Source organism: Aeromicrobium sp. CFBP 8757 (assembly GCF_014841755.1).
GTDB lineage: Bacteria > Actinomycetota > Actinomycetes > Propionibacteriales > Nocardioidaceae > Aeromicrobium.
Genome location: NZ_JACYUM010000008.1, coordinates 1 through 55,383, shown reverse-complemented (window position 1 = coordinate 55,383; position 55,383 = coordinate 1). Strand labels below are relative to the sequence as shown.

At 68.9% G+C, this 55,383-nt stretch carries 57 protein-coding genes and 2 tRNA genes; 30 read left to right on the top strand and 29 right to left on the bottom strand.

All coding sequences use genetic code 11. The features are described from left to right. Window positions 1–156: 156 nt before the first annotated feature. Both IFT73_RS16935 and IFT73_RS16930 read right to left on the bottom strand, forming a co-directional pair. On the bottom strand, window positions 157–678 hold the full coding sequence (locus tag IFT73_RS16935) for a glycosyl hydrolase family 28-related protein (RefSeq protein WP_192168635.1): 522 nt from the start codon (window positions 676–678) through the stop codon (window positions 157–159). A 13-nt stretch (window positions 679–691) separates the two neighbouring features. Next, entirely contained in the window at window positions 692–1,483 is a 792-nt protein-coding gene (locus tag IFT73_RS16930) for an MBL fold metallo-hydrolase (RefSeq protein WP_192168634.1), read from the bottom strand. 64 nt (window positions 1,484–1,547) lie between these two features. Here IFT73_RS16930 and IFT73_RS16925 point away from each other — a divergent pair, with 64 nt between their 5' ends. The 3 genes from IFT73_RS16925 (at window position 1,548) to IFT73_RS16915 (ending at window position 2,215) form a co-directional block, all read left to right on the top strand. Continuing rightward, entirely contained in the window at window positions 1,548–1,757 is a 210-nt protein-coding gene (locus tag IFT73_RS16925) for a hypothetical protein (protein ID WP_192168633.1), read from the top strand. 34 nt (window positions 1,758–1,791) lie between these two features. Then, on the top strand, window positions 1,792–1,947 hold the full coding sequence (locus IFT73_RS16920) for a hypothetical protein (protein ID WP_157432428.1): 156 nt from the start codon (window positions 1,792–1,794) through the stop codon (window positions 1,945–1,947). Between the two features lie 73 nt (window positions 1,948–2,020). Next, the gene (locus tag IFT73_RS16915) at window positions 2,021–2,215 is read left to right on the top strand and encodes a hypothetical protein (RefSeq protein WP_056604568.1); all 195 of its coding nucleotides are present in this window, start codon (window positions 2,021–2,023) and stop codon (window positions 2,213–2,215) included. An 81-nt stretch (window positions 2,216–2,296) separates the two neighbouring features. Here the strand turns inward: IFT73_RS16915 and IFT73_RS16910 are convergent, their stop codons facing one another. The 8 genes from IFT73_RS16910 to IFT73_RS16875 all read right to left on the bottom strand — a co-directional run bounded on the left by IFT73_RS16910 (window position 2,297) and on the right by IFT73_RS16875 (window position 10,734). Beyond that, complete coding sequence (locus IFT73_RS16910; protein WP_192168632.1) at window positions 2,297–2,479, bottom strand: hypothetical protein; 183 nt, start codon at window positions 2,477–2,479, stop codon at window positions 2,297–2,299. A gap of 40 nt (window positions 2,480–2,519) precedes the next feature. Beyond that, window positions 2,520–6,953 carry an S-layer family protein gene (locus IFT73_RS16905; RefSeq protein WP_192168631.1) on the bottom strand — a complete coding sequence of 1,478 codons (4,434 nt, stop codon included), beginning with the start codon at window positions 6,951–6,953 and terminating at the stop codon, window positions 2,520–2,522. A 41-nt stretch (window positions 6,954–6,994) separates the two neighbouring features. Beyond that, complete coding sequence (locus tag IFT73_RS16900) at window positions 6,995–7,525, bottom strand: phage tail protein (RefSeq protein WP_192168630.1); 531 nt, start codon at window positions 7,523–7,525, stop codon at window positions 6,995–6,997. Window positions 7,526–7,535: 10 nt separating this feature from the next. After that, on the bottom strand, window positions 7,536–8,030 hold the full coding sequence (locus IFT73_RS16895) for a phage tail protein (RefSeq protein ID WP_192168629.1): 495 nt from the start codon (window positions 8,028–8,030) through the stop codon (window positions 7,536–7,538). 12 nt (window positions 8,031–8,042) lie between these two features. Next, on the bottom strand, window positions 8,043–8,543 hold the full coding sequence (locus IFT73_RS16890; RefSeq protein ID WP_192168628.1) for a phage tail protein: 501 nt from the start codon (window positions 8,541–8,543) through the stop codon (window positions 8,043–8,045). Continuing rightward, window positions 8,540–9,040 carry a GNAT family N-acetyltransferase gene (locus IFT73_RS16885; RefSeq protein WP_192168627.1) on the bottom strand — a complete coding sequence of 167 codons (501 nt, stop codon included), beginning with the start codon at window positions 9,038–9,040 and terminating at the stop codon, window positions 8,540–8,542. The genes IFT73_RS16890 and IFT73_RS16885 overlap by 4 nt, the downstream gene beginning before the upstream one ends. Before the next feature lies 1 nt (window position 9,041). Beyond that, on the bottom strand, window positions 9,042–9,434 hold the full coding sequence (locus tag IFT73_RS16880) for a hypothetical protein (RefSeq protein ID WP_192168626.1): 393 nt from the start codon (window positions 9,432–9,434) through the stop codon (window positions 9,042–9,044). A 127-nt stretch (window positions 9,435–9,561) separates the two neighbouring features. Then, on the bottom strand, window positions 9,562–10,734 hold the full coding sequence (locus IFT73_RS16875) for a nucleotide sugar dehydrogenase (protein WP_192168625.1): 1,173 nt from the start codon (window positions 10,732–10,734) through the stop codon (window positions 9,562–9,564). A 236-nt stretch (window positions 10,735–10,970) separates the two neighbouring features. Between IFT73_RS16875 and IFT73_RS16870 the strand changes: the two genes are divergently transcribed. From IFT73_RS16870 to IFT73_RS19665, 10 genes are all read left to right on the top strand, one after another. Further along, window positions 10,971–12,488, top strand: coding sequence for a sugar transferase (locus IFT73_RS16870; RefSeq protein WP_206759101.1), 1,518 nt, complete (start codon window positions 10,971–10,973; stop codon window positions 12,486–12,488). Window positions 12,489–12,533: 45 nt separating this feature from the next. Beyond that, window positions 12,534–13,682 (top strand): glycosyltransferase, encoded by a 1,149-nt coding sequence (locus IFT73_RS16865; protein WP_192168623.1) that lies wholly within the window; start codon window positions 12,534–12,536, stop codon window positions 13,680–13,682. A 29-nt stretch (window positions 13,683–13,711) separates the two neighbouring features. Beyond that, the gene (locus IFT73_RS16860; RefSeq protein ID WP_244633561.1) at window positions 13,712–14,452 is read left to right on the top strand and encodes a glycosyltransferase; all 741 of its coding nucleotides are present in this window, start codon (window positions 13,712–13,714) and stop codon (window positions 14,450–14,452) included. Beyond that, a complete protein-coding gene (locus IFT73_RS16855; RefSeq protein ID WP_192168621.1) occupies window positions 14,449–15,498 on the top strand; it encodes a glycosyltransferase family 4 protein in 1,050 nt (349 codons plus the stop codon). Before IFT73_RS16860 ends, IFT73_RS16855 begins: the two co-directional genes overlap by 4 nt. A 58-nt stretch (window positions 15,499–15,556) precedes the next feature. Continuing rightward, window positions 15,557–16,147: a hypothetical protein gene (locus IFT73_RS16850; protein WP_192168620.1), complete on the top strand. Its 591-nt coding sequence runs from the start codon at window positions 15,557–15,559 to the stop codon at window positions 16,145–16,147. After that, entirely contained in the window at window positions 16,144–18,000 is a 1,857-nt protein-coding gene (locus tag IFT73_RS19675; protein ID WP_192168619.1) for a polysaccharide pyruvyl transferase family protein, read from the top strand. Before IFT73_RS16850 ends, IFT73_RS19675 begins: the two co-directional genes overlap by 4 nt. Then, window positions 17,993–19,429 (top strand): O-antigen ligase family protein, encoded by a 1,437-nt coding sequence (locus tag IFT73_RS19670; protein WP_192168618.1) that lies wholly within the window; start codon window positions 17,993–17,995, stop codon window positions 19,427–19,429. The genes IFT73_RS19675 and IFT73_RS19670 overlap by 8 nt, the downstream gene beginning before the upstream one ends. Continuing rightward, window positions 19,416–20,807 (top strand): polysaccharide biosynthesis tyrosine autokinase, encoded by a 1,392-nt coding sequence (locus IFT73_RS16835; RefSeq protein ID WP_192168617.1) that lies wholly within the window; start codon window positions 19,416–19,418, stop codon window positions 20,805–20,807. Before IFT73_RS19670 ends, IFT73_RS16835 begins: the two co-directional genes overlap by 14 nt. A 209-nt stretch (window positions 20,808–21,016) precedes the next feature. Next, window positions 21,017–21,400: a hypothetical protein gene (locus IFT73_RS16830; RefSeq protein WP_192168616.1), complete on the top strand. Its 384-nt coding sequence runs from the start codon at window positions 21,017–21,019 to the stop codon at window positions 21,398–21,400. A 97-nt stretch (window positions 21,401–21,497) separates the two neighbouring features. Next, window positions 21,498–23,279 carry a DUF4012 domain-containing protein gene (locus IFT73_RS19665; protein ID WP_192168615.1) on the top strand — a complete coding sequence of 594 codons (1,782 nt, stop codon included), beginning with the start codon at window positions 21,498–21,500 and terminating at the stop codon, window positions 23,277–23,279. Between the two features lie 15 nt (window positions 23,280–23,294). Here the strand turns inward: IFT73_RS19665 and IFT73_RS16820 are convergent, their stop codons facing one another. Then, the gene (locus IFT73_RS16820) at window positions 23,295–23,663 is read right to left on the bottom strand and encodes a VOC family protein (RefSeq protein ID WP_192168614.1); all 369 of its coding nucleotides are present in this window, start codon (window positions 23,661–23,663) and stop codon (window positions 23,295–23,297) included. Between the two features lie 62 nt (window positions 23,664–23,725). On the opposite strand from IFT73_RS16820, the gene IFT73_RS16815 reads away from it, so the two are divergent. After that, complete coding sequence (locus tag IFT73_RS16815; protein ID WP_192168613.1) at window positions 23,726–24,175, top strand: MarR family winged helix-turn-helix transcriptional regulator; 450 nt, start codon at window positions 23,726–23,728, stop codon at window positions 24,173–24,175. A gap of 271 nt (window positions 24,176–24,446) precedes the next feature. Here IFT73_RS16815 and IFT73_RS16810 read toward each other — a convergent pair whose 3' ends face one another. Next, window positions 24,447–25,352, bottom strand: coding sequence for a sialidase family protein (locus IFT73_RS16810; protein WP_192168612.1), 906 nt, complete (start codon window positions 25,350–25,352; stop codon window positions 24,447–24,449). Between the two features lie 101 nt (window positions 25,353–25,453). On the opposite strand from IFT73_RS16810, the gene IFT73_RS16805 reads away from it, so the two are divergent. Then, entirely contained in the window at window positions 25,454–25,882 is a 429-nt protein-coding gene (locus tag IFT73_RS16805; RefSeq protein WP_192168611.1) for a VanZ family protein, read from the top strand. Here IFT73_RS16805 and IFT73_RS16800 read toward each other — a convergent pair. Further along, on the bottom strand, window positions 25,872–26,903 hold the full coding sequence (locus IFT73_RS16800; RefSeq protein WP_192168610.1) for a sensor domain-containing diguanylate cyclase: 1,032 nt from the start codon (window positions 26,901–26,903) through the stop codon (window positions 25,872–25,874). The genes IFT73_RS16805 and IFT73_RS16800 overlap by 11 nt on opposite strands. A gap of 124 nt (window positions 26,904–27,027) precedes the next feature. On the opposite strand from IFT73_RS16800, the gene IFT73_RS16795 reads away from it, so the two are divergent. Then, entirely contained in the window at window positions 27,028–27,588 is a 561-nt protein-coding gene (locus IFT73_RS16795; RefSeq protein WP_192168609.1) for a hypothetical protein, read from the top strand. Window positions 27,589–27,595: 7 nt separating this feature from the next. On the opposite strand, the gene IFT73_RS16790 is transcribed toward IFT73_RS16795, so the two are convergent. Both IFT73_RS16790 and IFT73_RS16785 read right to left on the bottom strand, forming a co-directional pair. Further along, on the bottom strand, window positions 27,596–28,012 hold the full coding sequence (locus tag IFT73_RS16790) for a hypothetical protein (protein WP_192168608.1): 417 nt from the start codon (window positions 28,010–28,012) through the stop codon (window positions 27,596–27,598). 78 nt (window positions 28,013–28,090) lie between these two features. Continuing rightward, window positions 28,091–28,177, bottom strand: a tRNA-Ser gene (locus IFT73_RS16785). A gap of 257 nt (window positions 28,178–28,434) precedes the next feature. Between IFT73_RS16785 and IFT73_RS16780 the strand changes: the two genes are divergently transcribed. Next, window positions 28,435–29,739, top strand: a complete 1,305-nt coding sequence (locus tag IFT73_RS16780) for an HNH endonuclease signature motif containing protein (RefSeq protein WP_192168607.1) — start codon at window positions 28,435–28,437, stop codon at window positions 29,737–29,739. Window positions 29,740–29,819: 80 nt separating this feature from the next. Here the strand turns inward: IFT73_RS16780 and IFT73_RS16775 are convergent, their stop codons facing one another. The 4 genes from IFT73_RS16775 to IFT73_RS16760 form a co-directional block, all read right to left on the bottom strand. Next, on the bottom strand, window positions 29,820–30,275 hold the full coding sequence (locus IFT73_RS16775) for a PH domain-containing protein (RefSeq protein ID WP_192168606.1): 456 nt from the start codon (window positions 30,273–30,275) through the stop codon (window positions 29,820–29,822). 97 nt (window positions 30,276–30,372) lie between these two features. After that, window positions 30,373–30,461 (bottom strand) — tRNA-Ser (locus tag IFT73_RS16770). 74 nt (window positions 30,462–30,535) lie between these two features. After that, window positions 30,536–31,591: a hypothetical protein gene (locus IFT73_RS16765; RefSeq protein ID WP_192168605.1), complete on the bottom strand. Its 1,056-nt coding sequence runs from the start codon at window positions 31,589–31,591 to the stop codon at window positions 30,536–30,538. Continuing rightward, window positions 31,588–32,391, bottom strand: coding sequence for a carbon-nitrogen hydrolase family protein (locus IFT73_RS16760; RefSeq protein WP_192168604.1), 804 nt, complete (start codon window positions 32,389–32,391; stop codon window positions 31,588–31,590). Before IFT73_RS16760 ends, IFT73_RS16765 begins: the two co-directional genes overlap by 4 nt. Before the next feature lie 52 nt (window positions 32,392–32,443). On the opposite strand from IFT73_RS16760, the gene IFT73_RS16755 reads away from it, so the two are divergent. From IFT73_RS16755 to IFT73_RS16740, 4 genes are all read left to right on the top strand, one after another. Continuing rightward, window positions 32,444–33,415 carry an NAD(P)H-quinone oxidoreductase gene (locus IFT73_RS16755; RefSeq protein ID WP_056604425.1) on the top strand — a complete coding sequence of 324 codons (972 nt, stop codon included), beginning with the start codon at window positions 32,444–32,446 and terminating at the stop codon, window positions 33,413–33,415. Window positions 33,416–33,444: 29 nt separating this feature from the next. After that, a complete protein-coding gene (locus IFT73_RS16750) occupies window positions 33,445–33,960 on the top strand; it encodes a bacterial proteasome activator family protein (RefSeq protein WP_192168603.1) in 516 nt (171 codons plus the stop codon). Window positions 33,961–34,051: 91 nt separating this feature from the next. Continuing rightward, a complete protein-coding gene (locus tag IFT73_RS16745) occupies window positions 34,052–34,612 on the top strand; it encodes a sigma-70 family RNA polymerase sigma factor (RefSeq protein WP_192168602.1) in 561 nt (186 codons plus the stop codon). 4 nt (window positions 34,613–34,616) lie between these two features. Continuing rightward, the gene (locus tag IFT73_RS16740; protein WP_192168601.1) at window positions 34,617–35,021 is read left to right on the top strand and encodes a YjbQ family protein; all 405 of its coding nucleotides are present in this window, start codon (window positions 34,617–34,619) and stop codon (window positions 35,019–35,021) included. A gap of 187 nt (window positions 35,022–35,208) precedes the next feature. Here the strand turns inward: IFT73_RS16740 and IFT73_RS16735 are convergent, their stop codons facing one another. Together IFT73_RS16735 and serS are read right to left on the bottom strand one after the other, a co-directional pair. Next, entirely contained in the window at window positions 35,209–35,991 is a 783-nt protein-coding gene (locus IFT73_RS16735; protein WP_192168600.1) for an HAD family hydrolase, read from the bottom strand. A gap of 52 nt (window positions 35,992–36,043) precedes the next feature. Next, the gene (gene serS, locus IFT73_RS16730; RefSeq protein WP_192168599.1) at window positions 36,044–37,315 is read right to left on the bottom strand and encodes a serine--tRNA ligase; all 1,272 of its coding nucleotides are present in this window, start codon (window positions 37,313–37,315) and stop codon (window positions 36,044–36,046) included. Between the two features lie 72 nt (window positions 37,316–37,387). Between serS and IFT73_RS16725 the strand changes: the two genes are divergently transcribed. After that, window positions 37,388–38,995, top strand: a complete 1,608-nt coding sequence (locus IFT73_RS16725; protein WP_192168598.1) for a phosphatase PAP2 family protein — start codon at window positions 37,388–37,390, stop codon at window positions 38,993–38,995. Between the two features lie 85 nt (window positions 38,996–39,080). Here the strand turns inward: IFT73_RS16725 and IFT73_RS16720 are convergent, their stop codons facing one another. The 6 genes from IFT73_RS16720 to IFT73_RS16695 all read right to left on the bottom strand — a co-directional run bounded on the left by IFT73_RS16720 (window position 39,081) and on the right by IFT73_RS16695 (window position 46,395). Further along, window positions 39,081–40,100 (bottom strand): adenosine deaminase, encoded by a 1,020-nt coding sequence (locus IFT73_RS16720; protein WP_192168597.1) that lies wholly within the window; start codon window positions 40,098–40,100, stop codon window positions 39,081–39,083. Between the two features lie 23 nt (window positions 40,101–40,123). Next, window positions 40,124–41,422 (bottom strand): FAD-binding oxidoreductase, encoded by a 1,299-nt coding sequence (locus IFT73_RS16715; RefSeq protein ID WP_192168596.1) that lies wholly within the window; start codon window positions 41,420–41,422, stop codon window positions 40,124–40,126. Between the two features lie 10 nt (window positions 41,423–41,432). Beyond that, entirely contained in the window at window positions 41,433–41,822 is a 390-nt protein-coding gene (locus IFT73_RS16710) for a hypothetical protein (RefSeq protein WP_192168595.1), read from the bottom strand. Between the two features lie 72 nt (window positions 41,823–41,894). Continuing rightward, window positions 41,895–44,378 carry a glycoside hydrolase family 65 protein gene (locus IFT73_RS16705; RefSeq protein WP_192168594.1) on the bottom strand — a complete coding sequence of 828 codons (2,484 nt, stop codon included), beginning with the start codon at window positions 44,376–44,378 and terminating at the stop codon, window positions 41,895–41,897. After that, window positions 44,375–45,100 (bottom strand): beta-phosphoglucomutase family hydrolase, encoded by a 726-nt coding sequence (locus tag IFT73_RS16700; protein ID WP_192168593.1) that lies wholly within the window; start codon window positions 45,098–45,100, stop codon window positions 44,375–44,377. Before IFT73_RS16700 ends, IFT73_RS16705 begins: the two co-directional genes overlap by 4 nt. Window positions 45,101–45,174: 74 nt before the next feature. Then, window positions 45,175–46,395, bottom strand: a complete 1,221-nt coding sequence (locus IFT73_RS16695) for a hypothetical protein (protein WP_192168592.1) — start codon at window positions 46,393–46,395, stop codon at window positions 45,175–45,177. 224 nt (window positions 46,396–46,619) lie between these two features. Here IFT73_RS16695 and IFT73_RS16690 point away from each other — a divergent pair, with 224 nt between their 5' ends. The 8 genes from IFT73_RS16690 (at window position 46,620) to IFT73_RS16655 (ending at window position 53,875) form a co-directional block, all read left to right on the top strand. Continuing rightward, entirely contained in the window at window positions 46,620–47,537 is a 918-nt protein-coding gene (locus tag IFT73_RS16690) for a hypothetical protein (RefSeq protein WP_192168591.1), read from the top strand. A gap of 181 nt (window positions 47,538–47,718) precedes the next feature. Beyond that, window positions 47,719–48,615: a hypothetical protein gene (locus IFT73_RS16685; protein WP_192168590.1), complete on the top strand. Its 897-nt coding sequence runs from the start codon at window positions 47,719–47,721 to the stop codon at window positions 48,613–48,615. 46 nt (window positions 48,616–48,661) lie between these two features. Beyond that, complete coding sequence (locus tag IFT73_RS16680) at window positions 48,662–49,495, top strand: hypothetical protein (RefSeq protein WP_192168589.1); 834 nt, start codon at window positions 48,662–48,664, stop codon at window positions 49,493–49,495. 193 nt (window positions 49,496–49,688) lie between these two features. Further along, window positions 49,689–50,549, top strand: coding sequence for a hypothetical protein (locus IFT73_RS16675; protein ID WP_192168588.1), 861 nt, complete (start codon window positions 49,689–49,691; stop codon window positions 50,547–50,549). Window positions 50,550–50,750: 201 nt separating this feature from the next. Beyond that, window positions 50,751–50,909: a hypothetical protein gene (locus IFT73_RS16670; RefSeq protein WP_157432422.1), complete on the top strand. Its 159-nt coding sequence runs from the start codon at window positions 50,751–50,753 to the stop codon at window positions 50,907–50,909. Then, window positions 50,906–51,697, top strand: coding sequence for a hypothetical protein (locus IFT73_RS16665; protein ID WP_192168587.1), 792 nt, complete (start codon window positions 50,906–50,908; stop codon window positions 51,695–51,697). The genes IFT73_RS16670 and IFT73_RS16665 overlap by 4 nt, the downstream gene beginning before the upstream one ends. Before the next feature lie 110 nt (window positions 51,698–51,807). Beyond that, the gene (locus tag IFT73_RS16660) at window positions 51,808–52,665 is read left to right on the top strand and encodes a hypothetical protein (RefSeq protein WP_192168586.1); all 858 of its coding nucleotides are present in this window, start codon (window positions 51,808–51,810) and stop codon (window positions 52,663–52,665) included. Between the two features lie 28 nt (window positions 52,666–52,693). Beyond that, a complete protein-coding gene (locus IFT73_RS16655) occupies window positions 52,694–53,875 on the top strand; it encodes an arginine deiminase (protein ID WP_192168585.1) in 1,182 nt (393 codons plus the stop codon). Between the two features lie 97 nt (window positions 53,876–53,972). On the opposite strand, the gene IFT73_RS16650 is transcribed toward IFT73_RS16655, so the two are convergent. Further along, window positions 53,973–54,878 carry an aldo/keto reductase gene (locus IFT73_RS16650; protein ID WP_192168584.1) on the bottom strand — a complete coding sequence of 302 codons (906 nt, stop codon included), beginning with the start codon at window positions 54,876–54,878 and terminating at the stop codon, window positions 53,973–53,975. Window positions 54,879–54,905: 27 nt separating this feature from the next. After that, window positions 54,906–55,383: TetR/AcrR family transcriptional regulator (locus IFT73_RS16645; protein ID WP_192168583.1), on the bottom strand; the 478-nt coding region annotated here is incomplete at its 5' end.

Sequence of the window (55,383 nt, the reverse complement as noted above, 5' to 3'; positions counted from 1 at the left end):
GCAGGGTAGGAATAGAAGTCGCAGCCGATGGACTGGTTCGCGGATGAGCGGATGAGCGGATGAGCGGATGAGCGGATGAGCTCGACGCAACGAAGTATCCAGCGAACTGTCAGGTTGTCGATCGTGTCGTCGTGGGACGGCTCGGTGCAGGACCCCTCATACCGGAGGCCAACGCCCATGGAGTCTATGGAGATGTCGGTATCGAATCTTGTTCTCGTACCTGTTGACGTCGTGGGTGATGTGGACGCCGTAGGGCGAGCCGCGGCGGATTTCGCAGCCGTCGATGCGGTGCTGGAACCCGGCGCCCCTAAGCACCGTGACGGTCCGGTCCTTCCCGTCGATCTGGATGTCCTCGAGGGTGACGCCGGCGGCCGCGAAGGTGAACAGCGCGGCCGGCATTGAGCCGGTCTTGCAGGCGACGACCGAACCCGAACCACCGCTTGGCAAGTTGAGCTGTCGACCCGCGCCATAGCCGAGAATGGCGAGCCCGTCCGGCACGACGTACCCACTCGAACTGATGTAAGTGCCGAACGGGAAGACGACCGTGGTGCCCGACTCTGCGGCGGCGAGCGCGTCGTCGATGGCTTCGGTGTCGTCCGTCCTGCCCTCACCCTTCGCACCGTAGAAGTCGATGTTTACGAACGGGACGGCCGTCGCAATCTTGGCAACAACAGACACCCGACCCCAGCAGTCAGTCGGCGTTGGCGACGTCGTCGAAGATCCGCGGGTCGTGAGCCGGGACAACGGTCACACCGTCGGTCGCGTTCAGCTGACGCAGCGTCTGGTGGTTGCGGGCGATCGCGGCCCGGTCGCGGCCCACCGCCTGCTCGAACGCCCGCAGCTTTCGCATCGGCTGGAGGGGCTGTCCGGACGGCGTCGTGTCCGCGTACGAGGCGGCGTCGAAGACCGCGTCGCCGGCGTGGACGATCAGACCCCGCTCCCCCGCGTCGACGGCCACCGCCGCGTGCCCGCGTGAGTGCCCCGGCATGGGGACGAGCGTGATGCCGGGCAGCACCTCGTGGCCCGTCAGCCCCACCATCCAGGCGTCGCCGCGGCCACTGTGCAGCTGCCAGGCCGGCCCGTGCGCCCACTGCGCCGGACGATAGCGACGGCGGTCGAGCGCATCGGGCGACGTGACCGCGGCCGCGTGCTCGTCGGCGGTCGTGTGGACCGTCGCGGCCGGGAAGTCGGACAGGCCGCCGATGTGATCGAAGTCGAGGTGCGTCACCACGATGTGGCCGACGTCGGTGGCGTCGAAGCCCATCGCCTGCAGCTGCAGCACGGCCGAGGCGGCCGGCGTCGACGCGACCTTCAGCAGGTGCCGCGCCGGGCCCATGCGCCGCGGGTCGGCGTAGTCGCCGAGCCCGAGCCCCGTGTCGACGAGCACGAGACCGTCGTCGGTCTCGCACAGCAGGACGTGGCAGACGATCGTGCCGGTGAGCGGTGGGCTGAACGTTCCGCAGCTGAGGTGGTGGACGCGCATCCCCTCATCCTCCCTGCAACATGGTCCTTTCGGGCCATTCAGCGCGGACCCGATAGGAGATACCGTGTCTCTTGTGTTTCACATGCTGTTGATGACGGTCGCCGTCATCTGGGGAGTCAGCGCCGTCGTGGTCGTCGCGATCTTTGCCGTCGACGAGCGAGCGTTCCGTAGGCTCGCGACGGAGCAGGCCCCGCCCGCCCGGTCGGCCGACGCGGACGTCCGACCCGCCCCCCACGCCCCCGCGCGACAGCTCGCCGCCAGCACCGCCGGCTGACCGCCCTGACCCGGCACCCCGGTAGCCTCAGGTGGTGACAGTCCTGGTCGTGAGCCTCGCGGTCGTGGCCCTCGTCGCGTTCGTCGTCCTGCTGGCCGCGCTGCGCGCCGGCTCGTCCGACCCCGGCTTCCACGCCGGCTCGACGGGCTCGAAGCCCGTCGACGACGATGACGAGAACCGCGCCGCCTGATCGGCCTGCGCAGTTGACCCGACCGATGTGACACGTTCACTCCTCTGACACATGCGGTCAGTAGATTCGCCGCATGAGTGAGCTCTTCGTCGTGCTCGCTGCTGTCTGGGGGGTCAGTGGCGCGGTCGTCACCGTCATCGTGGTGCTCGACGAGCGCTCGCACCGTCGCAGGGGCTCAGCCGAGCCGCTGCACGACGTCGCCATCCGCCCGGCCGCCGCCGCAGCCCGTTCGAAGGTGCCCGCCCATGGCGATCGCGCACTCGCTTAGACGGTTCCGCCGCAGGGTCCGCTGCAAGGTCAAGTACGGCAGCGCCTGCCCGCACAGCCCGAAGCACCGCTGACAGCAGGTTCAAGCGGCGATCGAGCCGCGGCGCTGGCTGAACGTCTCGAACCGCTCGGCGAGGTCGACCATGCGCTCGGCCTGGTTGTCGTCGTCGGAGCGGCGCTCCCGCACGTAGTGCGCGACCAGCGCCGCAACCACGAGGACATTGACGCCCACGACCACCAGCGTCACCCACAGCACCGTTTCCATGACAGTCTCAACGATGCTGCGAGGCAGAGGTGACGCCTTTTCAGCCCTTCGCGCGCACCCTCACGATGTGCATCTTCTTGCCGACCTTGACGCCGAGGTTCCAGTACGTGCGCCCCCGCAGGTCGGTCATCGTGACGCCCAGGGCGTAGCGACCCTTGCCGGCCTTGCGCATGACGCCGCCGAACCGGCGCGGCGTGCGCGGGACGACCTCGGCCTCGTAGTACTTCGGACGGCTGCCCGCGTGCACGACGAGCGTGTAGGTGCGGCCGCGGCGCACGTCGTACGCACCGTTGCGGAACTTCGCGCCCTCGAGCGTGATGATGCTGGTGCGGTACCGGACGCTCGTCGAGCGGGTGTTGCCCGCCCGGTCGGTCGCCGTCGCGGTGACGGTTACGGTGGTGCCGCGCTTGCGCGTCGAGACCTTGCACGAGGCGACGCCCGACAACGAGTCCTTGGCGACGCACCGGGCCTTCGGGGCCCTGGGCCCGTAGACGCCACCCTTCTTGACCCCCCTGATCTTCAGGGTGGGCCGCTGGTTGTCGATGTTGATGCCGCTGACCACTGCCGTCGCCACGCCACCGTCGACGGACGAGATCGTGCGCGTCACCGACTGGCCCGCTCCCCGGCCGCTGAACCGCACCGGTGCGGGGCACGGCTCGGTCAGTGCGGCGCCGTTCGTGGTGCACGTGAACGTGACCGTGACGGCGCTGCGGTACCAGCCGTATGACGTCCTGGGGTGGGCGCTGCTGACGGTGGCCGTGATCGTCGGGTCGTTGCGGTTCACCGAGGTCGACGAGCCCGTGAACGAGGCGTCGCCGCCGTACACCGCCGCGACCTCGCGAGTCAGGCCCGCGGGCACCGTCTCGTCGAGCGTCGCGACGCCGTCGACGAGGGGCGCGGTGCCGACGACCTCACTGCCGACGCTGAATGCCACCGACCCGGTCGGGGTGCCTCTGCCGGGAGCCACCGGGGTGACGGTCGCGGTGATCGACGTGGAGGCGACGTCCACCTTCGTGGTGGTCGCGGATTGGTTGACGACCTGCGTGGTGCTGCCGTTCGCGCCGTCGAACCGGACGGCGTCGGTCGGCGTGAAGGTCGCGCCGACCGCGTGCGGTCCCGTGGCGAGACTGTCGCCGCCGGGGCCGAGCAGCTGTGGGCTGGTCGCCACGCCGTCGACGACCGTCACCGGAGCACCGAGGGCGTCGCCGTCGACCGTGAACTGGACGGTCCCGGAGACGGTGCCCGTGGCCGACGCGACAGTGGCGGTCGCCGTGACGGACTGGCCGAACACCGACGGCGAGGCGGAGGTGGTGAGGCCGAGCGTCGTCGCCGTCCTGGTGACCACGATCGACTCCGTGACCTTCGGCGCGGCGGCGTAGGTGTCGTCGCCGGTCTGGTCGTAGGCGATGACGCACGTGCCGGCGTTGTCGAAGGTGACCACGCCGTCGGTGATCGAGCACGCCGAGCGGGTCGTGGACCGGTCGATGGAGACGGTCACGGCCAGGTCGGAGTCGGACGCGGCCTGCGGCGTGTACGTGTCGCCGACGACGGGAGCGGTCGGCGCGACCGAGGTGACTGTGATGGCCTGCGGCGCCTTGCCGACCGTGACGACGAGCACCTGCTGCGCGGTGCCGGCCGCGTTCTCGGCGGTCACCCCGAGCGAGTACGTGCCGGACGTGCCCGCGGCCGGCGTTCCCGCGATCGTCGCGGTGCCGTCGCCGTTGTCGGTGAACGTCACACCGCTGGGCAGCGAACCCGTCGCCGTCAGGGTGGTGGAGGTCGGGAAGCCGGCCGCCGTGGCGACCGTGAACGAGCCCGCGGTGCCGACGGTGAACGACGCCGAGGTGCTGCTCGTGAACGTCGGCGGCTCGGTCACCGTGAGGGTGAACGACTGACTCGCCGACGGCGTGAATCCGTTGGAGGCCACGAGCGTGAGCGTGTACGTGCCGCCGCTGCCGACCGGTGGCGTGCCGGTCAGGTCGGCGGTGCCGTCACCGTTGTCGGTGAGGGTGAGCCACGCGGGGCGCTGCGCCCCGCTCGTCGAGAACGAGGGCGCGGGAACGCCCGAGGCCCTCACGACGAAGTCGTTCGTCGAGCCGACCGCGAAGGTCGTCCGGTCGGAGGACGTGAACGACGGCGCCGTGCCGACGCGCAGGGTCGCTGCCGTGCTCGTCGCCGTGCCGCGCGTGTTGGTGAACACCGCGCGGTACCGGTTGCCGTCGTCGCCGCGCGCTGCTGCGAAGGTGAAGGTCGTGCTGGTCGCCCCGGCCACGTTCGCGAAGCTGGCTCCGCCGTCGGTCGAGCGCTGCCACTGCACGGTGGGCGTGGGGCTGCCCGAGGCCGCCGCGGTGAACGACACCGACGTCCCCGGCTCGACCGTCCGGTCGGACGGATCGGTCGTCACCTGGGGTGCCGCGTCGACGACGATCGTCAGGGTCTGGGTGCCGGACGGGTCGATGCCGTTCTGTGCGGCCAGGTCGATCGGGAAGCGTCCCGTCGCGCCCGTGGGGGCGCCGGCGACGGTCGCCGTGCCGTCGCCGTTGTCGGTGAACGTCAGGCCGGCGGGCAGGTCTCCCGTCCGCGAGATCGTCGAGACGGTGGGCAGGCCCGTCGTCGTGATCGTGAACGACCCGGCCGCGCCGCGGACGAACGTCGCGGTGTCGGCGCTGGTGAACTGGGCGGGGCCGACCACGGTCAGCTTCGCGGCGGTCGAGGTCAGCGACGGGTCGGCGCCGTTCGAGACGACGGCGCGGTAGCGGTTGCCGTTGTCGGCCGCCTTCGCGGTGAACGAGTACGTCGACGAGGTGGCGTCGGCGACGTCGGTGAACGTCGTCCCGCCGTCGGTCGAGCGCTGCCACTGGACGGACGGCGCCGGGTAGCCCGACGCCTTGACCGTGAACGTGGCCGTCTCTCCGATGTCGACCGACTGATCGGTGGGCTGCGCGTCGATCACGAGCGGACGCTGCACCGTGATGGCCGGCGTCACCGACGCGTTGTCGAGCGTCGCGGTCACCGAGCCGGGGCCACCGGACGTCTTCGAGTCGTAGGTCGCCTGGGCCTCGCCACCGCTGAGGTTCACGGTGCTGGCGCCCGTGCCGCCGTTGATCGTCGCGGGGGCGGGGCGGGGCGCGGACCACGTGACGGGCAGGCCGTCGAAGGCCGTCAGGTCGGTCGCCCGGACGGCACCGCCGTCGGAGTCGGTCAGCAGCGAGGCCCTGACCGTCGACGTCGCGTCGGGCCCGGTGACGGTCGACGGGGTCGCGGTGGCCTTCAGCTGCAGGCGCGGGCTGACGTCGACGGCGGTGCCGTCGGACGCGACGGTGTCGCAGCCCGCACCACCGGGGGCGGCGTTGCAGCCGAACCAGTTGAGCTCGGCGTCGACGGCCCCAGCGCCCGCGGCGGCGTGGATCGCCGATCCGCTCGCCGCGGTGTTGCCGGCGAAACGGTTGTGCCGCAACGTCGCCGTGCCGCCGGCGATCTCGACGGCGCCGCCGCCCGGGCTCGCCCCACCGCTGACCGCGTTGCCGGTGAACGTCGAGCCCGTCACCGACAGGGCGCCGCCCGTGTGGCGGATCGCCGCACCGGCGCCGTCCGCCGTCGTCGCGGTGACCGTGTTGCCCACGAAGCGCGAGCCGGTCACGGTGACGCGTGAGGACGAGGTGCCGCGGGTGTCGAGCGCGCCTCCGTTGGCGGTGCCGAGCGAGCTGGAGCTCGTCGTGGTGTTGCCCGAGAAGGTCGTGCCCGTGATCGAGAGGGACTCCGTGCTGGTGGTGCTCCTCGCACGGTAGGCCAGTCCGGCGCCGGGGCTGCTGGACGATGAGTTGTTCGAGATCGTCGAGTCGATGACGGTCAGCGAGCCGCCGATGAACTGGATCCCGCCGCCGGGCAGGTTCGTCCGTGCGGGTGTCTGCGCGTTCGCCACGTTGCCGGTGATCACGCTGTTGCGGACGGTGAGGGTGTCGGGCCTGGTCTGGGTGTCGGACCCGCCGATGATGCCGGCACCACCGAGCTCGTCGTCCTTGCCACCCGTGATCGTGACGCCACTGATCGTGACGGCGACGTCGCCCACCACGTCGGGGTCGAGGTTGAGGACGCGGCTCGTGCCGCCGGCGTCGATGATCGTCGCGGCCGGTCCGGCGCCGGCGACGGTGACCGACTGGCCGGCGAAGCGTCCGATCGCCAGCTCGCCGCCGGTGAGGCGGTAGGTGCCCGCCGGCACGGTGATCGTCGCGGCGTCCTTCTGGTTGTTCGCCACGCAGACCGCCTCACGCAGTGTCAGCGGGCTCGGGGCCGTCACGATCGCCGGGTTGCCGCACGCTCCGGCGGTGGCACCACTGTCGGCGGTGGTGGTGACCACCAGGGTCGAGGCAGCACTGGCCGGCGCTGCCCCCACGAGCGCGAGGGCTCCCGCGACCAGGCACGCCACGACGGCGTGGGTCAGCAGCTGCCTGGCGTGGCGGCGAGGTGTGCTCATCGGTGGGTCCTAGCGTCGGATCAGCTGAAACGGTGCGGCGGTCATGGGCGCTGCGGGTAGATGCCCTGCAGCGCGATGATGAAGGTGACCGCTTGGTAGGGCGGCATGTTGTTGTGCGGCTGGCCGCCACCCTGTTCGCCGATGGCCGCCGGCGACATGGTCGACGAGCCGTCGGTCGTGTAGGCGACCTCGGACGACCGGCCGTAGTGCGGCTGCGCCCACGTGGCGCCGGCAGGGCTCTCCCGATCGCCTCGCGCGCTCGACGCCTGCGGCGTGTGGGTGTGCGCGGGCATCTCGCTGTTGCTGAGGGCGACGGTGGCGGCGCCGCCCGTGTCACCTTGCTGGTACGAGTCCAGGCCGGGGCCCTGGCCCGTGCCGACGGTGAATCGGCCGCCGTTCAGGTCGGGCAGGGCGAAGGTCGTCTTCCCGTCGCCGCCGAACTGCACGCCGATGATCGAGTAGAGGGCCGTGTACTGCCTGATCGGGAGCAGGGCGCCGTTGCACAGGGCCCACCCGTCGGGGGCGAAGTTGAAGCCGACCTGGCAGATCTCGCCGATGAAGGGCTCAGTCATCTCTGTCTCCTCACGGCCTGGGCGGAAAGATGCCGGTGAGGGCGATCGCGTACGTGACGGGCAGGTACGGGGGCATGTTCTGGTGCGCCTGGCCGCCGCCGGTCGCCCCGACGGCTCCGGGGGACATCACCGCGTTGGGACCACTGCCATAGGCGGCCCCCTCGCCCGCCCCCCACGTGGCCCCCGTCGGATCAGCCGTGCTGGCCGTCGCGCCGGCTGCCGCCCCGTGCCGGTGGGCGGGCATCTCGGCGACCGTCAGCGTGTGCGTCTCCTCGCCGCCGACGGTGCCGATGTAGTAGGGGCCGCCCTGATGGATCGGACCCCGGTCTCGCAGGTCGGGCAGTGCGAAGTTGCTCGAGCCGTTGCCGCCGTAGAAGGTGCCGAGCAGCGAGAACAGCGCCGCGTTCTGGTTGATCGGCAGCAGCTGACCGGCGCACTCGGCCCAGTACTTCGGCACGAAACCGAAGCTGAACGCTCGGATCTCTCCGATGTAGAACTCACTCATGGGGCTCGCCTCTCAGCTCTGGCTCGGGAAGATGCCCTGGGTGGCGATGATGAAGTTGATCGCCAGGAAGGGTGGCCGGTTCTCGTGCGGTTGGCCGCCGCCCGACGCCGTCAGGGCCGCTCCGGACATGCGCGTCGAGGGCCCGTCGGACGCGTAGGGGGTTGAACCCGATGCCGCCCACACGCGGTCGGCCGGGGCGTTCGACGTCGCGCCCGCCGAGCTGGCGGCCACGCCGTGCCGGTGCGAGGGCAGGTGAGGCGTCGCCAGGGTCACGGACTCCTGGCCTCCGGCGTCGCCGAGTGGCCGACGGGCGCTGCGTCCGATCGGGATGCGGCCTCGCAGATCCGGCACGGCGAAGGTGTTCTGCCCGTCTCCGCCGTAGGTCGTCCCGACCAGCACGAACAGGGTCTCGAACTCGCTGATGGGCAGGAGCTGGCCTCGGCAGAACTCCCACCCGACCGGCGCGAAGGTGCCGCTGAACATCTTGATCTCGCCGACGTACGGTGTGCTCATGGGCGGTCCTTCGGCTCGGACGCTTCGCGTCGCATCTCGATGTGGGTGCCGTCGCCGCGGTCGACGACGACTTCGAAGCCCAGTCCCGTGTAGAGGTCGAGTGCGGGGTGGTTGGTGGGCCAGACGCTGAGGCCGACAGGCTGCGAGCGTTCGCCGGCCTCGGCCAGCACGTCCGTCAACGCGGCCGTGGCGATGCCCTGTCGGCGGTGTTCCCGGGCGACGACCAGGTCGACGATGCGTGTCTCGGGCGCGCTGACGTCCACGACGATGCGGCCCACGTCCCGTCCTTCTGCGACGAGGATCTCGTGACGGGCGTCGGGGTGGGCAACCGCGTGGTGAGCGCGCTGGGCGCGGAGCTGCAGGTCGAGCAGCGTCGCGCGGGTGTCGGGGGGCAGCAGGTCGAGGTCGGGCCGCGACTCGGCGAACAGGTCGGCGATCAGCTGGTCGTCAGCCGCTGCCGCGGGGCGGCGGCTGATCTCGACCTGGGTGGCGTGCACGTCAGACCGTCCGGTTGACGACGGCCTGCATCGCCGACTCGGAGCCCGTGGCCGACACGAACAGGTCGTGGACGGGCACGCCTCCCCCGCTCAGGGAATAGATCGCGTCGCCAGGTCGGGCGCCATCGACGGTCTCGAACGTCAGCACGAAGCTCTCGGACCGGCGGCTGCCGGCGGACGTGCTCAGGTTCTGCGCGGACGTCAGGCGCATCCGCGACGTCCGACCGTCGGCGGTGGCGTCGAAGACCTCGCCGATCGCGGTCACGTACGTCGATCGCGACGGCACCGCGGCGGCGGCGCGGCCTATGACCGCGCTGTCGCCGAACCCCACTGCCGCGACCCCCAGAACACCGACGCCGCCCATCAGGACAGCACGGCGCGATACCTCAGCCATACAGATCTACCGTTCTTCGCTCGTCGAACCGCAGCGAAATTAACACGGCGATCCGTGTCACAGATCGGTTTTCGGAAGATCTCCGCCGACTGTTCAGCCGGTCGGACCGGCCGGCAGTGACGGACTGTCAGTCAGAGCCGAACAGGTCGCGCGTGTAGACGCGGTCGCGGACGTCCTCGAGCTCGTCGACGCGGCGGTTGGCGACAATCACGTCCGAGACCTTCTTGAACTCGTCCAGGTCGCGGATGACCCGGGAGTGGAAGAACTCGTCCTCGGCCAGCTCGGGCTCGTAGAGAACGACCTCGATGCCCTTGGCCTTGAGTCGCTTCATGATGCCCTGCACGCTGCTGGCCCTGAAGTTGTCGGAGCCCGACTTCATGATCAGCCGGTGGATGCCGACGACCCGCGGGTTGCGGCTCAGGATGTCGGTGGCGATGAAGTCCTTGCGGGTGCTGTTGGCGTCGACGATCGCGCTGATCAGCGTCTGCGGCACGTCTTGGTAGTTGGCCAGCAGCTGCTTGGTGTCCTTCGGCAGGCAGTAGCCGCCGTAGCCGAACGACGGGTTGTTGTAGTGCGTGCCGATGCGCGGGTCGAGGCCGACGCCGTCGATGATCTGACGTGACGACAGCCCGTGGCTGATGGCGAACGAGTCGAGCTCGTTGAAGTAGGCCACGCGCATCGCCAGGTAGGTGTTGGCGAACAGCTTGATCGCCTCGGCCTCGGTGGGCTCGGTGAGCAGGACGGGGCAGCCCTTCTCGGCCGCCCCCTCCATCAGCAGGTCGGCGAAGCGCTGCGCTCGGTCGCTCCGCTCGCCGACGACGATGCGCGACGGGTGCAGGTTGTCGTAGAGCGCCTTGCCCTCGCGCAGGAACTCCGGCGAGAACAGCACGTTCTCGGTGGCGAGCCGCTTGCGGGCGTCGAGCACGAAGCCGACGGGGATCGTCGACTTGATGACCATCGTCGCGTCGGGCGCCAGCTTCACGACGTCGGCGATGACGCTCTCGACGGTGCGGGTGTTGAAGTAGTTGGTCTGCTCGTCGTAGTCGGTCGGCGTCGCGATGACGACGAACTCGGCGTCGGCGTAGGCCGTCGCGGGGTCGTTCGTGAACGTCAGGTCAAGGTCGTCACGGCCCAGGAACTGCTCGATCTCGGCGTCGTGGATGGGGCTCCTGCGCTGCTCGAGCAGGCGCAGCTTGCCCTCGTCGATCTCGAGGCCGACGACCTCGTTGCTCTGCGACAGCAGCACAGCGATGGACAGCCCGACGTAGCCGAGCCCGACAACAGCGATCTTGGTGCTCACCCCGCCAGCCTAGGGCCTGGGGTGTCGGGAGCTGCCGCCTGAACCCGGGTGGCCGATGCCGGCGTCGTATTCATCTGATCGTCATCGATCCGTGCTTCGAGTTGTGACTTACCGCATGTTGGGTTATCTGACGGGCGAAAGGGTGTCCTGCCTGTCCGTTCTCACATTAGAGTTCAGCCCAGGGAGAGCGCTTCCTGGGCTTGGGAGGGCCGATGACTGATCTGTGGCACGACGCTGTGCAACGACAGACTTCGGCATACGTCCGACGCCGCCGGTCCGACCGCGGCCTCCCCCCGGTCGACGAGACAGTCGTCAGCATCAGACGCGACGACCGCTCGTCCTACCGCCGCGGGCTGTTCATCACCGACCTCGCCGTGCTGGCCGCGACGACGGCGATCGCCCAGGTCTGGCACTTCGGCTTCAACGCGGACGTCCGCACCAATGGCCCGCTCAACCTGTCGTACAGCGCCTTCGGCGCCACCATCGTCGCGGTCTGGTGGGTGATGCTTCACCTGTTCCAGACCCGCGCACCCAAGATCATCGGCGACGGCGCCGACGAGTACCGCCGGGTCGCCCGAGCCACCTTCCTGGTGTTCGGCTGGGTCGCGATCTGGTCGCTGATGTTCAAGTGGGACATGTCGCGCGGCTACCTGGCCATCGCCTTCCCGCTCGGGCTCGTCGGGCTTCTGGCCGGGCGCAAGGTCTGGCGCGTCTGGCTGCGAAACCAGCGCCGGGTGGGCAACCACCTCTCCAACGTGCTGGTCGTCGGAGGCCCGAGATCGGGCCAGGAGATGGCGCTGTGGTTCAACCGCCACCGCGACGCCGGCCTGCGCGTCACGGGCGTCTGGGTGCCCGACGCCCACACCAAGAACAACGAGTGGCTCGACGTGCCCGACCAGTTCATCCCCGTCCTCGGCAACGACCGCAACCTCTTCGACGCGCTCAACATCACCGAGGCCGACACCGTCATCGTCAGCGACACCGAGCACCTCGGCCATCGCGCCCTGCGCGACCTGACGTGGCAGCTCGAGGGCCTCGACGTCGACCTCATGGTGTCGCCCAACGTCATGGACTTCTCGGGCTCGCGCATTCACGTGCGTGCCGTCGCCGGCATGCCGCTGATGCACCTGGAGCAGCCGCAGTACGCCGAGGCCGGCGCCTGGCCGAAGGCGGCATTCGACCGCCTGTTCGCCCTCTTCGCGATCACAGTCTTCTCACCCCTTCTCCTGAGTGCCGCCGCAGCGGTAAAGATGACCAGCAAGGGTCCGATCTTCTACCGGCAGCGCCGCATCGGACTGAACGGCGACGAGTTCGACATGCTCAAGTTCCGCTCCATGCGGGTCGGGGCCGATGCCGAGCTCGCAGCTCTGCTCGCAGAACAGGGCACCTCCGACCAGCCATTGTTCAAGGTGAAGAACGACCCACGCCTCACGACCGTCGGCGCCTTCCTGCGCCGCTACTCCATCGACGAGCTGCCCCAGCTCTTCAACGTGCTGCGCGGCGACATGAGCGTCGTCGGCCCTCGGCCGCAGGTCGCCGCCGAGGTCGAGATGTACGACGACCACGCCTTCCGTCGCTTGACCGTCCGCCCCGGCATGACCGGACTGTGGCAGGTCTCCGGACGGTCAGACCTCTCGTGGGAGGACGCCATTCGCCTCGACACCTACTACGTCGAGAACTGGTCGCTCACCGGCGATCTGATCATTCTCTGGCGAACCCTCCGAGCGGTTATCGGGTCCAATGGCGCTTACTAGAATCACACGCTTGTTAAGCATCCAGAAGATCTCGGAGCTCACCCGATGAGGCAAGGCACTTTCACTACCCTCATCAATCACGAATGGTTGGCTCGCCACGGCGGATCTGAGAATGTCTTCGAACAGCTCCTCGCAGCAGTCCCAGGTGCGACTTCAATGTGTCTCTGGAACGACGCACCCGAACGCTTCGGATCGCAGACCGACGAAACGTGGCTGGCTCGGACGCCGCTTCGCCGATCCAAGGCCTTATCGCTGCCCTTTCATCACGCGGCTTGGCAAGGTGTTGACCTGACAGGCGTCGACCGAGTCATCTCCAGCAGTCATGCCTTCGGCCACCATCTTGCATCTCGAGCAGCCAATACTGGTATCGACGCTTATGCGTATGTTCATACGCCAGCGCGCTATGTCTGGGCCCCTTCTCTTGACCAGCGGGGGCAAAACCCGCTTGCCCGCGGAGCCTCAGTCGTGCTGAAGAAGCGGGACCGCCGCCATACATCCGATGCTGTTAGCTACGCCGCGAACAGCCAGTTCGTCCGCTCCCGGATTCGCGCGTCGTGGTCCGTTGACTCGCGCGTCATCTACCCACCCGTTGCAGTCGATCGCATTCAAGCGACGCCCAACTGGGCAGATGTCGTCTCGCCAGAGGAGGCCGTTCTTCTTGACAATCTGCCGCGCCAGTTCGTTCTCGGCGCTTCACGACTAGTCGATTACAAGCGTCTAGATCTTCCCATTAAGGTTGGTGGTTTGCTAGGCATGCCGGTCGTGATCGCAGGTGACGGACCCCAACGAGACCAATTGGCGACAATAGCCGAACGCGTGCGAGTCCCAGTGAAGTTTGTTGGTCGAGTTAGTGACGCACTTCTGTTCGCCCTGTACCAGAGGGCTTCGCTTTTCGTCTTTATGCCAGTTGAAGACTTCGGAATTATGCCAGTAGAGGCGATGGCTCTCGGAACTCCTGTGCTCGCGAACGCTGTCGGCGGCGGTGCCGAGAGCGTGAGACTGGCTTCCGGGGGCGCTGTCGTCAACGACGATGCGAGCGACCAGGAGGTCCGCACTGCTGCAGTTAAGGCAATGGATGCGAGGAGCGACACTATGCGCCAAGGTGTCCGACAATTCAGCGAGGCAGCGTTCCGCGAGCACATCCGATCCTGGGTCCGTGAGGGCACTTCACCGCAGGCGGAGGGATCTTTGTGAGCACGGAACAGGTGCGAGTCTCAGTGCTTATGCCGGTACGCGACGGAGCAAGAACCGTGGCGGACGCGGTCCATTCAGTGCTTGCGGACATAGGGACGCACGATGAACTTGTCGTAGTCGACGACGGATCAACCGACGGCTCTGACGACCTACTGCGGTCGATGCCAGGGCAGATCCGCGTCGTTGCTAACGAAGGCCGGGGAATTGTTGACGCATTGAATACCGGTCTAAGGCTCGCAACAGGAGAGTTCATCGCCCGGTGCGACGCCGATGATCAGTGGCTGCCCGGCCACACGGAGTTACTCGTCGCTGAACTTGAGTCCGATCCCGAGGCCGTTGCTGTCTTCGGTGCCGCACAGTTGCGCGGCAGCAAGGGCGATGTGGTGGCTCATTCCGTTCCCCCGGGTTCACCGACCGAACTTCGGCGCGCGATGTTGCGTGGAAATCCGCTGATCCATGGTGCTGTGATGGCACGCCGGGGTTCCATCATTTCGGTCGGTGGGTATCGCTCGGTGTCTGGCGCGGAGGACTTCGACCTCTGGACACGACTGGCCGAGTCCGGCCGGTTGGGAACCATCCCCGACCTCATCTACGACTATCAACTCAGCAGCGCTTCGGCACACACGACGAAGCGACGTCGTCAGGCCCGAAGCACTCTGCGAGTGCTGCTTCAACACGCACTGAGGACACGCGAGTTGTCGGTCGCAGGCTTGGCGCGCAATGCATTGAGCGCAGTCTGGCCCGTTCGTCGATTCTGGTACCGGGCATGACCCGCATCATGATGATTCACCCGAGACCAACACGTGGCGGGTTCTCTGCGGTGGTCTCCCAGGCCATCGAGCTTCTCGGCCTCGGAGGGTTCGAGATCTCGGTGATGGTGGAGCGAGGCGATCGCCTAAGCGAGCTTCCTGCCGAGGTGAAACAAGTGATCCTCAAGCACCCACTAAAGTCCGCCCGAGGAGCTTCACAAGCCCGTCGTGCCATCACTTCGGTCCGCCCCCACCTCCTTCACCTCCACGGACGCCAGGCTGGTCTCATCGGTCGTATAGTCGCGCCACGATCGATAGAGAAGGTCCTCTACACGCCGCACGGCACGCCTTGGGCCGGTTCGTCAGCACGACGTCTCTTCCTGACCGAAGTCTCCGAGCGGGTGCTCTCAAAGCGGACCGACTCAGTGCTGTGCGTGTCCCGGTCGGAGCAAGCTGATTGGGTTAGAAGAGACCCCTCGAGCCGCGTTGAGTTCATGCCCAACCTGATCGAACTCGAGTCCAACTCTCGCACCCCCATTACCCCGGATCCTCAATGCCAGCTCCTCGTCCCAGGCGGTTACCACCCGCAAAAACGGCTTGAAGTTGTCATAGAGGCTCTGGCCATGACGACCGGCTCGCGGCGCGAAGTGGTCTTTTGCGGATCAGTAGAAGACGATAAATACCGCGAGAAGCTTATCGGACTAGCTAGATCTCTAGGTGTCGAGTCGCAGGTGCAGTTCTTGGGCAACATTCCGGATGTTAGTTCGAGGATGAGAAACGCTGAACTAGTCATCCTTCCGAGCTTCTCTGAAGGTTTTCCCATCGTTGGACAGGAGGCGGTCGCTGTAGGGGCCAATGTATTGTGGAGTGCCATTCCCGCTCATCAAGAACTATTCGGCGACACCGGTAGGTCATTTTGGACCGCCCACGAGCTGGCCGTTCTCATGACAAGACCTCCCCTGGAGTCCTCGGTTGTGGCGAGGCAGGCATGGTTACGAAAATTTCAAGACGATGCCCGCACGCGCCGGGCAGCGTTCTGGCGCCGAAATGCGATCCGTCTTGATTGATCCCGCTACACGACGACTTTCCAGCCGAGGGATGGGCAGAGACGGTCACGCAGCCCTCATGCTCGGCGCAGCAGACCTTCTTGGTCCTCTTGGCGGCTTTGCCGCGAGCATCGTCCACGCAAGGACGCTCGGACCATCAGGGCGCGGTGACCTGGCTGCTGTCGTGGCAGCGTTGGCAGTCTGCGAAGCCGTCCTTGTGTTCGGTATTCCCGACGTGATGACGAGACACGTTGCGCGCGTAAGGATGTTCACTCGATCTTTCACGGGCATGCTAATTGTCTGTTTGCTGGGATCAACGATCCCCGCCGTACTGGTTTGGTGGTGGGCGGTCGATCGTGTACTCAGTGCGGCGGCCGCCGGAATCGCGGCCGCAGTCGGGCCGACGGCTACCGTTGCAGCGCTGAGGCGCCGCATTCTGGCAGGGCGCCGCGCGTTCCGCCGCCTCGTGGTCGTCCTCATGGCGGGCGGAGTGATACGACCCATTGCGCCGGCTGCCTTGCTTCTGCTCTTCGCCGTCGTGCAGCTCGGGGCCAGCATTGCGGGTGCGGCGATAGTCAGCGTGGCTATCTACGCCGGGATGTACGGCGTTGCTCTTCTGCTGGCCAACCGGTCAGTCATGTACAAATCCCCCGGAGGCAAGACATCGTGAAGCCAATATTTACCGCCGTCATTCGCGCGAAAGACCGCGAACGCACCATTGGCCGAGCGATCACGTCGGTCCTTGACCAGACCGTGGCCGGTGAAGTCATTGTTGTCGACTCCGGTTCTTCCGACAGGACCGCGGAGATTGCGGAGTCGATGGGTGCGCGCGTCATCTCCATCCTTCCCGCGGAATTCACTTACGGTCGCGCGATCAACATCGGGGTACAAGAGGCAAAATCTGCCATCGTCCTCGTTCTATCTGCGCACTGCGCTCTGCCACGGTCGGACTGGGTAGAGCAGGCGCTCACCTACTTCGACGATGCCCACGTAGCCGGGCTGAACGGAGTCACGTCAGTGGGCGGCGGAACCGCCGAGCAGACCTTCTTCGAACCGCTGTTATCCCTGGAACTAGCAACGACCGTCGGCGCGGCCTATCAGCGCCAAGAGTGGTACTCATTCGCTGGCTTCTCGAACCATGCCTCCGTCGTTCGACGGTCCATCGCGCTAGCGGAACCCTTCGACGAAACCCTGACCGCATGCGAGGACAAAGAGTGGGCGAATCGTGTGACGGTCCGTGGGAATTCGCTCGTCTACGTCGCCGGCATGGCCGTTCCTGGTCTACACCGTCGGAAAGAGGGACTGAGAGCACTCTACCGCCGCGCCTCCAAAGAGGCGGACGCTCTCGAGCAACTGGCAGGACGACCGATATGGCGACCAACCGACGCCCTGCGGCACGGGGCTCGCATGACTGCGTCGCGTCGAGGCGTAAAACGGCTGGCACCATTTCGACCGGCGAACTTCGTTGAAACGTGTGGTCGCATCTCGCTGAGGCCTCGCACCAGCACGCTGACCAGTCGATCAGTCCCTGCTGGTCACGCTGAAGTATTGCTGCAGACTTTAAGACCTGTCCTAGCCCCTTCGCATCGCGTCGACCTCGCAAATGTGCCGCTTCACAATAATTGCGGTGACAGCGCTATCTGGTTGGGCCAACTGAAGGTGCTGCGCGCGCTGGGCGTCGACACGTCCCGTGCCAGAAGGTTCACGAATATCCTCGACCAATTCGCCGTACCTCGTCCCTCCCCCATTGTGCTTGTGCGCGGCGGGGGATACTTCGGCGATCTGTGGCCCGACGAACTCCGAGCATTCTTCGACGCTTGCGAGCAGTATCAAGGCCAGTCGTTGATCTTCATGCCCCAGTCTATGGGAACCCTTAGCCACGCCACGGTGCTCGCTGTCACAGCTAGCATCGAACGGCATGGCGACGTCCGGCTTCTGCTGCGAGACACTCGCAGCGCCGAAAAAGCACGCGAGTTGTTTCCTACTGCTCTAGTTTCGCTTGCGCCCGATTCGGCACAAGCTTTGACCGCTGAAGACTTGATGGGACTCGTCCCTCGTCCGAACCGGGACCTTCCGCCAATCAGAGTTATCGCGCGCTCGGACTCGGAAGGCGACGGGAGCTTAGTCGGCCGTGCCCAAGAATTGAACTTGAAGGTGCTCGATTTTGTCGACGCCGAGAGTTCGAAGACGAACAAGATCCTGCGATGGACGCATGAGTTCATTCGCGCACGATTTCCTCATAGGTTGGCGTCTGCAATTCTCATTCGCGCCTTGCCGAAAAGGTCGGTATATGACCATCATGCGCGAGCTGAGCTTCGCCGCGCCGTCTCCCTTATAGCAGGAGCCGAGAAGGTAGTGACCGACAGACTGCATGCCAGCATCATCGCCTCAATCTTAGAGATAGAAGTTGTGGCGGTCGACACAGGCTACGGGAAGCTGAGATCTTACTTTGAGGCTTGGCCCTCCAAGTTCGTGACATTTGCCGACGACGCCGATTCCGCCCTTCGGGACATCGATGATTGACGCGAAAGGAGGCGAGACAACATTCCGTCTCAAGCTGGTTCCTTTGCTCATATGTGCCGTTCTCTTCGTCGATGTGCCTGTTCCCCTCTTCGGCTCGGTCATCAGACTGGCCGCGATCCCGACGCTTCTGTTGATCGCTTTTCAGCGAAATCGAGTGTCGGTGCCCCGGTGCAGCTCCTTGGCGTTGCTATTCCCTCTGTACTTCGCACTTCCATGGCTCTTCAACGGGCGCGGCGACGTCACGCAAGTTACGTTCGATGTGACCGCACATCTCGTGGTCGTCGGAGTCGCGGTGCTGGCAGCACGAGAAATTACAAGGTCGGAAAGTCGACAGCAGCTTGCCGACTACTACGTCGCCTTTGCTGCAGTCAGCGCCGTTTTGGCGTGGTGCCAGCGCCAGAGTCTGCTGGGCCCCCTCGGCCGCGACCTATGGGGAAGAGCGCAGACATCTACCGGGGACCTTCGTGGGGCAGCGATGCTGTCAGATCCAAACTTCTTGGCAGTTTTGTTGGCTTCCTCTGTTCCGCTCATATTCCAATGGCACAGGTCGCGCTTGCGGCTCATGGCACTCGGAGTTGTCGCAATAGGACTGTTCAGTACGGACTCGCGGGCTGGAATACTTCTCGCGCTTATCTCAGTGGCTGTACTTCTTGCGAGAAAGGCGCCCGAAGGCCAACGAAGGTCTTCGAAGCGCGAGGGCGGGCGAAAGCTTGTAGTCACTGCCTCGCTAATGCTCGTCATCTTGTTTGTGATGAATGTAGGCGGCCAGCGCGACAGGGTGTTCGATGGCATCCAAGTGGCCTTCTCGGGGTCGATCGCCGGTAGTAGTCAGACTGACGCGGCTGCGGACGTCTCCGCAAGCGATCGGCGCGAGTACGCGACTGCCTGGTTTCGCCTCGGGATTGACAGCCTTCCGTGGGGTGCGGGCGTAAACGCTGAGGACTTCATCGTCACCGAATCGGGTAGACGAAACGCCGCGCACAACAACTTCATCCAGCTTCTCGGCCAGGGTGGGATCGCAGGCGCGTTGATCGCGCTTGTCACGGCAGCCGCGGGCGTAGTCTTGTTCCGGCGCAGAAGTGATGAGTTTGCGGTCAGCGGCTTGATGATCGTTCTCGGCGGGCTCTTTCTGAGCTTCCCCGGAACGGCGCTGGTCGCCTTCCCATTGGGCGTTGCAGATGCGTTGGCGCGTCGACGTCCAAAGTGGTCCGGTCACAGTCCGATACGTTCATCAAGACCCACGACTTCAAGCAAGCGTGGCCTCTCGACGCGCACGGCACACTTGCGCGCGGAACCGGAAACGCGCCTCGTAAAGCCCCAGGCTTCGGGAACTGCGCTGTTCAAGGGCGACCGGTCGCCCTACCTAGGCTCGGCTACCGATAATCGAACGAATACATATCTCGGACGGAGAAATTGTGGACCTGCGTGACTACGTGCGAGTGCTGAAGGCCCGTTGGCTATTGGTAGTTCTCTGCGGCCTTGTCCTGTTAGCCATTTCGGCGCTGCTCACAATCCGCGCGACCCCTCAGTACGCCTCATCTGCCCGCATGTTCGTCTCAACTCAGGGGTCGACTGACGACGCGCAAGCCAACCAAGGCGGTCAGTTTTCCCTTCAGCGGGTCAAGTCCTACGCGGATCTTCTGACGGGACGCGAGATCGCGCGCAGAGTGGTCGACGACTTGGATCTCGATGAATCGCCCAACACGCTTGCGGAGCAGATTTCTGCGAGTTCAAAACTTGACACTGTCATTCTCACCGTCACTGTCACCGACCCCGACCCGGCCCGCGCGCAAATGCTCGCAAATGGCGTTGCGAAGGTCTTTGTTGCTTACGTCGCCGAGCTTGAGACGCCGCCGGGGAAGGACGAAGCAACGATCAAGGCGACGGTCGTCGATCCGGCTTCCAGATCGTCCTCGCCAATCTCACCTCAGCCAATGCGCAACCTCGGGCTCGGCCTGATCCTGGGCCTGCTTCTCGGGGCTGGCGCGGCCGTGTTGCGGGAGACGCTGGACACGACCATCAAGTCATCGCGTCAGCTCGAAGGGCTCGTGCCGGCGCCGATTATCGGTGCCATCAGCTACGACTCTGACGCCGTCGACACCCCCCTCATCACGAGTCTCGATACGTACGCGCCGCGCTCTGAGGCCTTCCGCGTGTTGCGGACGAATCTGCAGTTCATTGACCCCGACGCGCACCACAAGGTCTTCGTCGTCACCAGCTCGCTGCCGGGCGAGGGCAAGACCACAACGGCCGCCAACCTCGCTCTCGCGCTCGCGGAGGGCGGCGAGAAGGTCGTGCTGGTCGAGGGCGATCTGCGTCGTCCGAAGGTCGCCGAGTACCTGCGCCTCGAGTCGTCCGTCGGCCTGACCACGGTGCTGATCGGCAAGCTCTCGCTGGAGGACGCGATCCAGACCACCGCCAACGAAGACCTTCACGTCCTCACCAGTGGCTCGACGCCGCCGAACCCCGCCGAGCTGCTCAAGTCGAGCTCGATGGCCGCGCTCATCACCTCGCTGCGTGAGACCTACGACATCGTGCTGATCGACGCACCGCCGCTGCTGCCCGTCACCGACGGCGCACTGCTCGCCGCCCAGGCTGACGGCGCACTGCTGGTCGTCCGGCACGGCAAGACCACGACCGACCAGGTCACGCTCGCCGTCGAGCGCCTGGAGGCCGTCGGCGCTGCGCCCGTCGGCGTGATCTTCAACCGCACTCCGGCCAAGGGCGGGGACGGTTACGGCTACGGGTACGGATACGGCTACGCCCCCGACGCGTCCGCATCGCAGGACGCATCTGCGAAAGCCTGACGTGATTTGAGTCACATCTGCGGTGGTTGGAACGAGTCCACATCGCCGAAGTTACGAACAAATCGCCGAAGATGAGGGGCACTTCATGTTTCGTGTTCATGAAATGTGCTGAGAGCGGCACTAGTAGGGCCAAAAGTCCCCTACGCTTAGCGAAGAATTCCACCTGTAGCACCACCCACCTGGCACCTTTGCCAAAGACAAGGACAACCATGAAGAAGATTCTGATTGCGCTCGTCGCATCGATCGCTCTGGTTCTCGGCACGGGAGCCTTCGTGAGCGGCGCTTCGGCAGCCGACTACCCGGGCACCGTTCCGACGGCCCCCTCCACCCCGCCGGTCAAGACGGTCGAGCCCGGCTCGAACTTCAAGATCACGATCAAGATCAAGGCCGGCAACGCCAAGGCCAACGGCACGCTGCGCGTCGTCTTCAACGGCAAGAAGTACACCGTCAAGGTGCGCAACGGCGTCGCAAAGTTCAAGGGCAAGGCGCCCAAGTCGACCGGCACGAAGGCGATCAAGTACACCTTCAAGCCCTCGAAGAACTCGGTCTTCAAGGCGAGCAAGGGCAAGACGAAGGTCAAGATCAAGAAGTAGTCATCGAGCGCTCCAGCGTTCATCTCAGAAGTGGGGCTGCCCATCGGCAGCCCCACTTCTGCGTGTGTAGGGCACCAAGCAGCAGGGGGACACCATCGTGAGCAGCTCACGCACCGCGCCGACGGCGAAGAAGAAGCCGCGCCGGCTCACGATCGTCCTGGCCGTGCTCGGCCTGCTGGTGGTCGTCGGCGTCGCAATCGCCGTCTACGCCTACACCGAGCTGTCGTCGGCACGTGACGACATCGACGTCGCCACCACCAGCGCGTCCGAGCTGCAGACTGCCCTCGAGTCGGGCGACCAGCCCGCCGCGCGGACGTCGCTCGAGCAGCTGCAGCAGAGCATCGGCGACGCCGACTCCACCCTCTCGGGCGCGATCTTCTCCGTCGCCGCGAAGTTGCCGATCGCCGGCAGGAACGTCACGGCCGCACGCACCGTCACCTCGTCGCTGAGCACCGTGGCGGACGACGGACTGCCGCCCCTGGTCGAGATCGCCGACCAGTTCAACGGCAAGACGTTCAACCCTGCCGGCGGAAAGATCGACGTCGCGACCATCGCCGCGATCGGCCCCAACGTCACGACGTCGGCCCGCGTCATCGAGGCCGCCTCGGCCAAGGTGGACGCGATCGACGCCTCGTCGCTCAACGGTTCACTGCAGGGCCCGGTCGAGGACGTGCAGGACAAGCTGGCCCACGCGGCCACCGTGGCGCAGCGCGCCACCACCGCGTCGACCGTCGTGCCGCAGATGCTGACGGGCAAGCACCGATACCTGCTGATCTTCCAGAACAACGCCGAGATCCGGGCCACCGGCGGGCTGCCCGGTGCCTACGCCGTGCTCGACGTGAACGACGGCAAGATCTCGCTCGGCGAACAGGGCTCGGGAGCATCGATGGGCAACTTGCCGTACGAGGCGACGCCCATCTCGCAGGAGGAGACCGACCTCTTCGACACCAAGCTGGTCAGCGACTTCCGCGACATCAACTTCACCCCCGACTTCCCGCGGGCTGCCGAGATCGGCACGGCCATCCTCGCCCGCGAGAAGAACATCGACGTCGACGGCGTGCTGTCGGTCGACCCCGTGACCCTGTCGTACGTGCTCGAGGGCATCGGCCCCATCACGCTGGACGACGGCTCGACTCTCACGTCGTCCAACGCCGTCGACGTGCTGCTCAACGGCGTCTACGTGAACTACCCCGAGCCCGACGCGCAGGACGCCTTCTTCGCCTCGGCCACGCAGAAGATCTTCGACAAGGTGCTGGCCGGCCAGGGCGACCCGACGGCCCTGCTCAAGGCGCTCACCAAGGCGACCGACGAGCGTCGCGTGCAGGTGTGGACGAAGGACAGCGCGATCACCGACGCGCTCGGCGACTCCGCCGTCGCCGGCAAGCTGCCGACGGGCAAGGCCGCGAACTCTGCCATCGGCATCTACCTGAACGACGCCACCGGCGCGAAGATGCAGTACTACCTCGACTACGACATCTCGGCCAAGGCCACCCGGTGCACCGAGAGCGGCACGCAGTCGTTCGAGACCACCACGACGCTGACGTCGTCCGCTCCCGCCGACTCGGCCCAGCTGCCCGAGTCGATCCGCGGGCCGGGCTTCGGCGCCGAGCCTGGCTCGATGCTGCTCAACTACTACGTCTACGCGCCCAACGGCGGCAAGGTCACGGCCCTGACGATCGACGGCGAGGACGCCGCCTACCCCCTGACGCAGGACGGACGCGGCGTCGACCTCACCACGGTGCAGCTCGACCCGGGCCAGACCGTGACCGTCAAGGCCACGATCAGCGGCAGTGACGGTCAGCGCTGGGCGACGCGCCTGCTGGCCACACCGTCGATCAAGCCGGGCTCCGAGAGCTCGGTCATCCCTAGCGCCTGCTGATCCCCGCTGCGCCGCTCAGGCGCGGTCGTGGAGCGTGATCCGGTAGCCGTCCGGGTCGGCGAAGGTGAACGTGCGGCCGAAGGGTCCGTCGATCGGCGCCGACACAATCGTGTGGCCGTCGGCGGCCAGTGAGTCGTGGATCGCCTGGACGTCCGTGGCGTGCAGCCAGATCGCGGCACCGATGCCGGGCTGCGGCGCCGAGGCGATGTCGGTGCCCTCGACGACGTCGCGCAGGGCGAACGCGATCGGCGTGGTCTCGAAGACCACGGCGTGCGGCGGTCCGGCCGGTGAGCGCACCAGGCCGAGGTACTGCTCGTAGAACGCCTGCGAGGCGGCGAGGTCGGTGGCCTGCAGGGAGATGAAGTCGGGTCCGGTGACGGGCATGGTGCTGCTCCTTCGATGCGTGTCAGTTATCTGACATCTCGACCGTATGTCAGAATACTGACATGAGTCAAGACGGCATCGACCTCGAGACGTCCCTCGGGTACCTGCTGAAGGAGGCGTCGAGCGCGCTGCGCGCCTCGATGGAGGAGGTGCTGCGCCCGCTCGGCATGACCGTGACGCACTACTCCTGCCTCGAGCTGCTGTCGCAGCGACCGGGGTTGTCGAACTCCGAGCTCGCGCGCGGCGCCTTCGTGACGCGGCAGTCGATGAACGTCCTGCTGCAGACCCTCGAGCGCGACGGCTACGTGACCCGGCCGGCCGAGGCCCCCGTCGGCAAGGTGCTGCCGACGCGGCTCACCCCGCGCGGACGCCGGAGCCTCGCGAAGGCCACCGCGGCGGTGCGGTCAGTCGAGGTCAGGATGCTCGCGGGCATGAGCCGCACCGAGCAGGCGGCGGCGTTCGCGGCCCTGCAGAGCATGACCCGGTCGCTGCGTTCCACCGACCCGGTGTGACGCAAGCCCTCTCGCGCTGACCCGCGTTTTGCCTATGATGGCAGCTCGTACCGGTCAGTAACATGGTCGGCGGAACGGACGGAAGGGGCTGAGCGACATTCCGGACAGAGTTCGTCAGGTCCTCGCGCGGTTCCTCGCCGACGATCCCGACATCCAGGTCGTCTACGTCAGGGCCATCCGCCCCGACTCGTACTACGTCAGCGTCGAGGACGGCCGCACCGTGATCTTCGTGCACCCGGTGCACCAGTCGACGGCACGGCGCCCGGACTGATCAGGGCTGCATCCAGGCCAGGCCGTTGTTGGTGCTGTTGTAGACACCGTCGTCGACGACCGCGAAGAGCGCGCTCGACGTCGCGGCGATGGCCTTGGCGGGCTCGCCCGAGATGCACCCGCCCGGGGTCCACGTCACTCCCCCGTCAGCCGTCGTGAACGCGTTGGCGGCGCAGCCGTTGTAGCGGGCCAGCGCGAAGCCCGCGCTCGGCGTCAGGAAGGTGCTGACGCGGACGTTGTCGAGGCGCCCCAGCGCCACCCATGTCTCGCCGTCGTCGCCCGAGCCGATGATCGAGCCGTCGGCGCACGACACGCGCCCCGACTCGGCCGTGACCTGGCTGACGGACGTGACGACGCACCCCTCGGCGGGCTTCGAGCGTCCGTCGGGCGTCACGACCGACGCGCTGTCGTCGGGGCGCGGGTACCAGAGGTCGACGTCGTCGGCGGTCGTCCACGTGCGTCCACCGTCGGAGCTGGTGACCTGGCGGACGTCGCAGTCGGACGTCGTGCCGACCACCGCGATCGAGCTGGCGTCGGTCGCACGCACCGCGAGCGTCGAGGTCAGACCGGTCTGGGACGGTGCGAAGTCGGCGCCGCCGTCGGTCGAGATCTGCACCGAGGCGGCCGGGTCGGTGCACCGTCCGCGGGTGCCGTAGACGATCGTGCCGTCGTTCGCCGCCGACATCGCGACGGCCTCGGCGGCCGTGAAGTCGTACGGGATCTGCTGGGTCGTCCCCGCTTCGGTCGGCTCGCTGGCCGACGGGGTCGGCGCCGTCGCGGACGCCGACGACCGGGGCACGTCCGACTCCGGCGGGGTGCCGTTGACGTGCCGCACGGCGCCCACGACCAGGATCACGTCGACGACCACGAAGACGGCCAGGAGGAGGCGCTGCACGAGGGGACTCACCTGTCCGAGCCTAGTCGCTGGTACCGAGACCTAGGTCCCACGTGTCCCACCCGACACGTGTGACCCGTGCCCGGCGACCACGCCCTCACTACGATCGAGGGATGCGCTCACGATGGCTCCTGCTGGCAGCAGGGGCGTACGCGTTCGCACTCGCCCTGATCGGCCTCTGGAAGACGCCCGTCGACCGCAACGTCGCCGTCGTCGACCTCGCCCCGGTCGCGTGGACGATCGACCGGCTGGGCCTCGACCCGTGGCAGGGCTACGACCTCGTCGAGTTCACCGCCAACATCGCGCTGTTCGTGCCGCTCGGCGTCCTGCTGCTGCTGTGGTGGCGTCACCGCGGGTGGCTGCACGCGGCCGGGGTCGCGTTCGCGACGAGCCTGACGATCGAGATCCTGCAGCAGGTGCTGCGGCCCGAGCGGTTCGCGAGCGTCAACGACGTCGTCGCCAACACCGCCGGCGGCGCGATCGGCGGCCTGCTGGTGGTGGCCGGACGTCGTCTGCGCCAGCGGCAGCCCGTCAGTCGCTGAGCGGCTCGGCCAGGACGGCGATCGGCGACTGCGTCCGCTTGGCGACGTAGAGCGCCTTGTCGGCCGCCGCGAACAGGTCGGTCAGCGTGCTGGTGGAGTCGGGAGTCAGCACCACCGACGCCATGCCGGCCGACAGGCCGATGCGGTTGCTCTTCTCGGCCACGTCGCGGCACAGCGCGTTGACGAGCTTCTCGATCACCCCGACGTCGTCGCCCGAGACCAGGATCGTGAACTCGTCGCCGCCCACCCGGGCCACGACGCTCGACTCGACCCGGTCGAACATGAACGTCAGCGCCGCCGCGACCGCACGGATCATCTGGTCGCCCATCGGGTGGCCCTCGGTGTCGTTCACGAGCTTGAGGCCGTCGATGTCCATCGCGACGATCGCGATCTCGCGCGACGCCTCGTCGCCCAGGTCGAACAGCCTGGCCGCGTGCTCGTCGAGCGCCCGGCGGTTGAGCAGGCTCGTCAGCGGATCGCGGTAGGCGAGCTTCTGCAGGTCGGCCTCGCGGATGGCCCGCGAGACGGCCGCGGCCAGGATCGCCACGAGGACGTCGGTGTAGGCGACGCCGTCGTCGTCGAAGACCTTCTCGCCGATGTGCCGCGTCGCGTAGAACTCGCCCCACGACCGTCCGTCGACGACGATCGCCGTCGACAACGACGAGCCCTTGCCGAAGCGCTCGAGCAGGTAGCGCTCCTCGACCGGCAGCCCCTCGTCGTCGATGCTGTCGACGAAGGTGCGACGCTCACGGATCGCCGACGTCAGACGGCTGAGGCCCGACACCGGATACGTCTCGTCGGCGGGCCACCGCTCCTCGCCGTCGCCGAGGTCGCCGACGTTGATGAGGGTGCGGACGTCCTCGCCCGAGTCGTTCAGGCGGCTGATCGACACCGTCGCGGCCCCGAGAGCCGTGCGCGCCTGCTCGGCGGCCGTCTCGAGGATGTCGTCCAACTCGTGCTGGTCTGCCAGCATGCGGGCCATGGCGGCCAGGCTCTTCAGACCGCTCGTCGCCTCGCTCATCGCACTCCGGTCAGTTGCCGCTGCCCAGTCCCCGCAGCGGATCCCAGCGTACCTCCGCCGGGCAGGGCGGGAGGTCGAACGCGAAATGAGACGGAGCGACAGCTTTCGATGGGACGATGGGCCCATGACGGGTCGTGACGGTCGCCAGACGCGGCGCAAGATCACGCTCGAGACGCTGAGCTTCTCCGTGCCGGTGACGGCCGCGGTCCTCTGCTCCGGCCTCATCGTCGCGACGTGGTCGCGCGACGGCGCGGTGCTGGCTGCCCTGCTCACGGCCGTGGCGTGCACCGCCGTCATGCTCTGGCACCGGAGCAACCACCCCGCGAGCATCGCGCCGCGGGGGTCGTCGGCGGAGGCGGACGCGGGGTCGGACGACGTCGAGGACGACGGCGGCCGGTGGGACCTGTTCACCGTCGTGCTGTTCGCCGTGAGCCTCGTGGCCGTCGTGGTTGCGGGCGTCGTCGTCCGGTTCACGCTCGCGCTGGCGATCATCGTGCTGTTCGCGGTGGTCGACAGCGACTCCGACCTCGGCGACGTGGCCCTCGCGACGGTGGTGACGCTGGGGGCTGCCGCCGTCGTCGAGCTCGTCGTGGTCATTCCGCTCAGCCGGCTCTGGGACCTGTCGACCGACGAGGGCCCCGGGCTGCTGGCATCGATCTACCCCGTCGCGACCGACCAGGCCTGAGAGCGGGTCACCCGGCCGGCTCGACGTCCACGGCCGCCGACCACCGGGCGCCCTTCGGGACGCTGACCTTCACGTCGAACGTCGAGATCGGATCACCCTCGACCTTGTTCAATCCGATGAGCCCCGGGCCGCCGCCACTGTCGGACGAGCACGGGACCGCCCCCTCGCCCACGCCGCTGATCGCGACGACGATCTCGGCGTCGTCGTCACCGATGCAGTCCATGTGCAGGTAGAAGTCGCTCGTGGGCGTCTTCAGCGTCACCGGCCGGACGGCGTCGCCGCGCTGGTCGATGAGCTCGGCGACCCTCGTCGTCCCCTTGCGCTGGTCGAACGTCTGCGTCGGCGTCAGCTCGGAGCACCCCGCGAGCGTCAGCATCGCCAGGACGGGCAGGGCTGCCCAGGTCGTCCGCCTCGTCATGCGCATGGGGCCAGTGTGGCGGAGAGACGGAGAAGCCCCCGACAGGCGCGAACCTGTCGGGGGCTTCTTCGTGTCTCTGCGGGGCGGAGGTGGCGAGATTTGAACTCGCGAGAGGTTTAAACCTCAACCCGCTTAGCAGGCGGGCGCACTAGGCCACTATGCGACACCTCCCCGCAGCACGCCGAAACGTGCAACCGGAACAGGATAGCGACCGTCCGCGGCCCACGACGAATCGGCCGCTCCTTCGGGCGTCTCCGTGCTGTGCGGCGACGCCCTGTGGACGGACGAGCACTCGGCCGATCGCGATGTCGGAGGGAGTGTGTAGCGTCGGGAGGGGCACCTGCAAGCGTTCTTATCGACTGCAATGCCAACACATTCGGACACCGAGACGCTTGACTCACGTGCGACTCTTGGGTAGAGTCGAATACATGTTCGAGTCGACGATGGTCACGATCGCCGAGGCGCTGGATGCGCTTCGGCTCGACGTCTACGACTCCATGCAGCCGGCCGAGCAGATGGCCGCGTGCGAGAGGCTCGCGCGGCTCGAGGCGCGGGTCACGGCACACCTGTTTGCCGCGACCCGCGCCGCCGATGCGTCCAAGGCCGCGAAGACCGTCGGGGCGACGTCCACCGGTGCGGCGCTGGCCAACCTGTTCGGCGGCGACGAGGCCGCCGCGGCCAAGATGGTCAAGCGGGCCAAGAAGGTGCAGGCCGGATCGGCCACCGAGAAGGCGCTCGCCAACGGCGAGGTCTCCGAGGCGCAGGCAGATCTCATCGCCGGCAAGCTCGGCTCCCTCCAGGGCAACCCGTCCGAGGCGCAGCGCGAGGGAGCCGAGACGCAGCTGCTCGACGACGCCAAGAAGATGTCGCTCAAAGACCTCGGCCGTCGGGCCGACCGCATCAGCGACACGTTCGCCGACGACGACGAGGTCGACGCCCATGAAGACAAGACCCTGCGCGACCGCGAGACCGAGGCGCGCAAGAAGTCGTACTTCTGGATGGCCGACCGCAAGGACGGCACCTACAAGGGCGAGTTCGTCATCCCCGAGGCTCAGGGCGAGATGCTCAAGAACGCCCTCGAGGCGCTCAACGCGCCGCAGGTCAAGAACACCGACGACGACGTCGCGGCCGCCATCTACGACGCTCCCCCGACCTACGGCCAGCAGATGGCCGAGGCGTTCTGCACGTTCATCGAGCACATCCCCGGCGGCGAGCTGCCGCAGACGGCGGGCGTCGGCGTGACGGTCAGCGTGTCGATCGAGCTCCGGTCGCTCATCGACGGCCTGAAGGCCGGCACCCTCACCACCGGCTGCCGCGTCAGCGCCTCCGAGGTGCGACGCATGGCCTGCGAGCAGGCCATCCTGCCGATGGTGTTCGACGGCGCTCCCCTGCCGCTCGACTGCGGACGCGAGAAGCGCCTGTTCAACCGGGCCCAGCGGCGCGCTGCTGAGGGTCGCGACGGAGGCTGCACCTTCCCCGGCTGCACCCGTCCGCCGTCCTGGTGCGTGGGCCACCATGCCCGCAAGACCTGGGCCGCCGGCGGCACCACCGACCTGCACGACATGGTGCTGATCTGCCCGCACCACCACCGCATCGTCCACGCGCAGGACTGGGACATCGTCTTCGCCGACGATGGACACCCCGAGTACGTCCCACCCGCGTCGATCGATCCCCGGCGACGGCCGCGGCGCAACCATCGGTTCCGCGCCGACCAACCAGACCGAGCCGCCTAGGCACCCATCACCACCCGGCACCGCCGGACGCACCGTCGCCCCCGAGGCACGACGATGCGTTCGGGGGTGCTTCGGCGCGGTCAGGCCTCGGGGTCGAAGCGGGTGTAGCCGTTGGCGACGTTGAGCCGGTCGTACACGTCCCGCGCGAAAGTGTTGGCCCGAGATCCCAGGTGCACCAGCGAGAAGACGACCGAGCCGCCGTCCGCCCGCGTGAACACGAGCTCGCCCCGGCCGATGCTGACGTCCTCGACGTCCGCCCACCGCACGTGCACGGGTCGTGCGCTCACGGGGCCACCCAGGCGGACACCCTCGGGGTCGGCGCGCACGACCGTCGGCGGCAGCACCAGCACCCGGACGGCGTTGAGCAGCAGGACGACCGCCAGCAGGCCGATCCACTCCCACACCAGGAAGGCGAGCATCGCCGCGATGCCCGCGCCGATCAGCTGGACGCCGACGGACGTCAGGACGTAACGGCGGTCGAGACGGTAGGTCGTCGTCGAGGGGCTGGCGGACGGACCGGGAGTGGGCTGGGACATCGCCACCATTGTCGCCCGAGCGACCGTCACGTGCTGCACGAGGGCCGTGACGAGGGCGAGGCCCGGGCCACGCGAGCCCGGGCCTCGTCCCGACCGGCAGAGGGGGCGGGATTCGAACCCGCGGCTGACATCGCTGCCAGCGAGCGCTTTCAAGGCGCTTCCGATCGGCCGCTCCGGCACCCCTCCTGGCGGCGGCACCCCGCGAGGTGCTGCGCCGAGACCGATTATCGCACCGTTGGGGCCGGTGCACGCCACCGGTTCTACTTCAGCGGAGCGAAACGGGGAGGCTCCACGCGGACGACTTGCTCGATCGCGCGGGCCGCGCGGGCCGAGCCCTGACGCATCGCGTAGTGCCGCGCGAGCAGGCCGACACCGAGGCCCAGCACCGCCGAGTAGAGCGTCGACAGGGCGATGTAGGTCGGGAACGCGCCGGGCGTCACGAGCGACGTCGAGAGCACCGCGGTGCCGATGACGGCGAACACCAGCACCCACCAGCCGTCGCGCCGCTTCGACCGCAGCGAGACGCCCACGATCAGCGCCGGGAAGCCGATGAACACCTCGACCGGCCGGGGGACGCCCTCGAACGTCCGGCGCATCCACCCCACCAGGTCGCTGAAGGTGTCGACCAGGATGTCGGAGCCGTGCGAGCGGACGAAGCTGCTGTAGGCCAGCAGCAGGAGCAGCAGCACGGCCGCGCCCGCGAGGATCGCCAGGTTCTGCTTGCCGAGCCCGTGCAGGCCCGCGCCCAGGTTCCAGACCAGCGTGATGGCCAGGCCCAGCGCGATCGCGATGACCATCAGGTTGAAGCGCTGGTAGTTCACCGGCGCGTTCCACGCCGCGACCGCGACGGTGCCGCTGAGCGCGACGACGATCGTCAGGCCGAACTCGCGCAGCACCGCCACGAGCGAGTCGGCCGGGCGGGTCACCAGCACCGCCCAGACCGCCGACAGGATCGCCGTCAGCGCGGCGGCGGACGCCAGCAGCACGTTGGTCTCGACCACCACCGCGGCCACGCCGAGTGCTGCCGTGATGGGCAGCCAGATGCGCATGTGCCCGCCGCCGCGGTGCGTCAGGCCCACCGCGAACACGACCATCAGCAGTGCCGCCGACGGACGCTGCAGCCACGACGGTGCGCCGACCGCGACGACCGACGTCAGCGCACCCGCGACGCCCACCACCCACAGGCCGAAGACGCCGACCATGATGAGCCGCACCGTACGGGCCGACTCGATGCGCGGTTGGCGCGTCGGGACGTCGTACTCCGGCGGCACCGACGCGTCGAGGCGCCGGCGTCCACCGTGGGCGGTCTGGGTCATGAGCTGGGCGTCCTCCCTTGACGGGCAAGTCTCCGGTTGGCGAGCGACGGGTTGACGTCCCGGGCGCGGGCGACCTCGTCGGCCTTCACGTCGGCCCGGATGATCTGGTCGTCCGAATCGGCCTCGACCACGATAGAGCCCCACGGATCGACGACCAAGGAATGGCCCGTGTAGCGCTCGCCACCCTGCGCCGCCGCGACGACGTGCACGGTGTTCTCGATGGCCCGCGCGCGCAGCAGCGTGCGCCAGTGGTCGAGCTTGTGGTCGCCGGCGACCCACGCGGCCGGGACGACGAGCGTCTCGGCGCCGGCGTCGACGAGGGCCCGCGCCAGCTCGGGGAACCGCAGGTCGTAGCAGGTCATGAGGCCCACCCGGCGTCCGTCGACGTCGACGACCACCGGCTCGACCTCGCCCGGCAGGAGCCGCTCGGACTCCTTGTAGCCGAACGAGTCGTACAGGTGGATCTTGCGGTACGACGTGCGCAGGGCGCCGTCGGGGCCGACGACCACGAGGGTGTTGAACGGCAGCGCCCCGTCGACGCGCTCGAACATGCCGGCGACGACCGTGGCGCCCAGGCGGACGGCCTCGGTGGCCAGCATCGCGACGAACGGGCCGTCGAGCGGCTCGGCGACGGCCGCGAGGTCGTGGTCGGTCGAGCCGAAGTCGTGCATCGTCGCCTCGGGCAGCACCACGAGGTCGAGGTCGTCGTCCGGGCCCAGCGTCGAGAGCTGCCGGACGACCGCCTCGCGGTTGCCCCGCGAGTCGATCTCGGCAGCGAGCTGGACGACGGCGACACGCATGACGACCATCCTGTCAGGTCCGGCCTGACAGCGGCCCGTTACCGTTCATGAGATGCGCGCAGTCACTGCTCCCACACCTGGCGGCGTCGATGCCCTCCAGGTCGTCGACCGCCCCACCCCCGAGCCGGCCCCCGGCGAGGTGCTGATCCGCGTCACCGCGGCCGGCGTCAACCGGGCCGACCTGCTGCAACGGCAGGGACACTACGATCCGCCGCCCGGCGCGACGGACGTCCTGGGGCTCGAGTGCTCGGGCGACATCGTGGCCGTCGGCGACGGCGTCACCGACCTGCAGCCGGGAGAGCACGTGTGCGCGCTCCTGAGCGGCGGCGGCTACGCCGAGTACGTCGCCGTCCCTGCCGGGCAGGTCGCGATCGCGCCCGACGGCGTGACGCTGACCGAGGCCGCGGGCCTCATGGAGGTCGCCGCGACCGTCTGGTCGAACGTCTTCATGATGGGCAAGCTGCAGCACGGCGAGACGCTGCTCGTCCACGGTGGCGGCAGCGGCATCGGCACGATGGCGATCCAGCTCGGCAAGGCGTTCGGCGCCACGGTCGTCGTCACGGTCGGCTCGGAGGAGAAGGCGGCGTTCTGCCGCGAGCTCGGCGCCGACCTGACCATCAACTACCGCGAGCAGGACTTCGTCGAGGAGATGAAGGCCGCCGACCTGCGCGCCGACGTCATCCTCGACATCATCGGCGGCAAGTACCTCGCCTCGAACGTCGCGGCCCTCAACACCGCCGGACGGCTCGTCGTCATCGGCATGCAGGGCGGCGTCAAGGCCGAGCTCAACCTCGGCGCGCTGCTGACCAAGCGGGCCGCCGTCATGGCGACGTCGCTGCGGGCGCGTCCGGTGTCGGAGAAGTCGGCGATCGTGTCGGCGATGGTCGCGCAGGTGTGGCCGCTGGTCGCCGACGGCACGGTCCGTCCGATCGTCCACGCGACGTATCCGCTCGAGGACGTCCGCGCCGCGCACCAGGAGCTCGAGGACTCGACCCACACCGGCAAGGTGCTGCTCACGTTGTGACGTCGTCGCCGCTGACTAGGGTGGAGCGCATGAGCGAGCCGCACCCCGACGTCATCGGCCCCGACGGCCAGTCCGTCACCCTGCCCGGCACCGGCAACGACACCGGCACGCCCCTCGGCGAGCTCGTCGAGCAGCCCGCGAAGGTCATGCGCATCGGCGCGATGATCCGCCAGCTGCTCGACGAGGTGAAGGCCGCGCCGCTCGACGACGCCAGCCGCAGCCGTCTGCGCACGATCCACCTGCAGTCGCTCGAGGAGCTCAAGGACGGCCTGGCCCCCGAGCTGGTCGACGAGCTCGAGCGCCTGAGCCTGCCGTTCGAGGGCGAGTCGCCCAGCGAGGGCGAGCTGCGCATCGCGCAGGCCCAGCTGGTCGGCTGGCTCGAGGGGCTGTTCCACGGCATTCAGGCGGCGCTCTACGCGCAGCAGGTGCAGGCCCAGTCACAGCTGCAGACCATGCGCCTGGCCCTGCCGGGTCCAAACGACAGCAAAAGTAACGATTCGGAGTCTTCGGGCGAAAACAACACCTCAGGGGGCATGTACCTCTAGCATTTACCCCGAACGTGACAGGCGTCCGGCGCAGGAGTGTCGCCGGTGGTCTCCATCACGTTCGGCGAAATGACTGCAAGAGGGAGCCCCCATGACCGCCACGGTCGACGTCGTCACCCCCCCGTGCGCCTCGGTGCCGGAGGTCTACCTGGACGAGCGCCTGCACACGCCGCCGTCCCGCACCGAGCTCAGCGCCGCCGACTGGGAGAGCCTGACCCTGAAGCGTGCGTCCGCGCACCGCCAGTGCGCCGGCTGCCCCCTGCTGGTCACGTGCCTGTACCGCGCGGTCGTCGAGGTCGACGTCTCGGGCTTCGCGGCCTGCACCACCGAGGACGACCGGGCATCGATCCGTCGCCAGCTCGGCATCGAGATCCAGCAGTCGTCCGCGACCCCGTACGGCGCGGCGCGCGTCGGCGGCGGACCCGTCAGCCACGAGGCCGTCATGGCCGCACGGCACGCCTTCCCGAAGGACACGTGCCACCAGCTCGCCGAGCGGCTCGACTGCTCGACGTCCACCGTCAAGCGCCACCTGCGCCGGGCCCGCGAGCAGAAGCTCAACCCGAGCGCGGCCCCGGGCGCCACGCGGGCGATCCCGTCCGTCGAGGCCGTGCTCGACTGCTTCGACCAGCTCGAGTCCAGCCGCTTCGCGTGACCTGATGGACAGCATCACGATCGACGTCCGCACCGGTGGCTCGGCCGTCGTGCGCGACCTGACCCGGGAGTGCGCCGACTTCTGTCGCGATCGGGGCGACGGCCTGCTGCACGTGTTCGTGCCGCACGCCACCGCGGGGGTCGCGATCATCGAGACCGGCGCCGGCAGCGACGACGACCTGCTGACGGCGCTCGACGACCTGCTGCCGCGCGACGACCGGTGGGTCCACCAGCACGGCACGCCGGGGCACGGACGCGATCACGTCGTCCCGGCCTTCGTGGCCCCGTCGATGACGGTGCCGGTGCTGGGCGGACGCCTGACCCTCGGCACGTGGCAGTCGGTGTGCCTCGTCGACACCAACGTCGACAACCCGAACCGCCAGGTGCGCCTCAGCTTCCTGGCCGGCTGATCCCCGGGGCGTCGCGCCCCCGCAGTTTCCCAGGTGAACACGGGAAGCTGCGGCTCGCCGACGTCCGATTCCGGGGTTCACCTAGTGATCCGGCACCTCGCCCCTGTTGCAACCTGGGTGAGGTTCCCGTTTCCGGGGTGGGCCCCGAAAGCTTCCGGGGTTCTCCTGGGAAACCGGGGGCGGGCGGCTAGAGGTACTTCGCCAGCTCCTGGGCGAGGCCGTCCTCGTCGATCGAGCCGGTGACGGCGTCGGCCACGGCCTTCAACGCATCGGGGCTCTGGCCCATCGCGACGCCGCGACCGGCCCACTGCAGCATCTCGAGGTCGTTGTTGCCGTCGCCCACCGCGAGCACGTCCGCCGCCGTCAGGCCCAGGCGCTCGCACACGACGTCGAGGCCCGACGCCTTCGAGACGCCCTCGGGCGCCAGGTCGAGCCACGCCGAGTAGCCGATGAAGTAGTTGGTGCCCGTCAGGCCGAGGTCGTGGACGATCGCGGTGAACTCGGCCGGCGTGTGGTCGGTCGAGCGGATGACGACACGCGTCACGGGCTCGGCGATGAGCTTCTCGACGTCGTCGATCACGAACTGCCCCGCGAACTCGGTCTCGGGGAACGGCCGGTTGACCCGGAAGCCCGAGCCGACCTGCTCGACCGCGACGATCGCGTCGGGCACCTCCTGCAGCACGCGGCGCACCGCGTCGGCCGCGTCGAACGTGACCGAGTGGACGACCTCGACCGGGTCGTACGTGAACACGACCGCGCCGTTGCTCGCGACCGCGAGCCCGTCGGTGAAGCCGAGCTTGGCAGCCGTGTCCATGACGCCCGAGATCGCGCGCCCCGTCGAGATGACGGTCTCGATGCCCGCGTCGCGGATCGCGACGACGGCGTCGCGCACGACGTCGCTGAGCTCGTTGTCGCCGTTGACGATCGTGCCGTCGACGTCGAGGGCGACGAGCTGGGGGACCCAGGTCATGACCGACGCCCGCTCACGACGCAGCCCTGATGGCTCGCTCGCTGGCGCTCGCTCACGCGATCGGCCTCAGGCGCTCGCCCAGCAGGGGGTGGAGCGCGGCCGGCAGACGCACCGAGCCGTCGGGCTGCTGCCCGTTCTCGAGGATCGCGATGATCGTGCGCGTCATGGCGCACAACGTGCCGTTGAGCGTCGCGGCCGGCGTCGTCGATTCCTCGCCCCGCACGCGGATGTCGAGGCGGCGCGCCTGGAACTCGGTCGTGTTGGACGCCGACGAGACCTCGCGGTACTTGCCCTGCGTCGGGATCCACGCCTCGCAGTCGAACTTGCGGATCGCCGACAGGCCGAGGTCGCCCGAGGCGACGTCGATGACGCGGTACGGCAGCTCGAGGGCGTCGAGCCACGCCTTCTCCCAGCCCAGGATGCGCTGGTGCTCGGCGTACGACTCCTCGAGCGTCGTGTAGACGAACATCTCGACCTTGTCGAACCAGTGGACGCGGAAGATGCCGCGGGTGTCCTTGCCGTACGAGCCCGCCTCGCGGCGGTAGCAGGGGCTGAACGCGGCGTAGCGGCGCGGCAGCGACTCGGCCTCGAGGATCTCGTCGGAGTGGTACGCCGCCAGGGCGACCTCCGACGTGCCAACCAGGTAGAGGTCGTCCTTCTCGAGGTAGTAGACGTCGTCGGACGCGCCCTGGCCCAGGTAGCCGGTGCCCTCCATCGCGCTGGGCTTGACCAGCGCGGGCGGGATGATCGGCGTGAAGCCCCACTCGGCGGCCTTGCTCATCGCGAGCTGCGTCAGGGCGAGCTCGAGCTGCGCGCCGACGCCCGTCAGGAAGTAGAAGCGCGAGCCGCTGACCTTGACGCCCCGCTCGACGTCGATCGCGCCGAGCATCTGGCCCAGCTCGAGGTGGTCGCGCGGCTCGAAGCCCTCGGCCGCGAAGTCGCGCGGCGTGCCGATGGTCTCGAGCACGACGAAGTCGTCCTCGCCACCCTGCGGGGCCTCGGGCGACGCGAGATTGGGCAGCGTGCGGATGAGGCGGTCGAACGTCTCGCCCGACTCGGCCTGGGCCGCCTCGGCGGCCTTGACCTGCTGGCTGAGCTCCTTGGTGCGCGCGAGCAACTGCTGCTTCTCGTCGCCCTGCGCCTTCGGGATCAGCTTGCCGAGGTTCTTCTGCTCGGCGCGCAGGGCCTCGAAGGCCACGATGGACGATCGGCGCTGCTCGTCGGCGGCGACGAGCTCGTCGACCACGTCGGTGGGCAGACCGCGGCGCTGCTGGGCAGCGCGCACGGCGTCAGGGTCGTCTCTCAGGAGGCGGGCGTCGATCACGTCGCCAGCCTATCGTCCGGCACGAGAGCGTCTCCGGGTCCATTAGAGTTGACCGACCCCTGAGGAGGAGCCATGTCGTTCGACCTGCGTCGCGCCGAGCCCGGCCGACCGTCCGTCATCACGTGGCTCGTCGCCGTCCCCGCCGTCGTCTTCGCCTTCTTCGCCGTCGCCGTCGCGACCGACACCCGGGCCGTCATGCGTCTCGACCTGAACGTCGCCGACCGCGCCTACGACGTCACGGCCGGCCACCCCGGGCTCGTCTCGTTCCTCGACGCGGTCGCCGTGATCTTCAGCAACCTCTCGGCCGCCGTCGTGCTGGTGCTGGTCGCGCTCTACGCGCTGTGGCAGCGCGAACGTGCCGTGGCGGTGTGGGTCGTGCTCAGCGGTGTCGCCGCGATCGGTGGCAACGCGCTGCTCAAGCTGGCGTTCACCCGCACGCGTCCGTCGTTCGACGAGCCGCTCTACGAGATCGGCGGCTACTCGTTCCCGAGCGGCCACTCGGCCGGCGCGGCGATGTTCTTCACCGTCGCGATCCTCGTCGCGATCGTCCTGACCGGGCGCGGGTGGCGCCGGCGCATCCTGATCACGGTGTTCACGCTGCTGGCGATCGGCGTCGGCGCGAGCCGCGTGTTCCTCGGCGTGCACTACTTCAGCGACGTCGTGGGCGGTCTCGCGTTCGGCATGTTCGTGACGATCGGGCTGTGGGTGCTGGTCGTCAGCAGCCGCACCCGCCTGCCGCACGAGCTCGCGGTCATCACGGGCACGGGACGCAAGCGGGCCGCGGTCGTCATCAACCCGTCGAAGGTCGGCGACGTCGAGGAGTTCAAGGGCCGCGTGCGCGCGGTCGCCGAGATCTCCGGCTGGAACGAGCCCCTGTGGTTCGAGACCACGGTCGAGGACCCGGGCCACGGCCAGGCCAGCGCCGCCCTCAAGGCCGACGCCGACCTGATCGTCGCGGCCGGCGGCGACGGCACGGTCCGCGCCGTGTGCGAGGAGGTCGCCCGCACCGGCGTCGCGGTCGGCATCCTGCCGCACGGCACCGGCAACCTGCTGGCGCGCAACCTCGGCATCCCGCTCAACACCCGCGACGCGCTCGACGTCGTGTTCGGCGGCCAGGACCGCGCGATCGACCTGTCGAACCTCGAGACCGACTCGGGCACCAGCACGACGTTCCTGGTCATGGCGGGCCTCGGCATGGACGCGGCGATCATGACGGGCGTCAACGACCAGCTCAAGAGCAAGGTCGGCTGGCTCGCGTACTTCGTCAGCGGCGTGAAGGCGGCCCGGTTCCCGGCGATGAAGGTCAAGATCAAGGTCGACGACGGCGAGTACCGCAAGTTCCGCGCGCGCACCGTCGTGGTCGGCAACGTCGGCTTCCTGCAGGGCGGCATCCCGCTGCTGCCCGACGCCCAGATCGACGACGGCAAGCTCGACGTCGTGGTCATCGCGCCCAAGCGGTTCATCGGCTGGCTCGCGATCATCGTGCGCGTCGTCGGACGTCAGAAGCGCACCAACGAGCGTCTCGACCGGCTGACCGGCAGCACCGTCGTGATCAAGGCCGAGAAGCCCATGCCGATGCAGCTCGACGGCGACCCCGTCGGCGAGGGCACCGTGATCCGGGCCCACGTGCAGCCCGGCGTCCTGCTCGTCCGGGTGCCGGTCGCACCCAAGCCCGCCTAGGTCGTTCCGGCCGGATCGCGGTGACGTGGCGACCTATAAGGGTCCCTGACACGTCGCTCAGGCACCGCCCGACGCGGGGCGGGGGTCAGGGCGTGACGTAGGTGTCGATCTCGCCGAGGATCCTGGCCTTGACGTCGTCGGGCGCGAACGACTGACGGACGCCGGCGCGGGCCAGCTCGGCGACGCCGGCGTCGGTCAGGCCCAGCAGGTTGCGGGCGACCTCGTACTCGTCGCTGAGCGTCGTGCCGAACATCGGCGGGTCGTCGGAGTTGATCGACACCGCCACGCCTGCCTCGACGAGGGTCGCGAGCGGGTGCTCGTCCATCGAGTCGACCGACCGGGTGCGGACGTTGGACGTCGGGCTGATCTCGAGCGGGATGCCGTGCTCGGCGAGGTACGCCATCAGGGCGGGGTCGTGCGCCGCCGCGATGCCGTGGCCGATGCGCTCGGCACCCAGCGACTCGATCGCGTCCCACATGGTCTGCGGGCCGGTCGACTCCCCCGCGTGCGGGATCGAGTGCAGGCCCGCGGCCCGCGCCTGGTCGAAGTGCGGCTTGAACTGCGGACGCGGCACGCCGACCTCGGGCCCGCCGAGGCCGAAGCCGATGAGGCCGTCGGGCTGCAGGCGCAGCGCGGTGTCGAGCGTGACGTCGGCGGCGGGGACGCCCGACTCGCCGGGGATGTCGAAGATCCACCGCATCGTGATGCCGAAGTCGGCCTCGGCGCGACGGCGGGCGTCCTCGAGGGCCTCGCAGTACGCCTCGGCGCTGATGCCGACCGCGATCGACGTGTAGGGCGTGCACGTCAGCTCGACGTAGCGGACGTTCTGCGCCGCGAGGTCGCGGGCGACGTCGTGCGTCAGCGTCCAGAGGTCCTCGGGCGTGCGCAGCAGGTCGACGACCGACAGGTAGACCTCGACGAAGTGGCCGAAGTCGGTGAACGTGAAGTAGTCCGCCAGCCCCTCGTCGTCGGTCGGCACCGTGGTGCTGCCGGCATGTCGGTGAGCCAGCTCGGCGACCGTCCGCATCGACGCGGACCCGACGTGGTGGACGTGCAGCTCTGCCTTGGGCAGACCGAGTGAGAACCCTGGGCGCTTGGAGACCATGCTCCCGACGATAGCGGCAGGTGTCAGCCGAAGACCGTCCCCGACGTGTCGGCGGTGAGGGCGCGTCGGCGGCTGAACGCGCCGAGGTCGACGACATGGCCCGTGTGCGGCATCGTGACGGTGATCGGCGACGCGTCGTGGTCGACACCGGCCTGCACCCCGTCGACCAGGGCCCGCATCAGCGTGCCGACCAGCGGGGCGTTCTTGAACTGGTTGCCGCTCGTGCCCATCGCCACGAAGAAGCCGTCCTCGGCCGTGCGGTCGTAGATCGGCGTCCAGTCGGTCGCGACGTCGTACACGCCGGTGATGCCGCGGACGCGGTGCGGCACCGCGAGGTCGGGCAGGCGCCGCGCGGCCCGCAGCACCTGGGCATCGAAGCGCTCGCGCGACGGCAGGGGGTCGGACGCGTCGGGGTCGTCGATCCAGTCGAGCGGATCGCACTCGGGCTCGGTGCCGCCGACCAGCACGTGGCCTCCGGAGTCGGGGCGCAGGTAGATGCCGATGTCGGCGTCGGCGAGGACGGGCGGGTGGTCGCCCAGACCCTGTGGCGTCGGCACCTGGTGCACCTCCTGACGCATCGGTGCGACGGCGACCGTGAAGTCGTCGCCGATGCCGGCGAGCTCGTTGACGCGGGACGACCACGGGCCAGCGGCGTTGACGACGACCGGGGCGACGAGTCGACGTCCGTCGTCGAGCGTCACCTGCCAGTCGTCGCCGGCCCGGCCGATCGCCGTCACGGTGCGCCGGAACGAGAACGTCGCGCCGTGGTGCGCCGCGGCCTCGGCGAGGTTCGCGGCGGCGAGTCGGGGGTCGTCGACGAAGCCGGCGTCGGGCGTGAAGATCGCGCCGAGCCGTCCGGGCGGGTCGGCGAAGAAGGCGTCGGACGTGACGGGCTTGGGCGGCCAGAACCGTCCCGCGTCCAGCCCCTGCAGGTGCCGCTCGAGGTCGTCGGGGCCCCACACCTCGTACGGGATGCCGGCACGGTCGAACAGCTCGGCCTGCAGCCGGGCGGGCAGGATGTCGACGTCGAGGAACACCATGCCGCAGCGCCTGAACGTCGCGAGACCGTCGGCCGGACGCACGCCGAGGTGGTCCTCCCACTCGTCCCAGCGGAACCGCGACTCCCAGGCGGCCGCGACACCGTCCCACGTCGGGTAGTTGAACCGCACGATCGCGCTCGACGCACTGGTGGAGCCGTGACCGGGACCGGCGGCCTTGTCGACGACGTGCACCGAGCGGCCCGACCGGGCGAGCTCGAGTGCCGTCGACGCACCCACGACGCCCGCGCCGACGACAATGACGTCGGCGGTCGTCGTGCTCATGCGGCGGGCTCTACCGCTCGTCGGCCTGCTGACGCTCGACGACGGAGCCGCGCTGGTCGAACTCGACGTCGACCGTCACGAGCACCTCGCCGTCGAGGCTCAGCTCGACGCGGTTCTCCTCGGCCGTCAGGTTGCCCGCGGTGCCCTCGTCGAGCCACGTGACCGAGCCGATGACGCTGACGAGCGAGACCTTGGCGCCGTTGTCGCGCTGACCGCGGAAGACGACCGGGCCGGGCCCGGAGTCACGGATGACCAGCGCCGTGCGGCTGACCAGCGGGTGGTCGACACCGACCGTGGGCTCGTCGGCGCCACCCGTGCGGCCGAACGTCCACTTGTCGTCGCCGGACAGCTGAACCTCGCCCTTCTCGCCGGCAGCGGTCTTCCACATCACGGTGATCACCCCTAGATCGTTCCATGCGTGTCTCGAAAGATCACAGGAACCTCTCTTTTCACGCCGTCGAGCGGCCGGGGATCACGTGCCGGGGACGATCGCGGCGATGATCGTGCCGTCGGCGCGACGGCGTCCGGGCACCGGTGCGGGCTCACCCTCGAGCCGCGGCCCCTGACCGTCCAGCGCGACCGACACGGGCGCGCCGGCGCGCACCGTGACGGCGTGGCCGCGCACGACCAGCGACGCCTCGGCGCCGTCCTCGACCTCGAGGTCGACGCGGTCGGGCAGCACCGAGACGCGCACCCGCGTGCCCAGCAGCGTCAGCCGGTACGTCAGCGACTCCCACGCCTCGGGCAGGCGCGGGTCGATCGTGAAAACGCCCCCGTGGTCGCGGAAGCCGCCGAAACCGCTGACCAGCGCGCTCCACACGCCGCCCGTCGACGCGACGTGCACGCCGTCGGACGTGTTGTGGTGCCGGTCGGCGAGGTCGACGAACAGCGCCGACAGGAAGTAGCGCAGCGCCAGGTCGTGGTAGCCGACCTCGGCCGCCATGATCGACTGCACGACCGCCGACAGCGTCGAGTCGCCCGTCGTGATCGGGTCGTAGTACTCGAAGTCGGCGCGCTTCTCCTCGGGCGTGAAGTGATCGCCCTGCAGGAACAGGGCCAGCACGACGTCGGCCTGCTTGAGCACCTGGAACCGGTAGATCACCAGCGGGTGGTAGTTGAGCAGCAGGGGGCGCTTGTCGAGCGGCGTGTGCTCGAGGTCCCACACCTCGCGCTCCAGGAAGTGCTGGTCCTGCGGGTGGACGCCGAGGTGCTCGTCGTACGGGACGGCCATGTCGGCGGCGGCGCGCTCCCACTCGTCGACCTCGCTCATCGCGAGGCCCAGGCGCTCGACGACCCGCTCGTACTCGATGCCGTCGCGGGCGGCGAGGTCACGGACGGCCTGGGCCGCACGGCTCAGGTTGAAGCGGGCCATGACGTTGGTGAAGAGGTTGTCGTTGACGACCGTCGTGTACTCGTCCGGGCCGGTGACGCCGTGGATGTGGAACGTGCCGTCCTCCTCGTCGCGCCAGAAGCCCAGGTCGACCCACATGCGGGCGGTCTCGACGAGGATGTCGACGCCCTCGCGGGTGAGGAAGTCGAGGTCTCCCGTGGCCGCCAGGTACTGGCTCAGCGCGTAGGAGATGTCGGCGTCGATGTGGTACTGCGCGGTGCCGGCGGCGTAGTAGGCCGAGGCCTCCTCGCCGTTGATCGTCCGCCACGGGAACAGGGCCCCGTGCTGGGCGAGCTGCTGGGCGCGCGACCGCGCGGCGTCGAGCAGCGTGTACCGGAACCGCAGCGCGTTGCGGGCCGCGCGCGGGGTCGTGTACGTCAGGAACGGCAGGACGTAGATCTCGGTGTCCCAGAAGTAGTGGCCGCCATAGCCCGACCCCGTGACGCCCTTGGCGGGGATGCCGGTGCCCTCGGCGCGGGCCGAGGCCTGCGCGATCTGGAAGAGGTTCCAGCGGGTCGCCTGCTGCACCTCGGGCTGACCGGGGATCTCCACGTCCGAGCGCTCCCAGAAGCCGTCGAGCCAGGCACGCTGGTCGTCGAACTGCTGGTCGAGGCCCTCGTCGTGCGCGCGGTCGAGCGTGCGACGGCAGCGGTCGAGCAGCTCGCGCGACGGCACGCCGCGCGACGTGTGATAGCTGACGAGCTTGGTCAGGACGATCGGCTGACCCGGCTCGGCGTCGATGCGATACGTCATCTTGGCCAGGTCGTCGTCGGTCTGGATGCGCTTCGTGTAGTTGTTGGCCGTCTCGAGACGGTGGTCGGCGGCGACCGCGATCGTCATGCCGCTCTCGGAGCACTGGTAGCCCAGCGCGACGCGACCGTCGGCCAGATTGCCCCAGTTGCTCTGCGGACGCAGGACGCGGTGGTTCATCTGGCCGGCCTTGCGCGGGTCGACGCCCTCGCCCATCGCCTTGGAGCGGACGTGGTACTCGTCCTCGCCGTCCTGGCGGTTGAGGATCTGCGACGAGATCGCGACGGGCGCGTAGTCGTCGAGCATCGTGACCTCGAACGTCAGCACCGCGAGGTGGCGCTGCGTGAACGAGACCATGCGGCGCGAGCGGACCCGCACCCGCTTGCCCCCGGGCGTCCGCCACAGGATGTCGCGCGACATCACCCCGGTGCGGAAGTCGAGGCGACGTTCGTACTCGATGAGGTCGGCGATCGGCAGCAGCAGCGGCTCGTCGTCGACGTAGAGGCGGATGACCTTGGCGTCGGGGGCGTTGACGATCGTCTGGCCGACGCGCGCGAAGCCGAAGGCCTCCTCGGCGTGCTGGATGGGCCACGTCTCGTGGAACCCGTTGACGAACGTGCCGTGCGTGAAGGAGTCGCGCCCCTCGTCGACGTTTCCGCGGAGGCCGAGGTAGCCGTTGCCGACGCTGAACAGCGTCTCGGTGGTGCCGAGGTCGTCGTTGTCGATGTGGCTCTCGACCAGCGCCCACTCGTCGACGGGGTAGCGCGAACGGTTGAGGAAGTCGTGCACCTGCGGCGCGATGTGCGAGGGGCTCATGCGCCGACACCGTCCACGAGCTCGTCGAGGTCGGACACGACGACGTCGGCGCCGTGCTCGGTGAGCTGGTCGGCGCCCACGCCCCGATCGACGCCGATGACCAGGCCGAAGTCGCCGGCGTGCCCGGCGGCGACGCCCGAGAGGGCGTCCTCGAACACGACGGCCCGCTCCTTCGGCACGCCGAGGTCGTCGGCGGCCGCGAGGAACGTGTCGGGCGCGGGCTTGCCGGGCAGGCCGCGCTCACCGGCCTCCTTGCCGCTGACGATGACCGGGAAGTGCTCGATCATGCCGGCGGCGGTCAGGACGGCCGCGGCGTTGCGCGAGCTCGAGACGATCGCCATCTTGGTGCCGCGCTTCTCGAGCGCCTCGACGAGGGCGACCGAGCCGGGGTAGGGCTCGACGCCCTCGGTCCGCAGGATCTGCTCGAAGTCGTCGTTCTTGCGGTTGCCCAGGCCCGCGACGGTCTCGGCCGACACCGGGTCGGACGCGTCGCCCTCGGGCAGCTCGATGTCGCGCGAGGCGAGGAACGACCTGACGCCGTCGTACCGGGGCTTTCCGTCGACGTACGTGAAGTAGTCGGCGTCCGTGTACGGCTCGTCGACACCCCTCTCGCGGAGGAAGTCGTTGAACATCTGGGCCCATGCGCGCATGTGCACCTCAGCCGTCGGCGTGATCACGCCGTCGAGGTCGAAGAGGGCAGCGTCGTAGTCGTTCCAGTCCACACGCACGAGCGTACGCAGGTCGGGTGTCCGCGAGGTAACGCACGGGGTGCGTCGACCGCCACAGTTCGGTGCGCCTACTTCTTGCGCGTCGTGAACGTCCACTTCCTGCTCACCGAGCGCGAGAGGTCGTCGGCCGAGAACGAGGTGACCCGGACGTAGTACTTCGTGGCGGGCTTCAGGCCGTTCAGCCTCCGGCCACGGTTCACCGTCTTGAACGTCCTGGCCTTCCTGCCCTTCGACCAGACCGTGATCTCGTAGCGCCGAGCGCCCTCCACGGCCGGCCACGCGACGCCGCTCGAGCGTGCCTTCTTCTCGTACGTCCGGAGCTTCGTGGCCGCCGGCATCGCCGCAGTCGTGAACGTGACGGTGGCGGGGACCGATGAGACCGGCCGCGTCGACGCGGTGGCCTCCACCGACGCCGTGTAGGTGCGCCCCGGCTCGAGCGATCCGGCGTAGAACGTCATCGCCGTCCGGCCACCGGTGCTGCCGCCGAACGTGCGCGTCCGTCCCTGCATCGTCAGCCGGTAGTCCGTCGCCCCGGGCACGGCGTTCCAGGTGAACGTCGCGCCCGCGGGGGTCGCCGCGACGTTCAGGCCGGTCGGCGTGGCCAGGCCCACCGCGCCGGCGTACAGCGTCCGCGTCTCGTAGCGGTACCCCGGCTTCCAGACCGTCACCCGGGCCGCGACGGGCAGGCCCACGTGCTGCGCCGTCAGGGTGAACGTCCGGTCGTAGGCTCCCTCGACCTCCTCGCCGTTGAGCATCCACTCGTAGAAGACCTGGACGTCACCGGGCACCCAGGCGCCGGGGTCGACCGTCAGGACGGATCCGGGCGTCCGGGCGCCGGAGATCGACGGCTCACGCGAGCTGTCGATGGGCAGGGCCTGCGCCAGGACCGCGTCCTTGCCGGTCACGACCTGCGCCGCACCGACCGCGACGTCGTCCGCGTCCTCGATGTCGGTCACGTCGTCCCAGTACTCGGTGGCCGCCGTCTCGGAGTAGTCGTAGAACTCCAGCCGGTAGTCGCCGGCGGCGAGGCCGTCGACCGAGTAGCGGCCCTCACCGTCGGGCCAGCCGTAACCCGCCTCGACCCACTCGTCGTCCTCGAGCTCGTAGGCGGTGACCAGCACCTCCGACGCGTCGAAGCCGGACGCACCCGAGCTCACGGTGCCTTGGATCGAGCCGGTCGAGACCGCGACGGCCGAGGACGCCTGCGCCGTCAGCAGTCCGGCCGCGAGGGCACCGACCAGGGCGACGGTGGACAGACGGCGGGCGACCCGGCCCCGGACCTTCAGCATGACGACGACCTCTCCTCGGGACGACGACGGTCGAGGCCCCGGGGCGCAACGGTAGGGGACGACAGCGGGTCGCGGGGCCGAATCGCGAACCGTGAACCGGGCCCGGACGGATCACCCGCCTAGTCACTTCGGATGACTTGTGCCGAATGCCAGGTTACGAACGTGTGAACACCGCAAGAATGCGCGAGAGGTCGCCCGGCCTCCCAGCACTCCCAAGGAGCTCCATGCGCACTTCGATCCTCTCCCGCGCGGCCGTCGCCGTCGCGACCCTGGCCATCGGCTCGGTCACCCTGGCGGCAGCCCCCGCCACCGCCGCCACACCGGCCGGAATCGACCGCGCCTCCATCGTCTCGGTCCTCGACGCGGCCCGCAGCTACCAGTCCAACGGCGGCGGTTACACCGAAGCCGAGCAGGCGGCCCTCGACAAGCTGACCGAGACGGTCTGCGGCTACACGACGACGAACGACCTCTACCCGCACGGCGCGTACTTCAACTTCTTCAAGCAGAACAGCGGGGCGGACGGCGCGATCGTCTCGGTCGAGCTGCACGAGAACATCGAGGGAGGCGACTACACGCACCGGTACTGCAACTTCGGACTGGTCGTGACCGCCGACAAGGACGCGAAGCTCAGCGGCCAGGCGACGCTCACGCTGACCCCCCGCCCCGCGGACACCGAGGGACCGATCATCGCGAACGCTGCGGCGGACGACTCCACCACCGGACAGCTGTCCGGCAACGCGTTCGTGTCGACCAGCATCACGCGAGACGAGAACGAGTTCTTCAGCAACTACTCCGCCGTCGACTTCACCGCTGCCGGGGCGGCCACGACGTCCAAGACCGTGACCGACCAGCGCAAGATCTGGGACCACAAGTCCAAGGTCGAGAAGCGGGCTGCCAAGGCCAAGTACGACAAGCGCATCGCCAAGGCCAAGAAGGCGTACGCCAAGGCGCTCGACCGGGCCGGCAGCAACTCGGCCAAGAAGGCCGCCGCGAAGAAGGCCTACCTGGCCAAGCGGGCGGAGACGAAGGTCAAGTACGACTACGCGGTCTGGAACTACCGCTACGTCACCAACACCAAGACCGTCACCCAGTCCACGCCGTTCAACCTGACGGCCAGCGGCCGCAACAACAACCTCGGCTGATCCAACTCCCCTGATCCCGCCCCGAGCCGTCGTGCTCGGGGCGGGATCGCTTCGTCCGGATCCGGACGGGCCACGCCAAATAGTCCGATGTGATGGTCTTCACCTTCCAGCCCGCAGCCGCAGCAGATCTCGCGCATGCTGGACGACGGGCCGGTCGGCCCCCTCACTCCCAAGGAGCACCATGCGTTCGTCCGTCCTGTCCCGGTCCGTGATCGCGGTGGCCTCGCTGGCCATCGGCTCGGCCGTGTTCGTCGCCGCGCCGGCCACCGCCGCCACGGCGAACGGCATCACCCGCGAGGACGTCCTCGCCGCCGCCAGCAGCCTGCGCGCCGACCCGGAGGATGGCTCGCCCCAGAACGGCACCCCCGAGCTGGCTGCGCTCGCAGCCAAGGCGTGCGGGCCCCTGGGCAGCGACACGTTCGGCGTCTTCGGGCAGCCCGTCGCCACGCCCGACAGCGTCGACGGTCTCACCGTCACCGTCCTGCGTCAGTCGGCCGAGGACGTCGAGGGACCGACGGGCTTCCCGTTCGGCAACCTCGACACCTGCACGTTCGCCGCCGTGGCACCGCTCGGATCGGGGACGACCTTCACGGGCGACCTCGAGGTCACGACCTCGACCGTGCGCCTGACCGACTTCCCCTTCGGTCAGGGCACCACGAGCACCGTGACGTCCCGCCTCTCCGGCGACGTCTTCGTCTCGCCCGTCACCCAGGCGACCAGCTCCTTCAGCTTCGCGGGCGCCGAGGCGAATGGTCTCGTGACGGCCCCGAACGGGCAGCGCGTGCTGACGGTCACCAAGATCGCCGACAAGAAGAGCAAGGCGGCCAAGAAGGCGGCGAAGCGGACGTACGTCAAGCGCATCAAGGCCGCGAAGAAGTCGTACGCCAAGGCCGTCAAGCGGGCCCACGGCAGCCCCACGAAGAAGGCCGTCGCCCGGGCGGCCTACCTGTCGCGCCGCTCCGCGGTGAAGTCGTCGTACTCGTACGCGATCGCCGACTACAAGCTCGTCAAGACGCGCTCGGCCGCGGCCGACGCCCGCCGCTTCTCGGTGTCGACCGGCCCGTCGATCGTCGGCTGACACCGCCATGCACCGCACCCCGACACCTCACTCCCGAAGGACCACCATGCGCTCATCCCTCCTGACCCGTTCGGCCGTCGCCGTCGCGTCACTGGCCATCGGCTCCGTCGCCCTGGCCGCAGCACCCGCCTCGGCCGACACCACGACCGGCACGAGCCGCGAGGCCGTGCTCACCGTCGCCGACCAGATCCGCAACGACAACCGGTTCGCCGACGGCAACCTCGCCCTCGTCGAGAAGATCTGCGGCATCGGCGAGAAGGACGGACGCGACATCGAACTGCGCACCACGAACCAGCCCGAGGGCGTCGACGGCTTCATCGCCGAGGCGTTCGTCGATCCGGCCGACAACAGCCCCAGCCGCACCTGCACGTTCGCCGGCTTCGCCACCGAGAAGTCGTCGAGCACGATGTCGGGGACCGCGACGCTCGCCGAGCAGCAGTTCAGCTCCAGCGCCGCCGCACCGACGAGCCACGCCTACACGCTCTCCGGGGACGTCTACGTGACCGCTCCGGTCACCGACCTCTCGTACGGCTACGGGATCGCGACCGCCTCGGGCAACGTCACGGTGACCCAGGCCAAGACGACGACGTCCTCGCGCGTGGTCACTCCCAAGAGCACCGAGCGCAAGCGCGCGGCCTACAAGGCCTACAACCGGACGATCGACACCGCGCAGGCCAAGCTCTCGAAGGCGCTGAAGAAGGCCGACGGGAACAGCAGCAAGAAGGCTGCCGCCCGCAAGGCCTACGCGGCGCGCAAGAAGGCTGCCAAGGCCACGCTCCACCGCGCCCTGGCCGGCACCCTGACGATCGTGGTGACCGAGAACGCGAACACGTCGACGACGGCGTTCACGTTCACGACGCAGGACCTCCGCCTGCGCTGACCTGAAGCACCATCGATCCCGCCCGAGCGCCCGCTCGGGCGGGATCGACGTGTTCGGGCCTAGCCCGTGTCTGCTGATGTCCTGGTCCTCGTGGCGGATCAAACCGATGTGCGAAATGTCCTGCGCCGCCAGTCAAAAGAGGTGCACGATGAGCTGTCGGACCCCCCGCCGACACCTGACACCTAGGAGATCCATGCGCACATCCATCCTGTCCCGGTCACTGGTCGCGGTCGCGTCCATCGCGGTCGGCTCGGTCGCCCTGGCCGCCGTCCCGGCCACTGCCGCCACGCCGTCCGGCATCACCCGCGAGCAAGTGCTCACCGCCGCAGCCGGAGTGCGGGCCAACCCCGACAGCACGACGGGTGGCATCTTCGGTGGCGGACCCGGCTACGGCCCCGCCGCCAACCGCGCCCTGCGGGCGATGGTCAACCGGGTGTGCATCACCGATCCGGACGGGCCCGAGCTCGCGGTGCAGTCCGTCGCCGCAGCCACCATGACCGGTCAGAGCGCCGATGGCGTCGTCGTGAGCGCATACATCCTCAACACCGAGAGTGACTCCAGCTCCGTCGCCGGCCGCGTGTGCTCGTTCGGCGCGCTCGCAACGGTCGCGGACCGCTCGGTCCTCACGGGCACGGCCACGATCACGGGCGGAGCGACGGTGGCCCTCTCGGGCGACGCGTTCGTGACGCCTGCGGTCAACCTCGTCTTCACGTCGAGCGGCCCGACGGGCGAGCTGCCGACCTTCTCCGCGAGCGGCGCAGCGGTCCAGTCGAACGTCGTCAAGATCGCCGACAAGAAGACGTCCAAGGAGAAGAGGGCCGCCAAGAAGAAGTACACGAAGCGCATCGCGTCGGCCAAGAAGTCCTACGCCAAGGCGCTCGACAAGGCCGGCAGCAGCAAGAGCAAGAAGTCCGCTGCCAAGAAGGCCTACAAGGCCAAGCGGGCGTCGGCCACGGCGAAGTACCGCACCGCGGTCGCCAACTTCAAGCTCGTGACCACCAAGACGCCGACGCCGTTCTCGGTGTCCGCGCAGTACGACACGTCGACGCTGTGAGCCATTCCGACGTCTGACACCCGACGATCCCGCCCGAGCGCCAGCCCGGGCGGGATCGTCACGTGCGGCGCGGGAGCCCGGCCAGGGTGACGATCTTGGGCCGGATGCCCCCAACTGCGTCGATCTGGTGGATCATGGTCGTGGGCCACCCCGGGAGTCGTGGCTCGTCTGCCGTTCGCGGCCTCATTCCTTGGGAGAAGAATGAACCGTCTCATCACGCGTCCCCTGCTCATGCTGTCGGCGAGCGGGCTCGCACTTGCCGTCGCCGTCGCACCCGTCAAGGTGTCCGCCGCCGAGGTCGACCAGGGAGCCGTCGAGGTGGCGTCGCAGACGGCGCCGCCGGTGGACCCCCTGCCATGACGTCCGTGACCCGCGCGATGGTGCTCGAGGCCGCGTCCGGGCTCCGCGCGACCGACCCCGACGCCACGGCCGAGGCGAAGCTGGACCGCCTGGTGCGGGACATCGTCGCGAGCGCCGTGTCGGTCGGCGGCGATCTCGTCGACTACACCGCCTACCCGACGCCCGCCGACGCGTCCGTGACGGGCGTGCTGATCGACGTCTCGTTGACGCGCACCGACAGCGTGCAGACCAGGTCGCTGGCGACCGTCGCGCTGGCCCCCACCTCCGACGGCGTCCAGCTCGACGGGTCGGTCGTCGTCAGCGGCCTGCCGGTCGACGCCGCCGACGGGGCGCGGACGCTGCACACCTCGACGCTGTCGGGCGACGTGCACGTGTCGACGCCCGTCGACGTCTCGGACTCGGGGGTGCTCGAGGTGTCGCTGACGTCGGTCAGCGTCGAGCCGACGCCGACCCCGTCCACGCCGGCCCCGTCGACGCCTGCCCCGACGTCGACGCCCCGCACGGCCGCCGAGCTGGCCGCCGCGAGGAGGACGTACGACGCCGCCCTCAGGAACGCGCGGACCAAGTACGCGAAGGCCCGCAAGAAAGCCGGCCGGAGCAAGCGGAAGAGGGTCGCCGCCAAGAAGTCCTACGACGTGCGGCGTGCGCGGGCGAAGGCCGCCTACCGGGCGGCGGTCGCCGACGTGCCCGCAGGCGCCGCACCCGCTGGCGCCACGAGGAGCGCAGCCCTGGTCAGCGCGCCGACCACCGTCATCTCGACCGACGTCGGCTGGGCCCCCGTCGCGTGACCTGGCCACCACGTCCCACGGAGTCGCACGTGTCACCCCGTCGACCGACGGTGACCGGGTCGACCGTCACACTGTGGTGGGCCGCGCGGCCCGACAACGAAGGAGCACCCGTGCACCGAACCATGTCGTCGATCGCCCTCTTGACGACCAGTCTCCTGGTCGCGACCGCAGCAGTCTCCGGTCCGGCGGCGGCGAGCGGCAGCACCGGCGTCACCCGCGACTCGATCCTGACGGCCGCCGCGGGCATCCGCGAGCCCGACATCGCCACCGGCCCGGCCACTGACGCAGCGGTGCGTCAGATCGTCGGACGGGCCTGCGCCGCCGACCTCGACGGCGCGGCCCAGCTCTACCAGTGGCGTGCCAGCTCCGTGGACGGACCAGGCGTGACCGGGCTCGTCGTGCGAGCGGCGATCGTCGAGCCGGACGGCTCCGGCTCGACCACGTCGCGCATCTGCGCGTTCGCTGCGATGACACCCTCGACCAGCAGCGAGCACCGACTGTCCGGGTCCTACACCTTCGGCGTCGAGGTGGGCTACACGGAGACGCGCGAGCTCAAGGGACTGATGTCCGGCTCCGTCCAGCTGACCACGGTGCTCAGCGTCCAGCGCGACCGCTACGTCAGCGCCGCGTACCTGACCGCGGCCGGCTCGTCGCAGCGAACCGTCCACACGACCGTCGAGTCACGGGTGGAGACCCCGAAGACGAAGAAGCAGCTCAAGACCGCACGGGCCACGCTGGTGAAGTCCAACGCCTCAGCGAAGCGGACCTACAAGAAGGCCGTCAAGGCGGCCCACGGGAGCAAGGCCAAGAAGGCCGGGGCACTCAAGCGCTACCGGGCGAGCCGAGCTCGTGCCGAGAAGGTCTACCTGCGGGCGACCCGCACCTTCGTGATCAAGCGGACCGGACACACGGACGTCGAGTCGGAGGCGTTCACCGTGAAGGCGTCCAACTACGAGGAGATCTACTGACGACCCCGCCCCTCACTAGGCTGTCGTCATGCCTCTCGGAGCGGACAGTGAAGTCGGACGCCTGCGCACGGTCATGCTGCACCGTCCCGGGCCCGAGCTCGGACGGCTGACGCCGCGCAACAACGACCAGCTGCTGTTCGACGGCATCCCGTGGCTCGGCCGCGCGCAGGAGGAGCACGACGCGTTCGCGCAGGCCCTGCGCGACCACGACGTCGAGGTGCTGTACCTGACGGAGCTGCTGACGCAGACCCTCGCGATCGACGCAGCCCGCGACGAGATCATCGACAGCACGCTCAAGGGCCTGTTCGTCGGCCCGAGCCTGCAGGCGCTGATCGGCGCGAAGCTCGCCGACGCCGACCCGGCGCAGCTGGCCGAGACGCTGATGGCGGGCCTGCGCAACGACGAGGTGCACCTCGACGGCAGCGCCGCGCACCAGCTGATGCAGCCCGAGGACTTCCTCATCAACCCGCTGCCCAACCTGCTGTTCACCCGCGACTCGTCGGTGTGGCTGCGTGACCGCGTCGCCGTCACGAGCCTCGCGATGCCCGCGCGGGTGCGCGAGACGCAGCTGACCGGGCTGATCTACCGCCACCACGAGCGGTTCGCCGGCACCCCGATCGTCCACGGCCCCCACCTGGAGCACCTCGAGGGCGGCGACGTCCTCGAGCTCTCCCCCGGCGTCATCGCGGTCGGCATCGGCGAGCGGACGACCCCCGCCGGTCTCGAGCGGTTCGCGCAGCAGGTGCTGTCCGAGGGCCTCGCGCACACCGTGCTGGCGGTGCCGATCGCGCAGGAGCGCGCCACGATGCACCTCGACACGATCGTGACGATGGTCGACGTCGACACCGTCGTGATCTACCCGACCATGTCCGACACGCTGCGCTCCGTCCCCCTGACGTGGGGCGACGACGGCTTCGTCATCGGCGCCGAGACCTCGTTCTTCGAGGGGGCCGCCGCTGCGATGGGCATCGAGACGCTCCACCAGATCGACACGGGCCTCGACCCCGTCACCGCCGAGCGCGAGCAGTGGGACGACGGCAACAACACCCTCGCGATCAACGCCCGGCTCGCGGTCGCCTACGAGCGCAACGAGCAGACCAACGCGCGGCTCGAGGAGCACGGCATCGAGGTCGTCACGATCAGCGGCGACCAGCTGGGCTCGGGGCGTGGCGGGCCCCGCTGCATGTCGTGCCCCATCGACCGCGACTGACGCCCACCCCAGGGGGGCACCCCAAGATGTCGGCGGCTGTGCACCTTCTGCGCGAGCCCACCCCTCCACAGGTGCCGACATCTCGGGCGGGTGGGGCTCAGGCCAGGCGGGCTAGCTCCTCGTCGGTGAGGGTCAGGTCGAACGACTCCACCAGCGCGGCGAGCTGCTCGACCGTGCGGGCGCTCGCGACGGGCGCCGCGACGGTCGGCTGCTGGCGCAACCAGGCCAGGGCCACCGCCGTGACGCCGACCGAGTGGTCGGCGGCGATCGCGTCGAGGGTCTCGAGCAGCGCGACGTTGCGGTCGTCCTCGAGGTAGGCGGCGGCGCCCTCGGCGCGCGTCGAGTCGACCGACGTGCCCGGTCGGTACTTGCCGGTCAGGAAGCCCGAGGCGAGTGCGTAGTAGGGCAGCTCGACGATCCCCAGCTCGGCGACCGTCGGGGCCAGCGTCTCGGCGTAGTCGCGCTCGACGAGGTTGAAGTGGTCCTGCGCGACGGTGAAGCGCGCCTGACCGGCACCGTCGGCGACCTCGACGGCACTGCGCAGGCGCCCGGCGTCGAAGTTCGACGCGCCCACCTCTACGACCTTGCCCGCCGTCAGGAGCTCGTCGAACACGCCGACGTACTCCTCCTGCGGGACGTCGTGGTCGTCGCGGTGCGCGTAGTAGAGGTCGATCCGGTCGGTGCGCAGACGCGTCAGCGACTCGTCGACCGCAGCCCGGACGTTGTCGGGCGACAGCCCCGGACGGTCGGGCAGCGAGAACACCTTCGTCGCGATCGACACGTCGTCGCGACGTCCGCGGGCCGCCAACCAGTCGCCGATGATCCGCTCGGAGTCGCCGCCGGTGTTGCCCGGCACCCAGACCGAGTAGACGTCCGCTGTGTCGATCGAGCGTCCGCCCGCGTCGACGAAGGCGTCGAGCACGGCGTGGCTCTCGGACGGCGAGGACGTCCAGCCGAACGTGTTGCCGCCGAGGACGAGTGGTCCGAAGTCGAGAGAAGTCATACAGGCGTCAACGACGTGCGGCCCGGGTCATTCCCGGCGGGCCTCCGCCAGGACCCCTGAGACGTAGGCCCGGACGACTCGGCGCGCGTCGAACTGGGGGTCTCTGCCAGCGCCGATGCACAGGTTGCCGATGCCGCGCAGCACCTCGTACGCCGTCGGACCGGCGCCGCCCCGCGGATGGTCGGCGGCGGCCGCGAGCAGGTCGGCGCACACCGGGACGAGATGGTCGACGAAGTGCTGGTGGAGGGCGGCGCCGACCTTCTCGTCCTGCAGGGCCGCCGCCAGGCCGTGCTTGGTGACCAGGAAGTCGACGAACAGGTCGAGCCACGCGCGCAGCGCGGCTTCCGGCGACGCGGACGATGCCATCAGCCTCGGCCCGGCCTCGGCGCATGCGTCGACCTGGTGGCGGTAGACGGCGACGACCAGCTCGGCCCTGGTCGGGAAGTGGCGGTAGATGGTGCCGACGCCGACGCCGGCGGCGGCCGCCACCGCCCGGACGGGGGCG

Excerpts from the sequence above, each read along its gene's own strand:
- IFT73_RS16930 (WP_192168634.1), bottom strand. The coding sequence starts at position 1,483 with ATGCGCGTCCACCACCTCAGCTGCGGAACGTTCAGCCCACCGCTCACC.
- IFT73_RS16915 (WP_056604568.1), top strand. The coding sequence starts at position 2,021 with ATGAGTGAGCTCTTCGTCGTGCTCGCTGCTGTCTGGGGGGTCAGTGGC.
- IFT73_RS16910 (WP_192168632.1), bottom strand. The coding sequence starts at position 2,479 with ATGGAAACGGTGCTGTGGGTGACGCTGGTGGTCGTGGGCGTCAATGTC.
- IFT73_RS16905 (WP_192168631.1), bottom strand. The coding sequence starts at position 6,953 with ATGAGCACACCTCGCCGCCACGCCAGGCAGCTGCTGACCCACGCCGTC.
- IFT73_RS16900 (WP_192168630.1), bottom strand. The coding sequence starts at position 7,525 with ATGACTGAGCCCTTCATCGGCGAGATCTGCCAGGTCGGCTTCAACTTC.
- IFT73_RS16895 (WP_192168629.1), bottom strand. The coding sequence starts at position 8,030 with ATGAGTGAGTTCTACATCGGAGAGATCCGAGCGTTCAGCTTCGGTTTC.
- IFT73_RS16890 (WP_192168628.1), bottom strand. The coding sequence starts at position 8,543 with ATGAGCACACCGTACGTCGGCGAGATCAAGATGTTCAGCGGCACCTTC.
- IFT73_RS16880 (WP_192168626.1), bottom strand. The coding sequence starts at position 9,434 with ATGGCTGAGGTATCGCGCCGTGCTGTCCTGATGGGCGGCGTCGGTGTT.
- IFT73_RS16865 (WP_192168623.1), top strand. The coding sequence starts at position 12,534 with ATGAGGCAAGGCACTTTCACTACCCTCATCAATCACGAATGGTTGGCT.
- IFT73_RS16860 (WP_244633561.1), top strand. The coding sequence starts at position 13,712 with ATGCCGGTACGCGACGGAGCAAGAACCGTGGCGGACGCGGTCCATTCA.
- IFT73_RS16855 (WP_192168621.1), top strand. The coding sequence starts at position 14,449 with ATGACCCGCATCATGATGATTCACCCGAGACCAACACGTGGCGGGTTC.
- IFT73_RS16850 (WP_192168620.1), top strand. The coding sequence starts at position 15,557 with ATGCTCGGCGCAGCAGACCTTCTTGGTCCTCTTGGCGGCTTTGCCGCG.
- IFT73_RS19670 (WP_192168618.1), top strand. The coding sequence starts at position 17,993 with ATGATTGACGCGAAAGGAGGCGAGACAACATTCCGTCTCAAGCTGGTT.
- IFT73_RS16830 (WP_192168616.1), top strand. The coding sequence starts at position 21,017 with ATGAAGAAGATTCTGATTGCGCTCGTCGCATCGATCGCTCTGGTTCTC.
- IFT73_RS16820 (WP_192168614.1), bottom strand. The coding sequence starts at position 23,663 with ATGCCCGTCACCGGACCCGACTTCATCTCCCTGCAGGCCACCGACCTC.
- IFT73_RS16815 (WP_192168613.1), top strand. The coding sequence starts at position 23,726 with ATGAGTCAAGACGGCATCGACCTCGAGACGTCCCTCGGGTACCTGCTG.
- IFT73_RS16805 (WP_192168611.1), top strand. The coding sequence starts at position 25,454 with ATGCGCTCACGATGGCTCCTGCTGGCAGCAGGGGCGTACGCGTTCGCA.
- IFT73_RS16800 (WP_192168610.1), bottom strand. The coding sequence starts at position 26,903 with ATGAGCGAGGCGACGAGCGGTCTGAAGAGCCTGGCCGCCATGGCCCGC.
- IFT73_RS16795 (WP_192168609.1), top strand. The coding sequence starts at position 27,028 with ATGACGGGTCGTGACGGTCGCCAGACGCGGCGCAAGATCACGCTCGAG.
- IFT73_RS16790 (WP_192168608.1), bottom strand. The coding sequence starts at position 28,012 with ATGCGCATGACGAGGCGGACGACCTGGGCAGCCCTGCCCGTCCTGGCG.
- IFT73_RS16780 (WP_192168607.1), top strand. The coding sequence starts at position 28,435 with ATGTTCGAGTCGACGATGGTCACGATCGCCGAGGCGCTGGATGCGCTT.
- IFT73_RS16775 (WP_192168606.1), bottom strand. The coding sequence starts at position 30,275 with ATGTCCCAGCCCACTCCCGGTCCGTCCGCCAGCCCCTCGACGACGACC.
- IFT73_RS16765 (WP_192168605.1), bottom strand. The coding sequence starts at position 31,591 with ATGACCCAGACCGCCCACGGTGGACGCCGGCGCCTCGACGCGTCGGTG.
- IFT73_RS16760 (WP_192168604.1), bottom strand. The coding sequence starts at position 32,391 with ATGCGTGTCGCCGTCGTCCAGCTCGCTGCCGAGATCGACTCGCGGGGC.
- IFT73_RS16755 (WP_056604425.1), top strand. The coding sequence starts at position 32,444 with ATGCGCGCAGTCACTGCTCCCACACCTGGCGGCGTCGATGCCCTCCAG.
- IFT73_RS16750 (WP_192168603.1), top strand. The coding sequence starts at position 33,445 with ATGAGCGAGCCGCACCCCGACGTCATCGGCCCCGACGGCCAGTCCGTC.
- IFT73_RS16745 (WP_192168602.1), top strand. The coding sequence starts at position 34,052 with ATGACCGCCACGGTCGACGTCGTCACCCCCCCGTGCGCCTCGGTGCCG.
- IFT73_RS16740 (WP_192168601.1), top strand. The coding sequence starts at position 34,617 with ATGGACAGCATCACGATCGACGTCCGCACCGGTGGCTCGGCCGTCGTG.
- IFT73_RS16735 (WP_192168600.1), bottom strand. The coding sequence starts at position 35,991 with ATGACCTGGGTCCCCCAGCTCGTCGCCCTCGACGTCGACGGCACGATC.
- IFT73_RS16725 (WP_192168598.1), top strand. The coding sequence starts at position 37,388 with ATGTCGTTCGACCTGCGTCGCGCCGAGCCCGGCCGACCGTCCGTCATC.
- IFT73_RS16720 (WP_192168597.1), bottom strand. The coding sequence starts at position 40,100 with ATGGTCTCCAAGCGCCCAGGGTTCTCACTCGGTCTGCCCAAGGCAGAG.
- IFT73_RS16715 (WP_192168596.1), bottom strand. The coding sequence starts at position 41,422 with ATGAGCACGACGACCGCCGACGTCATTGTCGTCGGCGCGGGCGTCGTG.
- IFT73_RS16705 (WP_192168594.1), bottom strand. The coding sequence starts at position 44,378 with ATGAGCCCCTCGCACATCGCGCCGCAGGTGCACGACTTCCTCAACCGT.
- IFT73_RS16695 (WP_192168592.1), bottom strand. The coding sequence starts at position 46,395 with ATGCTGAAGGTCCGGGGCCGGGTCGCCCGCCGTCTGTCCACCGTCGCC.
- IFT73_RS16690 (WP_192168591.1), top strand. The coding sequence starts at position 46,620 with ATGCGCACTTCGATCCTCTCCCGCGCGGCCGTCGCCGTCGCGACCCTG.
- IFT73_RS16685 (WP_192168590.1), top strand. The coding sequence starts at position 47,719 with ATGCGTTCGTCCGTCCTGTCCCGGTCCGTGATCGCGGTGGCCTCGCTG.
- IFT73_RS16680 (WP_192168589.1), top strand. The coding sequence starts at position 48,662 with ATGCGCTCATCCCTCCTGACCCGTTCGGCCGTCGCCGTCGCGTCACTG.
- IFT73_RS16675 (WP_192168588.1), top strand. The coding sequence starts at position 49,689 with ATGCGCACATCCATCCTGTCCCGGTCACTGGTCGCGGTCGCGTCCATC.
- IFT73_RS16670 (WP_157432422.1), top strand. The coding sequence starts at position 50,751 with ATGAACCGTCTCATCACGCGTCCCCTGCTCATGCTGTCGGCGAGCGGG.
- IFT73_RS16665 (WP_192168587.1), top strand. The coding sequence starts at position 50,906 with ATGACGTCCGTGACCCGCGCGATGGTGCTCGAGGCCGCGTCCGGGCTC.
- IFT73_RS16655 (WP_192168585.1), top strand. The coding sequence starts at position 52,694 with ATGCCTCTCGGAGCGGACAGTGAAGTCGGACGCCTGCGCACGGTCATG.
- IFT73_RS16650 (WP_192168584.1), bottom strand. The coding sequence starts at position 54,878 with ATGACTTCTCTCGACTTCGGACCACTCGTCCTCGGCGGCAACACGTTC.